We start from the raw sequence: 55,744 nt of genomic DNA on the forward strand, positions 1-55,744 counted from the left end.
GCCCACCGTCACCAACAGGCCTACCTGGAAGAACACGTCGTTGGACAGCCCGCGCATGCTGGTGGCGATCAATGCACCGATCACACCCAGCGGCACCACCAGAATCACCGCAATCGGGATCGACCAGCTTTCGTACAGTGCCGCCAGGCACAGGAACACCACCAGCAGCGACAGGGCGTACAGCGCAGGTGCCTGGGAGCCGGACAGGCGTTCTTCATACGACAGGCCGGTCCACGCATAACCGACACCCGCCGGCAGGTCCTTGGCAATGCGCTCGACTTCTGTCATCGCATCGCCGGTACTGTAGCCAGGCGCCGGAGTACCGAGGATTTCCATCGCGGCTACACCGTTGTAGCGCGAGAGCTTCGGCGAGCCGTAGATCCACTTGCCCGACGAGATGGCCGACATTGGCACCATCTTCCCGGAGGTGCTGCGCACGAACCATTTATCCAGGTCTTCCGGGGACATCCGGCTGAAAGCATCGCCCTGCACATACACTTTCTTCACGCGACCACGGTCGATGAAGTCGTTGACGTAGCTGCCACCCAGGGCGATGGCCAAGGTCTGCTGAATGTCTGACAGGCTGATGCCCAGGGCGCTGGCCTTCTCGTCGTCGACGCTGAGCTCGTACTGCGGTTCATCGTTCACGCCGTTGGGACGCACACCTGCCAGGATCTTGCTTTGTGCCGCTGCACCCAGGAACTGGTTGCGCGCAGCCATCAGCTTGTCGTGACCGACGCCGCCCTGGTCTTGCAGGAATACGTCGAAACCGGTGGCGTTACCCAACTCCAGAACCGAAGGCGGCACGATGGCATACACCATGGCGTCCTTGAACGTCTGAGAGAAGTAAGTCTGGGCGCGCTTGGCAATTTCGAATACCGAGTTGGATGCGTCGCGCTCCTCCCATGACTTGAGCATCACGAAGGCCAGGCCAGAGCTTTGGCCACGGCCCGCAAAGTTGAAGCCGTTTACGGTAAACACCGATTTTACGCCTTTGCCTTCGCCTGGCTCGCCTTCCTTGTCGTTCAGCAGGTAGGCACGCATGTCGTCAATGACGGTTTGCGTGCGCTCCGCCGAAGAACCGACCGGCGTCTGTACCTGAGCGAAGATCACGCCCTGGTCTTCATCGGGCAGGAACGCGGCGGGGATGCGCATGAACAGCCAGATCATGCCGGCCAGGATCAGCGCATAGACCAGGAACGCCGGAATCTTATGCTTGATCATATTGCCGACGCCGCGCTCGTAGCTCAGTACGCCACGGTCGAACGTGCGGTTGAACCAGCCGAAGAAACCGCGCTTGGGTTGGCCGTGCTTTTCCGGGTCGATCGGCTTGAGCATGGTTGCGCACAAGGCCGGGGTGAAGATCAGGGCAACCAGTACCGACAACGCCATCGCCGAAACAATAGTGATGGAGAACTGTTTGTAGATCACACCGGTGGAACCGCCGAAGAACGCCATCGGCAGCAGTACTGCGGACAACACCAGGGCAATACCCACCAGGGCGCCCTGGATCTGGCCCATGGACTTGACCGTCGCCTCTTTAGGCGACAAGTGCTCCTCGGCCATCACTCGTTCGACGTTTTCCACCACCACGATGGCATCGTCCACCAGCAAGCCGATGGCCAGGATCATGCCGAACATGGTCAGGGTGTTGATGGTGAAACCGAACGCAGCGAGGATCCCGAAGGTACCCAGCAATACCACCGGTACGGTCATGGTGGTGATGATGGTGGCGCGGAAGTTCTGCAGGAACAGGAACATCACCAGGAACACCAGCACGATCGCTTCGACCAGGGTGTCAACCACACCGGAGATCGATTCGGTCACCACCGGGGTAGTGTCATACGGCACCACCGCCTTCATGCCTGGCGGAAAGAACGGTTCCAGGGACGCCACGGTGGCGCGGATGGCCTTGCCAGTGTCCAGAGCGTTAGCACCGGCCGCCAGCTTGATCGCCATGCCGGATGCCGGTTTGCCGTTGAACTGTGCCGCAATGCTGTAGTTCTGACCGCCCAGCTCGATACGGGCGACATCCTTCAGGCGTACCTGTGAGCCGTCGGTATTGACCTTCATCAGGATATTGCCGAACTGCTCTGCAGACTGCAGGCGGGTCTTGCCGATGATGGTTGCGTTCAACTGGGTGCCGGGCACGGCAGGCAAGCCGCCGAGTTGGCCGGTAGCCACCTGCACGTTCTGTGCGGAGATCGCGGTGCTGACATCCACTGGCGTGAGCTGATAGTTGTTCAGCTTGGCCGGGTCGAGCCAGATGCGCATGGCGTACTGCGAGCCGAACACCTGGAAGTCACCTACACCGGCGGTCCGCGAAATCGGGTCCTGGATGTTGGACACGATGTAGTTGGACAGGTCGTCCTTGGTCATGCTGCCGTCTTCCGACACCAGACCGATTACCATCAGGAAGTTCTTCACCGACTTGGTCACGCGGATACCCTGCTGCTGCACTTCTTGCGGCAGCAGTGGGGTCGCCAGGTTCAACTTGTTCTGCACCTGAACCTGGGCGATATCCGGGTTGGTACCCTGGTTGAACGTCACGGTGATGGTCATGCTGCCGTCGGAGTTACTGTCCGAGGAAACATAACGCAGGTTGTCGATACCGTTGAGCTGTTGCTCGATCACCTGCACCACGGTGTCCTGCACGGTTTGTGCGGACGCGCCTGGGTAGGTCACCTGGATGTCGATGGCGGTCGGCGCAATGGCCGGGTATTGGTTGATGGGCAACTTCAGGATCGACAGTGCCCCGACCAGCATGATCACCAGGGCAATTACCCAGGCGAAAATGGGACGGTCGATAAAAAATTTCGACATGGATTACTCCCCTTTACCAGCATCGGCAGCAGGCGCTGCGGCAGTGCCGGCGGGTTTGGCGTTGTCTGCGTCCTTGACCTTGACTTCGATGCCCGGCTTGATGAATTGCAGGCCTTCGGTGATCACGCGGTCACCGGCGTCCAGGCCTTTTTCCACCAGCCAGTAGGCGCCGGCAGTACGGTTGGCGACCAGCTGACGTTGCTCGACCTTGTTGTCCTTGTTCACGATCAGCGCAGTCGGGATGCCCTTGAGGTCACGGGTCACGCCTTGCTGCGGGGCCAGAATGGCCTTGCTGTTCACACCCGCTTGCAGTTGGGCGTGGACGAACATGCCCGGCAGCAGGGTGTGATCAGGGTTCGGGAACACGGCGCGCAGAGTCACGGAACCGGTGGTCTGGTCGACCGACACTTCAGAGAATTCCAGCTTGCCGTCCTGGCCATAGGCGCTGCCATCTTCCAGGGTCAGCTTGACCTTGGCGGCATTTTCGCCGGCCTTTTCCAGCTGGCCGCTTTCCAGGTCACGGCGCAGTTTCAGCATTTCAGCCGAAGACTGCGTGACGTCGACATAGATCGGGTCCAGTTGCTGGATGACGGCCATGGCATCGGCCTGGCCATTGCTGACCAGTGCGCCTTCGGTGACCGAAGAACGGCCAATACGCCCGGAGATCGGCGCGAACACTTTGGTGTAGCGCACGTTGATCTGGGCGGTTTGAACGTTTGCTTCGGCAGTCATGCGGTTAGCGACGGCAGTGTCGTATTCCTGGCGGCTGACGGCTTGCTCATCGACCAACTGCTTGTAGCGGTCGGTGATGGACTTGGTCTGGGTCAGGCTGGCTTGTGCGCTTTTCAGGGTCGCGTCATACACCGACGGGTCGATCTGGTAGAGCTGTTGCCCTTCCTTCACGTCGGCGCCTTCCTTGAACAGGCGCTTGAGAATGATGCCGTTGACCTGTGGCCGAACTTCCGCAATGCGGAAGGCGGTGGTACGCCCCGGCAATTCGGAGGTCAGGGTAAAGGCTTGCGGTTGAATGGTGACCACGCCGACCTGAGGGGTTTGAGCGGGCGGAGCCGCTTCTTCCTTTTTACATCCGCTGAGCAGCGATGCCAGGGCGACGGCAGTGACCAGAGCGGTAACAGCTGGCTTAAGTTGCATGAAGATCCTCGGGTCAGGCGCGCAGAATGCGCACAAGAAGTGTGGAAGGGTAAAAAACAAGCTGTGAGTAGATAAGTAGCTTGCTACGCAATATACTTACGTTCATGGTTGTTTGTAAACTCTTGACAGGCTTCGCGGAATGCTGACAAAGCAGGTCCAAAAGCCTCGATTTTAGTACGTTCGGCGCCCATGACGGTGTCGTCCCACAATTATTTAGATGATCGTTACCGTCTATTAAAGCTGCGTTATCGATAGTCCCAAGTGTTCTGATTGAGGTTTTACTGCCATGGTTCGTCGCACCAAAGAGGAAGCTCAGGAAACGCGCAGCCAGATTCTCGAAGCCGCCGAACAGGCCTTTTATGAGCGCGGCGTTGCGCGCACTACGCTGGCGGATATCGCGGCGCTGGCCGGTGTGACGCGCGGTGCCATCTACTGGCATTTCAGCAACAAGTCCGATTTGCTCCAGGCACTGCTGGACACGCTGCACGAACCCCTGGACGAACTGGCCCGGGCGAGTGAAAGCGAGGATGAAGTCGATCCGCTTGGCTGTATGCGCAAGCTGTTGATTCATTTGTTTCATCAGGTGGCCCTGGACCCGAAAACCCGGCGCATTAATGAGATTTTGTTTCATAAGTGCGAGTTCACCGATGAAATGTGTGACATGCGCCGCCAGCGCCAGACCCATAGCCTGGAATGCAACCTGCGTATCGGCCTGACATTGCGTAACGCGGTCCATCGCGGGCAGCTTCCGGAAAATCTCGACACCACCCGTGGTGCGGTGTGCATTCATGCCTACATCAATGGGCTGATTGGCCAATGGCTTCTGGTGCCCGACAGCTTTCAGTTGCATCAAGAGGCCGAGCGCTGGGTTGATGCAGGGCTGGACATGCTGCGCCTGAGCCCCAGCCTGCGCAATTAAGACAAAATGCGTAATTGCGTCCAGTTGTGTCAACAGCAAAGACAAGCGACAGTCGATCGTCCTTGCGCCTGAAAGGTGGGGTGACTTTATATACGGGCTGGCGGCCGGTTGATAGGTAGCCGCCTAAGTATTTTGTAGCAATATTGTTGCAAGCCTGTGAAGGAATGTTTCTAAAGCTGGCGCAAATCAACATGTTGGGGCGGCTTGGGTGGGAGCCGGGCTTGCCCGCGATGCAGCCACCTTAGTGCGCCAGAGGCACCGCAGCGATGCTATCGCAGGCAAGCCAGCTCCACACAAGCCTGCTGCCACATTCAATCTCCGGTATTCCAGCGCGCAGTAAAAAGCCCCGGTTCCTGCGAACCGGGGCTTTTGCGTTTCAGACGATCAAAGCGCCAGGGTTGGGTAGTCGATGTAGCCGACCGGGCCCTTGGCGTAGAAGGTTTCCGGGTGCGCTTCGTTCAGCGGCGCGTCGGCCTTCAGGCGGGCTGGCAAGTCGGGGTTGGCAATAAACGGTACGCCAAAGGCCACCGCGTCTGCCTTGCCCGAGGCCAGCCAGGCATTGGCGCTGTCCTTGGTGAAGCGTTCGTTGGCGATGTAGGGGCCACCGAAGGCTTTTTTCAGCTGTGGACCGAGGCTGTCGCCGGCTTCTTTTTCACGCGAGCAGATGAACGCGATGCCACGCTTGCCCAGTTCGCTGGCGACGTAGGTGAAGGTTTCGGCCAGGTTGTCGTCGCCCATGTCATGGGAGTCGGCACGCGGCGCCAGGTGCACACCCACGCGGCCGGCGCCCCAGACGTCGATGGCGGCGTCGGTCACTTCCAGCAGCAGGCGCGCACGGTTTTCCAGGGAGCCACCGTAGTTGTCGGTGCGCTTGTTGGTGCTGCTTTGCAGGAACTGGTCGAGCAGGTAACCGTTGGCGCCGTGGATTTCCACGCCGTCAAAGCCTGCGGCCTTGGCGTTTTCGGCGCCGACGCGGTAAGCGTCAACGATATCGGCGATTTCAGCGGTTTCCAGCGCACGAGGCGTCGGGTAGTCGGCCAGCGGACGCACCAGGCTCACGTGGCCCTTAGGCTGGATCGCGCTGGGTGCCACTGGGGTTTCGCCGTTCAGGTACGACTCGTGGGAAATACGTCCGACGTGCCACAGTTGCAGGAAGATCTTGCCGCCCGCGCCGTGCACGGCCTTGGTCACATTGGCCCAGCCGCGTACCTGGTCGTTGGACCAGATGCCCGGGGTGTCCGGGTAGCCCACGCCCAGCGGCGTCACGGAAGTGGCTTCGCTGAGGATCAGCCCGGCAGACGCGCGTTGCACGTAGTACTCGGCCATCAGCGCGTTGGGTACGCGGCCTTCATCGGCACGGCAGCGGGTCAGCGGCGCCATGATGATGCGGTTGGACAATTGCAGGTCGCCCAGTTTGATCGGATCGAAAATAGTCGTCATGGGATAACACCCTTCTGTTTAAGTGGATTGATCAGTTGGTCGCAGGAGCCAGGTCGGCATCGCCGCTCTGACGGAAAGTAATCAGGGTCACCAGCAGGGCCAGGATCGCCAGGGCCGCAGCCGCCAAAGGCACGCTGGTCAGGCCGAAACCATGGGCAATCACACTGCCGCCGACCCAGGCGCCGAGGGCGTTGCCGATGTTGAAGGCGCCGATATTCAGAGTGGACACCAAATTCGGTGCGGCCTTGCCGAAGGTCACCACGTTGATCTGCAGCGCCGGTACGGCGGCGAACGAGGCGGTGGCCCACAGGAACAGGGTGATTTCAGTCGGGATCACCGCGACGCTGGTCCAGGTCAGCACCGTGGACACCACCGCCATGCTGATGAACACACCGATCAAGGTGGCCGCCAGGCGTTTGTCCGCCAGCTTGCCGCCGATGATGTTGCCCACGGTGAGGCCCAGGCCGATCAGCAGCAGGGTCCAGGTCACGCCTTTGGGCGACACGCCGGTGACGTCGCCCAGCAGCGGCGCGACGTAGGTGAAAAGGGTGAACATGGAGGCGGCGAACAGCGCGGTCATGGTCAGCGACAACCAGATGCCGGCACCTTTGAGGGCGGCCAGTTCGGCGCGCATGTCGAGTTTTTCTTCGTCACGCTTGGCCGGCAGAAAGCGGATCAGGCCGATCAGCGCCACAACGCCGATTACTGTCACGGCCCAGAAGGTCGAGCGCCAGCCGGCTTCCTGGCCCAGCGCGGTACCCAGCGGCACGCCGAGTACGTTGGCCAGGGTCAAGCCGGTGAACATCAAGGCGACCGCGGATGCTCGTTTGTTGGCCGGCACCAGGTTAGCGGCGACCACCGAGCCGATACCAAAGAACGCACCGTGGCACAGCGCGGTGACCACACGGGCAAACATCAGCACGTTGTAGTCACTGGCCAGGGCGCAGAGCAAGTTGCCGACAATAAAGATGCCCATCAACGCTACGAGGGCGGCCTTGCGTGGCAGCTTGGCGGTGGCCAGTGCCATGAAGGGGGCGCCGATGGCCACGCCCAAGGCGTAGCCGGTGACCAGCCAGCCGGCGCCGGGAATCGACACGCCCAGGTCCGCCGCCACATCGGGCAACAAGCCCATGATGACGAACTCGGTGGTGCCGATGGCGAAGGCGCTCAGGGCCAGTATGAGTAGCGAGAGGGGCATTTGCGTTTCCTTGGTTACAGCGGTTCGATGATTTCAGCGCTAAGTTCAGTCGTAAGCGCCGTGAGAAAGGCTTGGATCACTTCCTCATTGCGTCTGAAAAAGTGCCACTGCCCGGCCTTCTGGCTGCTGATCAAACCTGCCCGTTGCAAGGTCGCCAGGTGGGCCGACACGGTCGACTGGGACAAGCCGCAGCGCTGGTCGATCTGCCCGGCGCAGATGCCGTATTCGTGGTTGTGCACTTGCTCGGGGAACTGCACTTTCGGGTCTTTCAGCCAGGTGAGGATGTCTCGTCGTACTGGGTGCGCCAGGGCTTTTATTATTTCGTCGAGGTCGATGGACATGGCAGATGCTCGTTTTCGTAAAACGTTATATCGCGATGAGGCGAACTTTAAATCGTTACATCCCGATACACCAATATGCTTTTGGTCTTAAGACCGGCTATTTCGGTATATCGGGTTATAACGATACATGGATGGCAGTGGTAGACTGCGCGCCATGAATTATCTCGCACATCTGCACCTGGGCGGCCAACTTCCTGCGCAATTGCTGGGCAGCCTCTATGGCGACTTCGTCAAAGGCCGCCTGCAGGGCCAGTTCAGCCCGCAAATCGAAGCGGCGATCCAGTTGCATCGCTCCATTGATCGCTTCACCGACAGCCACCCATTGGTGGGCGAGGCGTTGTCACGCTTCAGCCTGACCCGCAAGCGCTACGCCGGGATTGTCCTCGATGTGTTTTTCGATCACTGCCTGGCGCGGGACTGGGCGCTGTATGCCGACCAGCCGCTGGAGCGCTTCACGGCGCAGGTGTACCGCGTGCTGGCGGCCGAGCCGCAGTTGCCGGGACGGCTGGCGCAGATCGCACCCTATATGGCGGCGGATGATTGGTTGGGTTCGTACCGCGAGTTCGCGGTGATGGAACAGGTGTTGCGCGGGATCTCGCGGCGTTTGACCCAGCCCGAGGAATTGAGGCATGCCATGCAGGAGTTGCGGGTGTTGTATGAGCCGTTGAGTGAAGACTTTCGGCTGTTCTATCCAGAGTTGCAGGCGTTTGCACAAGCTTCTCTGACTACTGATATCTAAATGTGGGAGCGGGCTTGCCCGCGAATGCGGTGTATCAGTCAGTACATTTGTTGCTGACAGACCGCATTCGCGAGCAAGCCCGCTCCCACATTTTTTTGAGCGTGCCCGCTTTAGGCAGCAAACGCCGGCCGAGCATCCACTTGCTTAGCCTCCGGCAACGGCCCAAACAACGCCTTCTGCACCGCCTGCTGCGCCTGGAACGCCAGCGCCGCGCGTTCCTGCCCGGCACACGCAATCGGCTGCAGCACATGAATCTCCACATCGCCCTGGTCATTGGCAAACAGGCGCGTCAGGTGCGAGAGCAAATCGTCGTCACCAATAAACGGTGCCAGCGGGTCCACTTGCCCATCACGCAAATAACGAATCGCCACCGGTTGCAGCGACACATCGGCATCAATCGCACTGGCCAGCAAACGCCCGTGGAAGGTGCGCAGGCTGCGCCCGTCCGTGGTGGTGCCTTCGGGGAACATCAGCAGCGGGTGCTGTTGCTCCAAGTGACGGGTCATCTGCTTGCGGATCAACTGGCTGTCGCCCGAACCCCGGCGGATAAACAAGCTGCCGGCTTTGGCCGCCAACCAGCCGGCCACCGGCCAGGTGCGCACTTCGGCCTTGGACAGAAAGGACATCGGCGCCACAGCGCCCAGCAGTGGGATATCGGTCCAGGACACGTGATTGCTCACCCACAGCATCGGCGTTTTCGGCAACTCACCGTGCACCGTCACGCGAAAGGGCAGGGCGTGGGTCAGCCGCGCCATAAAGAATCGCGACCAGCGCTGGCGGCGCACCATCGAGTTGGCCACGCCCAAACGCTCGAACACGCCAAACACGCTGGCCATGCTCAGCCCCAGCGCGACCACCAACAGCACCCGGGCGATGCGCCCGTACACACGCAGGCGGGCCATCACATGGCCGCCTTGAAGTGGCGGGCATAACGTGGGCACAGCTCGTCACGCTTGAGCAGAATGAACACGTCGGCCACCTGGAAGTCTTCATCCCAGCACGGCTCGCCGCAGATCTTCGCACCCAGGCGCATGTAAGCCTTGAGCAATGGCGGCATTTCGGCGATCACGTTGGACGGCAGGTCCAGTGCCGGCAGTGGCTTTTTCGGCTCGGCGCGCAGGTGTTCGTTGCACAGGTAGCGTTCGCGCAGGCGCTGCATGATCGCGTGGGCCTGGATGCCACCGTCGTGCATCGGGATGCTCGCGCAGCCCATCAAGTAGCTGTAGCCGCCCTGGTTCAAGACCTCCGCCAACTCGCCCCACAACACGGCAATGGTGCCGCCGTTGCGGTAGGCCGGGTCGACGCAGGTGCGACCGATTTCCAGGATCGGGCCTTGCAGGTGCAGCAAGCCGTGCAGGCTGAATTCTTCTTCGCTGTAGAACCGGCCCAGGGTGCTGGCGGCCTGGTGGTCGAGCAAACGGGTGGTGGCGACCAATCGACCGCTGTTCAAATCCCGCACGCCGATGTGGCTGCAGTGAACATCATAGTCATCCATGTCCAGACCCAGTTCCGCGCCTTTCAGCTTGGCGTTGAACTCGCCGCTGAACACGTTGAACCGCAGGGCCTGGGCTTCCTGCAAAGCCTTGGCGCCAATCAGGCGTTCGGCTTGCAGGCGGCGTTCATTGCCGGTGTCGCTGATGCGGGCGATCTGAGTCATGGCGAATCTCCGAGTGCCAGCCACATTTCGGCCGGTCGACTTGTTTGTCCAAACTCAGGCTATGTAGGCTCGGTGTCAGCGCCATGAAGTTACGGTGACGCTTAGATGACAGCCGTTGATGTCGCCAATCTGTCATGCGCCTCGGCTAGGCTCGCGGGCTTGAATGCCCCCCTTGAGTTCGCGTCCATGGTCCGAGGCTTGTTGTGCGTTGCCCTGCTGTTTGTCACCGTTGCCGCCCACGCCGACACCTGGCCTGACAAGGACTGGGCACATGGCACAGCACTCGCCGGCCCCGCTGTCGATGCTCTGACTGCCTATGCGTTCCCAACCCGTGACGACGCCACCCGCCAAGGCATTCGCACCGACGCGCTGCTGGTGATCCGCGACGGCGAGATTATCTATGAGCGCTACGCCGCACCCACTACCGCGAGCACGCCGCACCTGACCTGGTCGATCAGCAAAAGCCTGATGGCCACCGTGCTCGGCGTGGCCTATGGCGAAAATCGCTTCAAACTCACCGACCCCGCCGCACGCTTCTACCCGCCGATGAAGCAGCACCCCAAAGTGACGATGGCCGACCTGCTGCACTGGGCCTCGGGCCTGGACTGGCAGGAAGATTACGAATACGCCCCGCTGAAATCCTCGGTGGTGGCGATGCTCTATACCCGTGGCCGCGCCGACATGGCCGAGTTCGCCGCCGACACCGAGGCCGTAGCGGCACCTGGCCAAGCCTTCCGTTACTCCAGCGGCGACAGCAACATCCTCTCCGCCACCCTCAAAGGCATGCTCGGCCACAAGGCCTATATGAGTTACCCGTGGGACGCGCTGTTCAAGCCGCTGGGCATTCACGACGCCACCTGGGAAACCGACGCCGACGAAACCTTCGTCGCGTCCTCCTACGCCTACCTCACCGCCCGCGATTTGGCGCGCGTCGGCCTGTTGATGGCGCGCGACGGTCGCTGGGGTGAGCAGCAGTTGCTGCCCAAGGAATGGGTCGCCTTCAACCGCCAACCCTTCGACAAGTACAAAACCGGCCAGGACGAAGCCGTGCCCGGCGGGCAATGGTGGCTCAACCGGGGCGCTCCAAAACCATGGCCCGACGCGCCCGCCGACACCTTCGCCGCCCTCGGCCACTGGGGCCAGGCGCTGTACGTGCTGCCCGATGAACACCTGGTGATCGTGCGTTACGGCGATGACCGCGACGGCACGTACCGCCACAACGAACTGCTCAAACGTGTGCTCGCGGCGGTGCAACCATGATCCGTCGTCACCCGTTCATCAGCCTGTTTCTAGTGCTGTTGCTCGCGTTGCTGGGCTGGGTCTGGCATGAGCGCGTCAACCTGCAAGCCTTCCCCGACATCATCGCGGCGTACACCGCCAAGGAATATTGCTCGTGCCGGTATGTGCAGAACAATCCGGCCGAGTATTGCCTGGGCTATGTGAAGCAATACGTGCCGACCAGCGCCTTCAGCGACAACCCGGAGCGCAGTGAAGTGACGGCGAGTGGGTTGGGGCGCACGCATACGGCGCGCTGGATGGGTGATCGGCAAGGCTGTCGCCTCAACCCCTGACACACCCAGGATTCCCTGTGGGAGCTGGCTTGCCTGCGATGCAGGCACCTCGGCACATCAGGCATAACCAGTTGATGCCTTCGCAGGCAAGCCAGCTCCCACATTTGACCGAGTACACGCGTCTACCTGATGTACTGAGCTCAAAATGTGGGAGCGGGCTTGCTCGCGAATACGGTGGGCCAGTTATATATAAGCCGACTGACGCACCGCCATCGGGAGCTAGCCCCCTCCCACATTGGATTTGCATTAATCATTGGAAATGAGAGAGGTCCAGGCAGGCGCCCGATGCACTGCACCGGGCGCGAACGACTTACTGCGGGGTTGGGCTGCCAGGCTGCATAGCCAGCAGCAGGTCATCAATGATGGCCTTGCCCATTTCTCCCAGGTAATGCGAGGCGAATGCAAACTTCTCCGCCTTGGGATCCATGGCCGCTTCAAGGGAGAGCATTTTTGCGTAATAGAGCACGTGGGATGCGTGTTCGAGGGCTTCTACGAGTGGAACCCCGGCGTTGACGCGGAACACTTTCAAATGGCTTTTGTTTTCTCCGCAATCTGCGAAGGTGGCGGCGCCGATGGTTTCGGCTGAGGGTATTTCGTACGGCATAAGCTTGCTCCTTTGGGGCAACCAAAAAGAGCTTCTTTTCTCGGGATTCCACGCCCGGTCGCTGATGAGCAGCTACAGGAAGGAGACTAACGCGATGGCTTATGGGCCGCAATCCTCGAAGCCGGTAGGATCTATCTGATTGAAACGAAGGCCATTGAATCCATGGCCTCATTACGCAGCCCTCCAGTGTTTAAAAGCAACTTTATGTTGCATGATTTCGCCCCTTTGTTCGGTTGAGCATGCAGGCTATAGAGCGCGCAGTACATGACTCTACGGTGTTTGGGTAGGGTTGCTTTCAGTACAAAAAACGCGCATGTCCAAGTGTTGCAGAGGGAGTAGATGCCTGCGTTATATAGTAATCTGACGACGGTCAGAGGGCTTTTAAGGTCAGCTACAGGTATGAAGGACGGATTTGACGCTCGCACATGCTGGGGAAAGGTTGATAGATATGGATAGGAATTATTTTTTAAAAAATTTGGCCATTGGTTTGGTTATGTTTTTCATCTGTGCGTTTATTTCCAGGGGCGACGATAACGCTGAGGTTGTTTTTATAGTTGCAGGCGCAAATGCACTGTTGTTTCCCTTTGCAAAGCGTGCAGTAGAAAATGTAGTGTTTCGTTATACTCGCAAGGATTTTTGGAGTTCGGGGCCAGTATTGACTGGAGCTGCAAATGGTGGTTATACACTCGTGTATGGGTTTTATTTTGCACTTGCTATTCCCATTGGCTTGCTCTTTTTAATAAGTTTATACGTTAAAAGAAAGGCCGCCACGTAGGCGGCCCAATATTACAGTTCCATAATGAAATTATTCAGACTTTCGACGCGTGCGTCATTAATCAATACACCGGTTGCAGCGATCAGCAAAGCAAATGCCAGTATGCCTAGCGGAGTGACTGCGATGAATCCAAACATAGCGCTAACCAATGCTGTTGCTGAAATGCCAAGAGCAATAGCTTCGACCTTTACAAAAAATGGCTTCCAATTATCTGACTTGCTAGCTTTTTTAAATTCAATATAAGCATCTTTAAAGTCTATCGCGTGCCCAGCATATCCAAAACCTTTGCTGAATTTAGCTGACGCCTTACCGATAGCTTCAAAGTCCATTGAATCGATGTATTTTGCTGCCGCGGCTCTGTCCTTGGCGCTGAATTTTTTATCCAGAGCATCTTTGTACTTATCGAAAGCATTAAAAGCTTCATCCGCACTACGGATCTTTTTCCCTTTAGCGCTTTCTGCCAACTCAACTGCGAGCACTGATGATTTATCGCCGAATTTTCTCGCCAACTCGCCATTAAATGCGATGGTAAATTTTATGGCGTCGTCTATGTTAGCAAGTTTTGTAGCCGCTTCTGCGTTAATGCGTGCTTCTTCAATTTGCGCTCTCGACCACGCTTTTTGTTTATTTGCCAGTTCAGCTACATCATTAAGTCGTTTGATTTCATAAGCTGCTTTAAGCGATTTTTGCCAATCCTCAAAGCTTTTTTTGGAATCGGCGAGACGGTAGGCCAATCGCGCGGCGGCCACCGTAATAAACGCATTGATAGGCTGATCGAAAAAATTACGTTTATAAAAGCTGTTGGCCACTGATTGAAGTGAAATAGTCTCCAGAGCTGTTTGTGAAATAATCGTGTCCATAGACCCGATTTCACTCCACAGGTTAGCGATACGGTCGTCTACTTTCATATCACTGGTGCGCTTGTCTTCTTCGATTTTTTTCTGAAGTTCCTCCGGTATCAATTGACGTTTCGCTGCGTAATCAGCTTCTTGAGCGGCGACCGCGTTATTGATAGGTACTTTATAGTTTTCACTGACCTCTTTGCGAGCATTCGCCGCGACTTTTCTTCCTATCGTGCTGTTACTAAAATCATCACCGTAGCCACCGCCGCTCACTGGGCCGGTGCCGAAGACTGTTGGCTCATAAGCTCTGATTTCGGTCAGGCCGAGTTGGATCGTAATACGATCGCTCATAGCAACGTTCCCTTTTTGATATTAATTGGCATGACGTGTTGTTGCTTGAGGACCGTGTCTGTTGGCCGGCGGTTAGGAGTCGGCGAATTGTTTAGTGGGGCGCCTGACCTATCAGGGCTACTCATCGCCATCACTGTGTTAGGGTGTTTTGAAGTGGTCATAATTTATATCCTTATATTAGACTCGATGTTTGTTTGTCTTTCTGTTTGGGGCGTTCCTTGCTTTTTGGTGTGATGGGTTTTTGTGGTTTGTATTGCGCTTGGGGAACTGCTGGGAAAGCATGTGGTAAAAAACTGTATGTATGTTCGGGCTTTCAAACAATAAACATTATGCGCAAATCTATGTCTTGTTACATAAGTGGCTTTTGTCGTTATGGCCGCTGTTTTTTGATTGGACGCAGACGTCGGAGGGCGCAAGGAGATGGGATAACTACGCAGTTTTGAGCAGACTTCAGATAAGGAGTATCGCGCGCTGGCCAAGGCAATTTACTACCGTAACGGGTTGAGCTTTACGGCTTCCTGGCTGTCGTCGGCTTTTGGGGTCGCTTCGCACCCCAGCGCAAGCAAGCTTGCTCGCCACAGGGTTATTAGGTGTCCGCCTCAGGTTCCACCCAGTGGAACCACCTTTGATTGTCCTCCCGCCCACATCGCGGTTAGCTGGCGATGTGTCGCCAACAAGAACGGGAACACCCGCCTGTGAGGAGAATCACCATGCGCCCACACCAGCACATTCTGGATTGGCTCAGCGACGTCGCCAGCGACTTGCACGCCGTGCGTCAAGACATCCACGCCCATCCCGAACTCGGTTTTGAAGAAAACCGCACCTCAGCGCTCGTCGCGCAATCCTTGAAAAATTGGGGGTATGACGTGCACACCGGCATCGGCAAAACCGGTGTGGTCGGCGTGCTGCGCAATGGCAGCAGCTCACGTACGTTGGGCATTCGCGCCGACATGGACGCCTTGCCCATCATCGAAAATACCGGCGCGGCCTACACCAGCCAGCACGCCGGTTGCATGCACGCCTGCGGGCATGACGGCCACACCACCATGCTGCTCGGCGCCGCACGTTATCTGGCGGCGACGCGGCAATTCGACGGTACGTTGAACCTGATTTTCCAACCCGCTGAAGAAGGCCAGGGCGGCGCCGAGGCGATGCTGGCCGATGGTTTGCTCGAGCGTTTCCCCTGTGACGGCTTGTTCGGGATGCACAATATGCCGGGCTTGCCGGCTGGGCATTTGGGCTTGCGGGTCGGCCCGATGATGGCTTCGCAAGACTTGCTCACCGTGACCCTTGAAGGCGTCGGCGGCCACGGGTCCATGCCGCATTTGACGGTGGACCCGTTGGTGGCGGCGGCGAGTATGGTCATGGCGTTACAGACGGTCGTGTCGCGCAACATCGACACCCAGGAAGCCGCCGTGGTCACGGTCGGCGCGCTGCAAGCAGGGCAGGCCGCCAATGTGATTCCTCAACAAGCCCTGTTGCGCCTGAGCCTGCGCGCACTGAACCCCAAGGTGCGCGAGCAGATGCTGGAACGCGTCAACGCCATCATCCAGACCCAGGCCGCCAGCTTCGGCTGCACTGCACACATCGAACACCGCCCGGCCTACCCGGTGCTGGTCAACCACGCCGAAGAAACCGAGTTCGCCCGCCAGGTCGGCGTGGCCTTGCTCGGCACCGAGGCGGTGGACGGCAACACCCGCACGCTGATGGGCAGCGAAAACTTCGCCTGGATGCTGCAACGCTGCCCCGGCAGTTACCTGTTTATCGGCAACGGCGTGTCGCGGCCGATGGTGCATAACCCCGCCTATGACTTCAACGACGACATCCTGCTGACCGGCGCCGCCTACTGGGGCGCGCTGGCCGAGAGCTGGCTCAAGCCTGCCTGACGACCGCCTTTTTTCTGCCGCTGGCCCCTTTCCCTTATCGGTTGAATGGAGTGTTCCTCATGCAGATTTCAAAACCCGGTGTTTCGCGCACCCGCCAGGTGGTGGCGGCGGTGATCGGCAATGCGCTGGAATGGTATGACTTCATCGTTTACGGCTTTCTGGCCAGCATCATCGCCCGGCAGTTTTTCCCCTCGGAGGACGAGTACGCCTCGCTGTTGATGGCCTTGGCCACCTTCGGCGTGGGCTTTTTCATGCGCCCGGTGGGCGGCATCCTGCTGGGCATCTACTCCGACCGCAAAGGCCGCAAGGCGGCGATGCAGCTGATTATCCGGCTGATGACGGTGTCCATCGCACTGATCGCCTTTGCGCCCAATTACGCCGCCATCGGCATGGGCGCGCCGTTGCTGATCGTGGTGGCGCGCATGCTTCAAGGCTTTGCCACCGGCGGTGAATACGCGAGTGCCACGGCGTTTCTGGTGGAAAGCGCTCCGGCCCATCGCAAGGGTTTGTATGGCTCCTGGCAGTTGGTGGGGCAGTGCCTGGCGGTGTTTGGTGGCGCGGCGATGGTGGCGATGGTCACGCATTTCTTTGCGCCGCAAACCCTCGACCTGTGGGGCTGGCGTGTGCCGTTCGTATTGGGTTTGCTGATCGGTCCGGTAGGGCTGTGGATTCGCCGGCACATGGAAGACCCGGAAGAGTTTATCCAGGCACGCAAGCTGGCCACCGGCCCGGCGCCGAGCCTGATGGACGTGATTCGCGAGCATCGGCGCAGCATCCTGGTGTCGATGGGCCTGGCTTGCGGCGCGACGGTGTCGTTTTACGTGGTGCTGGTGAATATGCCGACCTTCGCCCACAAAAGCCTCGGCCTGCCACTGGACCAAGTACTGATGGTGCAGATGTTTGCGGTGGCGCTGATGACCGTGGTGATTCCGCTGTCCGGCCTGCTCTCGGATCGCCTCGGGCGGCGGCCGGTGTTGATGGCTTTTACCCTGGCCTTCTTCGTGATGGTCTACCCGTTGTATGTGTGGGTGGCCGCCGCGCCATCGATTGAGCGTTTGCTGGTGATGCAAGTGCTGCTCTGCACGGCCATCGGCGGTTTCTTTGGCCCGGCGCCGACGGCCTTGGCCGAGCAGTTCCCTATCGAGGTGCGCTCGACCGGCGTGTCGGTGGCCTATAACGTGGCGGTGATGGTGTTCGGTGGCTTTGCGCCGTTGATCGTCACCTGGCTGACCAAAGTGTTGGGCACGCCAGTGGCGCCATCGTTTTACGTGCTGTTCGCTTGCGTGCTGACGCTGCTGGGCACTTACTGCATGCAGGAGGCACCGCGGGCAAACAAAGCGCTGCCGTTTTCAAGTGAGGTGAAGCCTTGAGCATTGTTGAGTGGGACGCGACTGAGCTGTCGCGGGCGATTCATGCGCGGCACGTGTCGTGTGAAGACGTGATGCACGCGTACCTGGCGCAGATCCAGCGCTTTAATCCGCGCGTGAATGCGCTGGTGTCGTTGCGCGACGCCGACGCCGTACTGGCCGAGGCCCGGGCCTGTGATCGCGAACTGGCACAGGGCCAATCGCGCGGCTGGATGCACGGCATGCCCCAGGCGATCAAGGACCTGGCCGCCACCAAGGGCCTGCGCACCACCTTGGGCTCGCCGTTGTTTGCCGAGCATGTACCCAGCGAAGATGCCATTAGCGTGGCGCGGGTGCGGGCCAGCGGCGCGATCATTATCGGCAAGACCAACGTGCCGGAATTCGGCCTCGGCTCGCAGACCTACAACACCCTGTTCGGCACCACCGGCAATGCGTATGACCCACGCCTGGTGGCGGGCGGCAGCAGTGGCGGGGCGGCGGTGGCCCTGGCGCTGCGCATGCTGCCGGTGGCCGATGGCAGCGACATGATGGGCTCGCTGCGCAACCCGGCCGCGTTCAACAATGTGTTCGGCCTGCGCCCGTCGCAAGGGCGCGTGCCGCACGGGCCCTTGCCGGAAGTGTTCGTGCAGCAACTGGGTACCGAAGGCCCGATGGGCCGCAGTGTGACCGATGTGGCGCGGTTGCTGAGCATCCAGGCCGGTTACGACCCGCGGGTGCCGTTGTCATCCCAAGACGACCCGACAGTGTTCGGCGAACCCTTGCAGCGCGACTTCAAAGGCGCGCGTCTGGGTTGGCTGGGGGATTACAACGGCTACCTGCCAATGGACGACGGCGTGTTGAGCCTGTGCGAATCGGCCCTTGGTGATTTCGTCACGCTGGGGTGTGAAGTAGAACGCTGCCAGCCGGAGTTTTCCCTGGCGCGGCTATGGCGCAGTTGGTTGGTGCACCGCCATTGGCTGGTGCACGGCAATCTCGGCGCGGCCTACGCCAACCCGCAAAAACGTGCGTTGCTCAAACCTGAGGCGCAATGGGAAGTGGAGGGCGGCCTGGGCTTGAGTGCCCAGCAGGTGTACCAGGCGTCGGTGGATCGCAGCGAGTGGTATCGCGCCTTGGCCAAGTTGTTCGAACGTTACGATTTCCTGTTGCTGCCCACCGCTCAGGTGTTCCCTTTCGATGCACAACAGGCGTGGCCGCGCCTCGTTGGCGGGCGCGAAATGGACACGTACCACCGCTGGATGGAGGTGGTGATCGGACCGACACTCGCCGGTCTGCCGAGCATGAGCATCCCGGTGGGTTTCAACCCTGGCGGCTTGCCCATGGGCCTGCAGATCATCGGCCCGGCCCAGGCCGACCGCGCGGTGCTGCAATTGGCATACGCCCATGAACAGTTGACGCAATGGGTGCAGCGCCGGCCACCGGCGTGCCTCGAATCAGGTGATTGACGCGCAACCGGGCCTGTATCTTGCTGTGAAAAATGATCATCCACCGGCAACAAGGAGATCGAACATGGGCAGCCACGCCGAGACAGGCACCGTACGGTCGGTTGAGCGCGCACTGGCAATTGTCGAATTGCTCGGTGAACACCAGGCGTTGGGGTTGGAGGAGCTGCATTATCTGACGCGTTTGCCCAAGGCCACTGTGTCGCGCATGTTGCTGACCCTGCAGGAGCAGGGTTGGGTCTATCGCGGCCTGAGCGATCGCCGTTATCGCCTGCGCGCCCAGCGCTTGTTCGGCGACACCCAGCAACGCTTCAAGCGCCAGGTGGTGGAAAGCGCCGCTCCGTGGCTGCTTGAATTGAGCGAACGCACCGGGCTGGTGGTGGATTTATCCTGTTTTGATGGCGAGCGCCTGGAGGTCATGGAAAGCGCGATCCCCAGCGTGCTGCGCAAGTTGTATCCGAACAATTGCCAGATCGTCGGCCAGCACGCCAGCCTGTTTCACTCGGCGATGGGCAAGGCCTGCCTGACGCAGCTGCCCGCCGAAGAGGTGCAACGCCTGGCGGGCCGCGATCACGTGGCGGCCGATGAGCAGTTGCACACCTGCGAGCAAACCCAGCACCGGGGGTTTGGCCAGCGCACCGAAGGTTATTGGGAATACCCGGTGCGCCTGCCATTTCTGATTCGTGCAGTAGCCTTGCCGGTGCAGGCCAATGGGCGGCTGGTCGGTAGCATGGCGTTGCACTGGCCAATGCATCAGGCGCCGGTGGAGCGCGTACTGAACCTGCACATGGCCAGCCTGGAAGCGACAGTGCGCGATGTGCAGCGGGCGCTGGCCTGACAGTCACCGCTGAACAAAAATGTGGGAGCTGGCTTGCCTGCGAAAGCGGTGTGTCAGTGAATGAATCTGCTGACTGATACACCGCAATCGCAGGCAAGCCAGCTCCCACCTTGATCGGCTTTGTCAGTTACATTGCGCCCGGCACCCGGCACAGTTAAGGTTCGCCCAGGTTTTTTGCCTCATGAGTCTTTATGTTCAACGTCAAACCCCTGGCCTTCGCGCTGCTGACCTGTGCCGCCATGCCTGCCCACGCCGACTGGTACCTGGATAACGAATCCTCACGCCTGTCGTTCGTCACCACCAAGAACACCGAAATTGCAGAAGTGCATCGCTTTCTGGTGCTGCACGGCAAGGTCGACAGCCAGGGCGCGGCCCAGTTGGAAGTGGAGGTGGAGTCGATCAACAGCGGCATCCCGCTGCGCGATGAGCGCATGCGCAATGACCTGTTCGACATCAAGACCTTCCCCGAAGCGCTGATCAGTGCGCAGATCAACCTGCAACCCATCAACGATCTGGCCCCCGGCGCGCAGCTGGAATTGCGCCTGCCGTTGAGTGTGACGTTGCACGGCAAGACCCAAACCTACAGCGCCGAACTGCTGGCCACGCGCCTGGATGACCGACGCTTTCAGGTGGTGACCCTGGAGCCGGTGGTGTTGCATGCCGAAGACTTTGACCTGGCGCCGGGCGTGGCGACCTTGCGCAAAGCGGCGGGGCTCAAGTCGATCAGTTTGTCGGTGCCGGTGGGTGCGGTGCTGATTTTTACGGCGCGCTGACGTGAGCGGCGCAGTCTTCCCATGGCGCAGCGCCAACCGTTTCGAGTTGCTGATCGACGGCCCGCGTTTCTTTCCGCAGATGCTGGCGGGCATTGCCCGCGCTGAGCGGCAAGTCGAGTTGGAGTTGTACCTGGTGGAAGCCGGCGCCTGCGCCGACGCCATGGTGCAGGCGCTGGTACTCGCCGCCGAGCGCGGCGTGCGGGTGCGCTGCCTGTTTGATGATTACGGCAGCCTGGCGTTTACCCTGGGTTTGCGTAAGCGCCTGACCGACGCGGGCGTGGAGCTGCGGTTCTACAATCGCCTGAGCTGGCGGCGCTGGATGCGCAATCTGTACCGCGACCACCGCAAGCTGTTGCTGATTGACCAGAGCGTTGCCGTGATCGGCGGCACCGGCGTGACCGATGAATTCTGGACGCCAGGGCAAGACACGGCCGAATGGCATGAAGTGATGGTGCAAATCAGCGGCCCGCTGGTGCTGGACTGGCAAGCGCTGTTCGAGCGGCAATGGCATGCCAATGCCGCTCGCCGTGAATGGAAGCCCGCTACCCATTTTGGTTTGCCGCGCCTGCCCAAGGTGCCGGCCACCGGGCCAGGCCTGGGGCGCGTTGCCTATGCCGACGCGCGTCAGCACCGCGATATCCTGCAGTCGCTGATCCGCGCCTTGAACAGCGGCCAGCAAAGAATCTGGCTGGCCACGCCGTATTTTCTGCCGACCTGGAGCGTGCGCCGTGCCTTGCGCCGCGCGGCGGGGCGTGGGGTGGATGTGCGTTTGCTGCTCACCGGCCCGCGCACTGATCACCCGTCGGTGCGCTATGCCGGGCACCGTTATTACCCGCGTTTGTTGCGTGCCGGCGTGCAGATTTTCGAATACCAGCCGTGCTTTCTGCACCTGAAAATGGTGCTGGTGGACGATTGGGTGAGCATCGGCTCGTGCAATTTCGACCACTGGAATTTGCGCTTCAACCTGGAAGCCAACCTGGAAGCGCTGGACCCGCAATTGACGCTGGCCGTGGCCGGCAGTTTCGAACGCGATTTTGCCAAGAGCCAGGCCGTGAGCCTCGAAGCGTGGAAGTCGCGGCCGTTGTGGCGGCGGGTCAAGCAGCGGGTGTGGGGCTGGATTGATCGGTTGGTGGTGAATCTGTTGGATCGGCGGGGGTAGGGCGCCCCCGCCCTTTGCTGACTAAAACTGCAACCTGTACTGCGCCGTAAGGCTTTGGTCGCGCGTGCGCTCACCGCGCTGTTGGCTGAAGCCGAAGTCCAACGTGCTGTCGCGGCTCAGGCGCGCGGTGGCGCCCAGTTCGAGGCGGGTGCTGAGGCGATCCAACGGCGCGCCGCTGACGCTCATCACGCGGCCGCCGTCCCAGGCGGCCTGAGTGGTCGGTTGCAGGTCGCCGCTTGCATGGGTATAAGCCAGGCCGCCACGCAGGCTCAGCCATGACGGGCCGATCTGCGCCTTGCCCAGGTCGAGGTTGACCCGCACGCCACCGGTGGTCAGGTTGACGTTTTCCTTCGAGCGTTTGCCCTTCAGTGCAGCCATGCCGCCGCGCTCTTTGAAGCCTTCGCTGCGCTGTTGCACATTGGCCAGTTGCAGATACGGCTGCCAGTCCCAGAAGGCATGGCTGAACCTATAGTTGGCCTCGGCAAACGCCTGCACGGTGCGGCTGGCGTATGTGGCGGTCAGGCGGTTGTCGACGCCGGGAAGCTGACGCGGCGTGTTGTCTCGATCTCATGTTGCGCATAGGCGATGCCGCCATACACGCCGAACGCGTCCCATGTGTGGCCGGCATGCAGGGCCAATTGGTAGGTGTCGACGCTGGCTTTGCCACGCGAACCGGCCCTCACCTCCGTGCGGCCGCTGCCGGCAACCACGCCCACGCGAGTGCCTTGCTCCAGCGTGTGGTCGAACCCCAACAGCAGGCCCGTGCCGTTGTGGTGAGTGCGCGTGGTGTTGTTGTCGCCTGCGAGTTGGCCGGATTGACGCGGCAGTTGCACCCAGACGCCTTGGTTCTTGGCGTCGAGTGCGGCGTCGCGGCTGTCTTGCGCCAGGCGCTGACGGTCGAGTGCGGCCTGGCGCACGACACGGCTGTTTTCAATCAGCACCGCTTGGGTGCTGGCATGCAGTTCGCCGCTCAACGAGTCCAGGGCTGCAGGTGCCTGCTCGGGAAACAGCGCGGTCAGGCGTTGCAGCAGCGGCGAGGGTTGGGTTTCAGCATCCGCAGCATTGGCGACGGCGCGTTGGTTGGCAGTCTGCGCCGCTGATGCCAGTGACTGACCGCGGCCAAACTCCACCAGCAAGTGATTGCCTTGCTTGACCTGGGAAACGCTGAGGAAAGGCGAGAACTCGCGGCGGTCTACCGAGGTAAATTCGCCATTCAACTCACTTTGGGCTTGAAGGATGCTGTAACGCTGGCCCAGGTAATAGTGGTTGGGTTGCGCACTCAGGTACAACGAGCCGCCGTTGATGGACGCCTGATTTTGGACCTGCAATCTGGCCTGGGCCGTTTGGCTGGTCAGCCCGGTCATCAGGATTGAACCGGCGGCCTGTTGGTAGTTGCCCTCGACGGCCAGCAAACCATTCAGGCGCAGCAGACCGCCTTCGAGGTTAACGTCACCCTTGAGGTTATTGGTGGCGTCCAGCTCCAGAACACCCGCTTTGAGCGTGACGCCGGCAAAGCTGTTGTTGCCGCTCAGGCGCAGCCAGCCGATGCCGGTTTTTTCCAGGCGCCCCGGGCCGCTGATGTCGTTACGCCAGTCGTCCCAGGCGCCGCCTTGCCAGACCCTGGCGCCGCCGGCGGGGCGGTCCATATTGACCACGGTGTCGACCCGCAGTTGGCCGGGGCCATCGATGGCTTTTTTCAGGTTCATCAGGCCCCAGCCATAGACGTCGTCTACGCCAGGCTCGCCCAGGTCGGTGGCGGTGGTCAGCAACACGTCGCGGATTTGCGGGTTGTCGAGGTAGGGGAAGCGTTCCATCAGCAGAGCCAGCCCGCCGGTCACGTGCGGTGCGGCGATGGAGGTGCCGGAGGCGGTGAGGTAGTTGAACGCGGGATTGTCGCCGGTCACCTTGAAACCATCGACTTCGCCGTCGGCGTCATGGTGGTTTTCGGTGGTGATCGAGCCCGACACCCAGGCTGAGGTGATATTCGTTCCGGGTGCTGCCAGGCACCAGTCTTTGCTGAAGCCGCAACGGTAGGAGCGATCGCTCAATGTCAGGCTTTGATCGAGGTTGACCACGGTCAGCCAATAGGGCTCCAGCGCCTTGATTGCGCGGGGCAGGCTCGAATGGACGCCGGTAAACGGTGCTGTTTGGGGCGAGGCGTTGGCCGTGTCGGTATTGCCCGCTGCCCATACCTGCAGCATGCCGTATTTGATCGCACCCTCGGCTGTGGCCTTGAGCTCTTGATATTGATTTATCTCGGCCAGGAAGGCGTCGAGTTCTGCCTCGCCCGCCAGGGGCGTAGGTGTGCCCCAACTGTGATTGACCACGCGTACCTGCTGTTCGTGCAGTTGCGCGTAGGCCATGCTCACGGCCGCAGGCGTCACGTTGGTGACGCTGAAAGGGCTTAAACCCGGCCCGCCAAGGTAACTGTTACTGAATTTGCGCACCGCACTCATGTGGGCGCCGTAGGCCACGCCCTGGATGCCAGAGCCATCACGGTTGGCGACTATCCTGCCGGCAACGTGAGTGCCGTGAGCGTTGTACTGAGTGCTCACATTTTTCAGATAGTTATCAAGCTCTTCGCGGGTGATGTCGCCATTGGCAATGGCCTCCTCCAGGCCAAGCAAGGCTTCGGGAGGCAGTGAGTCGATGACGTTCACCGCGGAACGCTCACCCTCGCTGAAAAAGCAGCCATCGGCCAGCACCGTCTCACTCATGCAGCCAGGGTCGGCCAGGCGCACGCCGGAATGGGGCTTGCCGGCAAATTCAGGGTGGCGCACATCGGTTCCAGAATCGTAAACCCCCACCCGCACGCCTGTGCCGCTCAACCCCCTGGCGTAGGCGTGGTCGGCACCGATTGCACCCAGCCCCCAGTCTTTGTTGAACTCTGGACTGTGCCAGCTGGCTGCATCGTGCAAGCGGCCTTGTTCGACGTAGCTGGTTGCTTGAACCGACAGGCTCGACAGGCATCCGAGCACACAGAGGGCGACAGCCGCTGGCTTGAATGGTGATTGAGCGGGCGCCTGTGTTGCGGGCGCTCGAACGGTTTTCGGGGGCGACATGGTCCACACACCTGCACAGTTATTTCGGGTCAATAGCGTGCGTGAGTAGGCCGGGAGCGTGATGTAGGACTTGGCTTGAAGCGGGGAGGGAACGCTGACTTTTTACTGACTGAGACGGGGAAGGGCGCAAGCCCCCTCTCCCACGAAGAGGGGGCTGCACGTATTACAGCAACTCGAACGTCTGCTGCTGCACATCCTGGGAGTCCAGCCCGATCTGCACATTGAACTGGCCCGGTTCCGCGGCGAATTTGAGTTGGGTGTTGTAGAACTTCAGGTCCTCTTCGGTGATGGTGAAGTGCAGCGTGCGCTCTTCACCGGCCTTGAGCATGACCTTCTGGAAGTTCTTCAGCTCCTTCACCGGGCGGATCATCGAGCCGGCCACGTCCTGGATATACAGCTGCACCACGGTTTCGCCATCGACCTTGCCGGTGTTCTTCAGCGTGACGCTGGCGTCGAGCTTGCCGGTCTTGTTCAGGGTCGTGGACGACAGCGCCATGTCCGACAGGCTGAACGTGGTGTAGCTCAGGCCATAACCAAACGGGAACAGCGGCCCGGTGACGTCATCGAAGTATTGCGAGGTGTAGTTGCCCGGCTTGCCCGGCGTGAAGGGCCGGCCAATGCTCAGGTGGTTGTAGTAGGTCGGAATCTGCCCCACCGAACGTGGGAAGGTGATCGGCAGCTTGCCCGACGGGTTGTAGTCACCGAACAGTACGTCGGCAATCGCGTTGCCGCCTTCGGTGCCGGCGAACCAGGTTTCGAGGATCGCGTCGGCTTGTTGGTTCTCGTCGAGAATCGACAGTGGGCGGCCGTTCATCAGCACCAGCACCAACGGTTTGCCGGTGGCTTTGAGGGCCTTGATCAGGTCGCGCTGGCTTTGCGGGATGTTCAAATCGGTGCGGCTCGAGGATTCGTGGGACATGCCACGCGACTCACCTACGGCCGCCACCACCACGTCAGCATCCTTCGCCGCTTTCACCGCTTCGTCGATCAGCACTTGGGCTGGGCGGGTGTCATCCACCACTTCCGGCGCATCGAAGTTGAGGAAGTTGAGGTAGTCGACCACGGCCTTGTCGTTGGTGATGTTGGCGCCACGCGCGTAGATCACTTTGCCTTTTTCGCCGATCACGGCATTGATGCCGTCGAGCAGGGTCACCGATTGTTCAGGCTTACCGGCGGCAGCCCAGCTGCCCATCATGTCGATAGGGGCCTTGGCCAGCGGGCCGACCAGCGCGATGGTCGCGGATTTTTTCAGCGGCAGGGTGTCGTTCTGGTTTTTCAGCAGCACCAGGCTGCGCCGCGCGATATCACGGGCGTCGGCGCGGTGCAGGCGGCTCTCGGCATAGGTGTCGGCCGGGTCATCCTCGGCCTTGCCGATGCGCAGGTAAGGGTCGTTGAACAGGCCCATGTCGTACTTGGCACCGAGCACTTCGCGCACGGCGTTGTCGATGTCGCTCTGTTCGATTTCGCCGGACTTGAGCAGCCCGGGCAATTCCTTGCCATACAGCGAGTCGTTCATGCTCATGTCGATGCCGGCCTTGATCGCCAGCTTGGCCGCTTCACGCCCGTCCTTGGCCACGCCGTGCTTGATCAGCTCGAAGATCGCGCCGTGGTCACTGACGGCCAGGCCTTTGAAGCCCCAGTCCTTGCGCAGCAAGTCGTTCATCAGCCAGGTGTTGGCGGTGGCGGGCACGCCGTTGATCGAGTTCAACGCCACCATCACGCTGCCGGAGCCGGCCTTGATTGCCGCGTGGTACGGCGGCAGGTAGTCCTGGTACATCTTGACCGGGCTCATGTCGACCACGTTGTAGTCGCGACCGCCTTCTACCGCGCCGTACAGGGCGAAATGCTTGACGCTGGCCATGATGCTGTCGGCATTGGCGGGGCTGGCGCCCTGGAAGGCCTTGACCATGACCTCGGCTATGCGCGAGACCAGGTAGGTGTCTTCGCCAAAGCCTTCGGACGTACGGCCCCAGCGTGGGTCGCGGGAGATGTCGACCATCGGCGCAAAGGTGATGTCGAGGCTGTCGGCAGCGGCTTCCTGGGCGGCGATGCGCCCGGAGCGGCCGATGGCGTCCATGTCCCAGCTGGAGGCCAGGGCCAGGCTGATCGGGAAGATCGTGCGGTGGCCGTGGATCACGTCATAGGCGAAGAACATCGGGATCTTCAACCGGCTGCGCATGGCCGCGTCCTGCATCGGACGGTTTTCCGGGCGGGTGATCGAGTTGAAGGTGCCGCCGATGCGGCCGGCGGCGATTTCCTTGCGGATCAGCTCGCGGGGCATTTCGGGGCCGATGCTGATCAGGCGCAATTGGCCGATCTTTTCATCCAGGGTCATCTGCTTGAGCAGGTCGCTGACAAAGGCGTCCTTGTCTTTAAGCGCAGCAGGCTTTGTTTCTGCCCAGACGGGGTGAGTGGCCAGCGTGGCAACAAGGCCGAGCAAACACAGCTTCTTCATGAATATCCTTTTTCGGCTACTGCACAGCGAAAATGCGCCGCTCTGCCAAAATGTGGGGAACATATGTTGTTGTTCGAGTGTTATTGCACTAAATGCACGACACTTATGAACTCTTATTCGCGCTGGGCATCTTTTTAGCTGATTGGCTCAATGCAATCCAGTGGTGGCGGCGGATTATGCCCCAAGCGCGTGGTTTAAAGGGTTAGTCGTCAACTTCCATCAAGTTTGGGCAGGAGAAACACCATGCAAGCAGCACAAGGTTACCGCTGGGGCTTGAAAGCCGCCGCTTTGCTATTGATCAGCACTGTGCTGAGCGGTTGCGGCATCAACACCATTCCGACTCTGGATGAACAGGCCAAGGCGGCCTGGGGCCAGGTGCAGAACCAGTACCAGCGCCGCGCCGACCTGATCCCCAACCTGGTGGAAGTGGTCAAGGGCTACGCAGCCCATGAGCAAGATACCCTCACCGCCGTGATCGAAGCGCGGGCCAAGGCCACCTCGATTCAGGTGGATGCCAGCACCCTCGACAATCCGGAAAAACTCAAGCAGTTCCAGCAAGCCCAGGATGGTTTGAGCGGCGCCCTCAGCCGTTTGATGGTGGTGTCCGAGCGCTACCCGGACCTGAAAGCCAACCAGAACTTCCTGGCCCTGCAATCGCAACTTGAAGGCACAGAAAACCGCATTGCCGTGGCTCGCCGTGACTTTATCCAGGCCGTGCAGGCTTACAACACCGAAATCCGTACCTTCCCTGGCCGCCTGTGGCACAGCGTGATGTACAGCGACTTGCCGATCCGCGCCACGTTTGAAGCCACCAGCGCCGATGCCGATAAAGCGCCGCAAGTGAAGTTCAAATAAGGCTTCTCTGAGGTGTCGATGCGTTTATTACGGATAGGCTTGGCGCTGTGGTTGCTGGCCTGCGTGGGTGCCGCCCAGGCGGCATTGACGTTCCCGGCCTTGACCGGACGGGTGGTGGACAGCGCCCAGATGATCGACCCGGCAACCCGCGCGCAGATCACCCAGCAGTTGCAGACGCTGGAGCAAACCTCGGGCGACCAGATCGTGGTGGTCACCGTGCCCGACCTGCAAGGCGTGCCCATTGAAGACTACGGTTACCAATTGGGTCGCCAGTGGGGCATCGGGCAGAAGGGCAAGGACAATGGCGCGCTGTTGATCGTCGCCCGTGATGAGCACAAGTTGCGCATCGAAGTCGGCTATGGCCTCGAAGGTGTGCTGACCGATGCGCAGTCGTGGGTGATCATCAACCAGGTGATCGCGCCCAAGTTCAAGGCCGGCAATTACAGCCAGGGCATCAGCGACGGTGTTGCGGCGATGGTGCAGGTGGTGGGTGGCGAGCCGCTGGCCGTGCCGGCGCATGTGGCGGATGCAAATTTCGCCAAGGATAATCCGGGGTTTTCCATCGGCTTGTTCATCCTGTTGATCGGTGTGTTGTGGCTGTGTAATCGGCTGGGCCTGCCCGTTGGCGCTATCCTGCTGGCGATTCTCAGCAGCAGTGGGCGCGGCGGCGGTGGCGGGGGCGGCGGTGGCTTCAGAGGCGGCGGCGGTGGTTTTGGCGGTGGCGGGGCCTCGGGTGGCTGGTAATGACAATAACTAGAAAGGGGCATCTACAACCATGGCACTACTGAGTGAACACGAGCAACGCCAGGTCGCTGAGGCGATCGCTCGGGTCGAAAAAACCACCGATGCCGAACTGGTCACCGTGCTGGCGGCCCGTGCCGATGATTACGCTTACATCCCGTTGCTCTGGGCCAGTCTGATCGCCTTGGTGGTGCCTGGCGTGGTGCATTACTTGTCGGGCTACCTGACCATGTACACCTTGCTGCTGGCACAGTGGGCGACGTTTATCGTGTTGTGCCTGGTGTTTCGCCTGCCGAAAGTCACCACGCGTCTGATCCCGCGTTCAGTGCGGCATTGGCGCGCGTCGAACCTGGCGCGCCGCCAGTTTCTGGAGCAGAACCTGCACCACACGCTGGGCGGCACTGGGGTGCTGATTTTTGTCAGCGAGGCGGAGCGCTATGTGGAAATCCTGGTGGACGAGGGCATTTCCAAGCGGATGGATGACAGCAGTTGGGACGCCATCGTCAAGGCGTTCACCCAGCAGGTGAAACAGGGGCAGACGTTGACCGGGTTTATTGCGTGCATCGAGGCCTGCGGCGAGTTGCTCAAGGTGCATGTGCCGGTGACGCAAACCCGTAATGAACTGCCCAACCGCCTGGTCGTGCTCGAATAACCCAAACTCCACTGGAGCAAAAATGTGGGAGGGGGCTTGCCCCGATGGCGGTGTATCAGCTCCAAATGAGTTGCTTGACACACTGCCATCGGGGCAAGCCCCCTCCCACATTTGGAGCTGTGCAGGCTGGACGAGTCGACCGTTGATCAAATAACCCCGTGCCCTAAACCTTCATCCCCCTAAAATGCCCGGCATTCCCAGCCCGAGGCGTTTTTGTTCATGTCCGTCACCGCTCAACCTGCCCGCCCTGCGCCGGATCATCACGCCCAGTTCATCGAACTGCTGAGCGCAAGCCTGGCGCAGAATGCGTTTATCAAGCTGGTGCTGGCCAAATACGTGGGTGAAGAAGCCGAGTTGCAACGGCTGATCATCAAGCCGGTCGAGGTCAAGGAGCAGGCCTGCCTGTCCTTCGTCTACCGCTACAAGACCCGCGATATCACCAAGAACTTGCCGCTGGCCGAGGGCGTGGCAGCGATTGCCGCGCTGCTGCCCACCTCGTTCAAGAATGCGCATTTGCTGGCGCTGACCGACGAAGCCCAGCTGGAATACAGCAAGAAGAACAAAAGCTCGCTGTTCAAAAGCAAGCCCCAGCAACTGCGTGAGGCGCCGTCCGCCGAGCACAACCGCGAGAAAAATCGCTTTCTTGACCTGAGCCGGCCATTCCTCGCCGACCTGGGCGTGACCGACGCCAAGCAGGCGCTGATCCCGTCGATGTCGCGCAAGTGGAAACAGATCAACAAGTTCATCGAAGTGTTCAGCCATGCGCTGACCTCGTCGCCGCTGAAACTGGACCAGCCGGTGCGCGTCGCCGATTTCGGTTCGGGCAAGGGTTACCTGACCTTCGCCATCCACGATTACCTGCGCAACACCCTCAAGGCCGAGGGCGAAGTGACTGGCGTGGAACTGCGCGAAGACATGGTGACATTGTGCAACAGCGCGGCCGCACGCCTGGAACACCCGGGGCTGGTGTTCAAGTGCGGTGACGTGCGCAGCGTGGCGCCGAGCGACCTGGACGTAATGATTGCGCTGCATGCCTGTGACATTGCCACCGATTACGCGATCCACACCGGTATTCGTTCGGGCGCGTCGATCATCATGTGCTCGCCGTGCTGCCACAAACAGATTCGCCTGCAGATCCAGAGCCCGGTGCTGCTCAAGCCGATGCTGCAATACGGCCTGCACCTGGGCCAACAAGCGGAAATGGTCACCGACAGCCTGCGTGCGCTGTACCTTGAGGCCTGCGGTTATGAGACCAAGGTGTTCGAGTTCATCTCGTTGGAACACACCAACAAGAACAAGATGATCCTGGCGATCAAGCGCAGCGAGCCGGTGGACAACGCGCAGTTGCTGGAGAAAATCCAGGCGCTGAAGGCGTTCTACCAGATCAGCGAACACTGCCTGGAAACCCTGCTGCGCGCGGATGGGTTCTTGAACTAAACACAGAGCTCCTGTGGGAGTGAGCTTGTGTGGGAGCCGGGCTTGCCCGCGATGGCGTCACCTCGGTTTTCTGATAGACCGAGTTGTCTGCATCGCAGGCAAGCCAGCTCCCACACAAGCCTGCTTTCTCATTAGATTGCGTTCACCTTGGCGGCAGGCGCTGGCTGCACCGCCGTCTTGCGCCCCAGCATCACCGTCACGATCACCCCGCAGGCAAACAGCCAGGTGATCGGCTCGATATGCTCGCCAAAAAACAACGCCGAAAACGCGATGGTGAAGAAGATCTGCAGCAACTGGATCTGGCTGACCCGCGCAATGCCGCCCATGGCCAACCCGGCGTACCAGGCGAAGAACCCCAGGAACTGCGAGAACAGCGACACGTAACCAAACGCCCACCAGGCACGCGTGGAAATCGCCCCTTGATGCTGCGCCGCCAGGTACCACACCGGGCCGATCAAGACCGGCGTCGACAGCACCAGCGCCCAGCAGATCACCTGCCAGCCACCCATTTCCTTGGCCAGGCGGCCACCTTCGGCATACCCCAGGCCGCCCACGGCAATCGCGCCGAGCATCAGCAAATCACCGGCCTGGACACTGCCGGCACCGGTGATCAACGCGTAACTCAACACCAATGCACTGCCCAGCGCCGCACAGGCCCAGAAGGCTTTTGACGGCCGCTCATGGGACAGCCACGCCGCATACAGCGCCACGCACAGCGGCTGCAGGCCGTTGACCAGCGCGCCATGGGAGGCTGGCAAGGTTTGCATGGCCCAGGCTGATAGCACCGGGAAACCGAGGATCACGCCAGCTATCACCAGGCACAGCCCGCGCACCTGGCGCCAGGTGGGCCAGCGCTCGCGGCGCCACAGCAACAGCGCCGCCGCCGGAATCGCCGCGAACAAGGCGCGGCCCAGGCCGTTGAGCAACGGATGGACTTCCTGCACGACGATGCGGGTGAACGGCAAGGTGAGGCTGAAGATGATGACGCCCAGCAGGCCGAGGGCCATGCCGGTGTTTTCGCGCGAGCTCATGATGGGGACCCGAATCGAGAGGGCTTCAAGGGAAGCCCATCTAGCCACAACCCTCGCCGATTGCTGGCCTACAGCTGGGTGCGGATTTATCCGTACAGTTGCAAACGCTCTGGTTGGCAGTGCCGCCGCCTTCGCCGCCTCGACAGCGCCCACAGAAGATCGCGAGCAACTGGAGATCCATGTGGGAGCTGTCGAGCTTTAGCGAGGCTGCGAAGGGCTCGCCTCGGTCGTGCAGACTAACCCAGACACCCGCAGCGCCTACCTTAGAAGAACCGCGTAATGCTGATCTTCGCATCGCGCCCTTTGGTGTAGGCACGGTCGCCACTCAGGGCCGGGCGGAAGTTGTTGTTGAGCAGGTTGTCCACGGTGAAATTCACCTCGGTGCCTTTCAGGTAAGCCTGTTGCGGTTTCCATTTGGCGAACAGTCCCTGGGTGTTGTAGGCCTTGTTACCGTACTGGTCGTAGAACAAGTCGCCCACGCTGCTGCCCGGCCCGCCGGAATATGTGTCGCTGGGCAAGCGGTCGGTGGCGCCGACGAACTGGCCTATCCAGCCCACCTGGGCATCCCAGGCCGGGATATTGGTGCCCAGCACCAGCACCCATTTGGTCGGTGGAATGTCACGTGCCGCCACATCCGGCCCCCATGGGTTGGTGTAGGCGCCTTGGTGATCACCTTTGGCGTAGGCGAACGACACCGAGCCGAACAGGTAGGTGGAGTTATAGAACGATTCGAGTTCAAAGCCCTTGATGGTCAGGCCGCCGATGTTGCGGTAATTGGGCATCGCCCCGGCCGGGCAGGCGCTGGAAATCGTGCCGCCGTTGATGGCCTGGTTCTGGCAGCCGACGCCGGTGGCCTTGAAGATTTCGTCTTCGACTTTGTTGTGGAACAGCGTGGTGCGCACTTGCAGGTTGTCGTCGTGGGCGATCAGGTTATCGAAGCTGACGACGCTGCCCACGGTGATCGATGTGATGCGCTCCGGGTCGAGGTCGACGCTGGTGGCAGTGCGGCTGCCCAGGCCTTGCACTTCATACTGTTCGTCGATGACCGGCGCGCGCCAGGTTTTGCTCCAGTTGGCGAACAACCCCAGGTTCGGCGTGACGTTCCAGAACAACGCCAGGCGTGGCGACCAGCCGGTGTAGGTGCGGCCGCTGTAATCGTGGCCGAACGACGGGTCCGGGTTGTTGTAGTACGGCGCATCGTTGCCTTCGCCGCGGTTGCGCACGTGGTCGTAGCGCAGGGACGGGGTGATGGTCACGTCGCCCACGGTCACCGCATCCTGGACAAAGAAGCTCTGGGTATCGACCTTGCCGTGGGGCATGAAACCCGGCTGGAAATGCCCGTAGTTGTAGCGCGCCGTGTTGTAGGTGGTGCCCGGCATCCACATCTCGGTTTCGCGGATGTGCTTGCGGATCTGCCCACCCACGGTGACCGCATGCTGCAAGGGCCCGGTGTCAAACAGGCTGACGTTGCGGATGTCGAGGTTTTTGTCGGTGTAGGACGTGTCCATCTTGCGCCCGCCGGTGGCCAGCTGGAAAAACGCCGTGGCGTCGCGCTCGTCGGTCTGGTCGGTGTTGGACTGGGAATATTTGACGGTCAGGTCCACCAGCGGGTTGTTCACGGGCTGGTATTCGTACTTGCCCGACCAGGTGGTGTCGACGGTGTCACGTTGGGCTAAAAAACGCTTCAACGCCCCTTCGTAGCCGTAGCGATCGATGTTGGCCTGGGTCGGCGGCGTCGGATAGCTGGCAGCAGAAAAAGGTGTCCAGCGGTTGCTGTGGGAACGCGAGTAGGAAAGCCCGACACTGTGCTCTTCGGTCAAGTGGGCGTTGACCTTGAACAACTTGCCGTCCACATCCTGGGCGCTGTTGGGCAGGCGTTGCGGGTTGACCGGGTATTCGTTGTTGTCGTTGGGCAGCTTGGCGGCCACTTTCATGTCGCCGCCGTCGCGCTGTGTCAGGTAGGCCAGCGCGTCGAAACGGCCGTCGTCGGTGCGGCCATACACAGCACCGCTGTAAACCTGTTCGTGGTCGTTGCTGGAGTAGCCGTACTTGAGCATCGCGCCGCTGTTGCGACCGTCCTGGAGCAGGTCCGGGGCATCTTTGGTGGTCATGTTGACCGTGCCGCCAAAGCCGCCGTTGCCGGTGAACGGTGAGTTGGGGCCTTTCTCCACCTCAATGCTCTTGATCAGCTCGGGCTCGATAAACACCGTGCCTTGCTGGTAGCGCTCAAAGCCGCTTTTGGTGGCACCGTCGACGGTCATGGGCACATCTTCGGCATCGCCGAAACCACGGATGTTGATGGTCTGGCCACCGGGTTTGAGCGAACCGCCCTGGCTCACCCCGGGCAAGGTCTGCAACAGGCTGGGGATGTTATTGGACTGGTAGCGGTCGATGTCGGCCTGGCTGAGGGTGGAGCGGTTGACGGTGCTTGAGTCGACTTCGTTACCGGTGCCGATCACGCTGAGTGCGTCCAGCTGAATGGCGCTGCTCTGGGTGGTCTTGCCCTCGTCGGGGCGCACCACGTAGGTGGTGCCGACCTTGATCAGGGTGAACTCGCCGTTTTTGAGCAGGCTGCGAATCGCCACTTCAGGGGTGAAGTCGCCATTGAGCGCCGGCGCTTGCACGTTCTTGAGCAGTGTTTCATCGAACAGCAGCTGGATTTTCGCCTGCTGCGCCACTTGGCTCAGGGACGTGGCCAGCGACTGGGCGGGCAGTTGCAGCTTGAAGGATTCGGCCTGGGCATTGAGGCTGAACGCCAGGCAGGTGGCAATCAGCGTCGGTCGAACAAACAGGTGCGAAGCGTGGCAAGGCGCGCGAAACATGAAATCCCCCGGGGTGGCTAAATAGCCAAAAAGGTGTGCGTATCAAACACAGTCGGGAGGAAGACGGGGCAGGCCAAAAAAACCACACATGCGAATGCAAAATATTCTCAAGTGTGGCTATACCAGTCTTACTTGATGGGTTCGATTCTCACCACGCCATCGGCCGAGGCCACGGTTTTCACCGGCAGCAGGGCAGGCAGTGCGTTGAGCAGGGCGTCCGGGTCATTCACATCCAGATTGCCCGAGACCTTCAGGTGTGCCACTGATTTGCTGACCTGCAGCGGTGCCTGCGGCCGATAAAGGCTCAGTTCGTCGATCAGGCTGGCGAGGTCGCGGTTGCGAAACGACAGGTGCCCGCTGCGCCAGTCCGCCACTTCTTCAGCACTCAGGGTTTGTTGTTGCACTGTGCCCTTGGCGTAGCTGTAGATAGCGCGTTGTTGAGCGCCGAGCACGCTCACCGGGCTTTTGCGGTCGGGCTCGAACGCCACCTGGCCATGGGCGACGCTGACCACCAGCTGCTGCTGGCTGCGCCGCACATCAAAACCGGTGCCGACCACCCGCACATTCGCCTCGCCGGCTTGCACGTACAGCGGCCGTTCCTTGTCGGCGGCGACGTCGATGTAGAGCTGGCCCTTGTCCAGGTGAAGGATGCGTTGGTGGGCGCTGAAATCCACGCGCAGGCGTGTGTTGGCATTCACGTAGAGAGTGCTGCCATCGGGCAGGTTCAGGGTGCGCATGCCTTTGGCATGCGCGGCAACCTGGCTGTGATAAAGCTCGCGCGGTGCGCCGATAGGTGTGGCCAGCACGGCGCACACCAGCGCGGCCGCCACCGCCAGGGCAGGGCGCCAGAGCGACGGCTTGCGCTTGGGCAACGGCACCGGTTTGTTCAATTGCTGCAACTGGGCGAGGTCGGCCCACAGTTGCTCGAACTCAGCATAGGCACGCGCATGGGCGGGTTCGGCCTGCCAGGCAGCAAAGGCCCTGCGGTCGGCGCGCCCCATGTGACTGCGGTTGCGGGCAAACCAGCTGGCGGCTTGGGCATCGATGGAGTCGCTCGCTTCGATGTCCAGCGCGTCAAGGTCGCTCAGGCGGTTCATTCTGGCTGCTCCGTGCCGGGTTCGTGTTGAAGGCGTCGCTTGCAATGCAGCAGGGCCAAGGCGATGTGCTTTTCCACCATGCTGGTCGAAATGCCCATGCGCTCGGCGATCTGCGCCTGGCTCAGGCCTTCGAAGCGGTGCAGCATAAGGGCTTCTCGCCTGCGGGGCGAGAGCTCGGCGAGGACTTCTTTCAACTGTTCCAGGCGTTGCAAGCGTTGCGCGGCGGCCATGGGGTCGTTTTGCTCGTCGGTGACCGGCTCGGCGTCCCTTGCGGCCGGGTCTGAGTGGACGCTCTGCCGTACCTTCTGTTTACGCCAGTGATCGCGCAGCAAATTGCGCGCCATTTGGAACAGAAACGCCCGTGGCTGCTCGACCTTGGCGCGGTCGCGGTAGTCCAGCCATTGGGTGAAGACATCCTGGGTCATGTCCGCCGCGTCGCTGGCGTTGTCCGTGCGTTTGCGCAGGAAATACAGAATGTCTGCATAAAACCCGCGAAAGGCATCGGCCGACAACGGGTCGGGCTTGGGACGAGACATGGATATCCTTCTTGACGAAGCACGACGTAGAAAAGCCGCGAATGATATCGAGAACTATTGTCATTTGTCTCTAGGTAACCGATGCACTCAGTCAAAATGTGGGCGCTGGCTTGCCAGCTCCCACGGGGACCACTGCTCTAGCGCAGCAGTGTCTTCAACTGCTCGATCCCCGCTTCACTCAGCGGGAACACCGGCAACCTAGGATCACCCGCCTCCAGACCGGTCAACCGCAACCCGGCCTTGATCGTCGCCGGCAAACCGCCTTTGAGGATGAATTCCAGCAGCGGCAACTGGCGATAGAACAATTCCCGCGCCAGTGTCAGGTCATTGGCCAACACCGCGTTATACAAATCCAGGTTGAGCTTCGGGATCAGGTTCGGCGCCGCCGTTCATCATCTACCCGCCGGCGCAGTTCACTGACAAGACCTTCAAGGAGCATGTTGGGGAGGAGTTTTTGTTCGTGCATGAAGGCCAGGTCGAAGTGGATTTCATGAGCGAACGGGTGATTCTGGCGCGCGGCGATGCGCTGCATTTCAATGCGCAAAAGCCCCACCGGATTCGCTCGGTGGGCGAGGTGCAGGCGCAGTTGTTGGTGGTGGTGCACAGCTCAGAAGACTAAGTGCAATCGCTATTTGAAATGCGATCAATGTGGGAGCTGGCTTGCCTGCGATAGCGGTGTATCAGTGACAAATATGCAAGCTGACCCACCGTTATCGCAGGCAAGCCAGCTCCCACATTTTGATCTTCTTTGTTCGGGGGATCAGCGCTCGACCGGCACCGAGAGCGCCGAATTACCCAACGGATGGGTGCGTGCCGCAAAAAACTTCAACTCCACACCGCTGCCCTCAAACAACTCTGAATACCGGCGCTTCTGCTGGCGAATAAACCCATCGCTGCGCCCCGACACCGAGATCGCCAGCGTCGTCAGACTGGCCTGGCGCAACGCATCCACCAAGTGCTTATCCTGCGGCCCAAGGTCATGGCCGAAGATGCACAGCGCCCCTTCATGGGCGAGCAACTGCTCATAACAGAACGACAAATAGTCCGAACTGCGGATGGTCTTGAGCTTCTCTTCCACCTTGCCTTCGCTGACAAACAGCGGCACGTCGTCCAGGGTCTTGATCGTGTTGTTGATCGCAAAACTGCTCAGCAACGTGCTGTCGGTGGACGGCAATTTGCGCGCCGTACCGTCGAGGTTGCGCACCAGGTGCAGGCCGCCGTGCAGGTACAGAATGCGCGTGGCATCGGTGCGGGTGTTACGCAGGTCGAAGCTTGAGTCGGCGCTGCGAAACAGGTCATCGATGCCCGGCGTGTGCAGGATGGCCCAGTAGTTGAGCAGGTCGTAATTGCTGGTGAAAACGGTGGGGTAGCGGGCCAGTTCCGCGTTGATCGTCGCCAGTGTGGATGGCTGCATCAGGCGCCACGGAATATGCACGGCGTGGATGGTATTGATCAGCGCTTCCTTGATCGCGTAATAGCGATTACGCGGCGCCGCCGAGCTGACCGCCAGCGCCTTGTTGACCCGGCTGGTGGTTTTCAGTGCGCCCAGCGCTTGCTCGAAGCTGCGGGTTTGCAGGGCGTCAAACACACTCAGCTCGGATTGGCTGAGGGGTTTTTCTTCGACGGTGCGGGCGTTTTCAAACAGCGAGTCGTAGGCAAAGTCTTCCCAAATCACCCGGCTCGCGCCGTTGCCGATCAGAATCCCACTGAAGTCGACAGCGCTGCGCAGCGCGCTCCAGTCTTCAAGGTGGGCGTCAATATCCTGGAAATCCTTCATTGCGGCGGGTCTACTCGAAATCGGCTGGGTGGTGACTTTATCACGAGCTGGCGTTGATCCTGATCAAGATGCCGCGGCCAACTCAGGTTGATCCTGTAGACATAACGCCTCTGAGGATTTGCCATGAGCAGCACCTTCTTCATTCCCGCCGTCAACATCATGGGCACCGACTGCCTCGACGAAGCCATGAATGCCATCCGCAATTACGGCTTTCGCAAAGCGCTGATCGTCACCGACACGGGCCTGGCCAAAGCGGGCGTGGCCAGCATGATCGCCGAGAAGCTGGCGATGCAGGACATCGAATCGGTGATCTACGATGGCGCCAAGCCCAACCCCAATGTGGAAAACGTCGAGAAAGGCCTGGCGCTGTTGCAGCACGGCCACTGCGATTTCGTGGTCTCCCTGGGCGGCGGTTCGCCCCATGACTGCGCCAAAGGCATCGCCTTGTGCGCCACCAATGGTGGGCATATCGGCGACTACGAAGGCGTTGATCAATCCAGCAAGCCGCAACTGCCGCTGGTGGCCATCAACACCACCGCCGGTACTGCCAGTGAGATGACGCGTTTTTGCATCATCACCGACGAAACCCGCCACGTGAAAATGGCCATCGTCGATCGCAACGTCACGCCGCTGCTGTCGGTCAACGACCCGACGCTGATGGTCGGCATGCCCAAGGGCCTGACCGCCGCCACCGGCATGGACGCGTTGACCCACGCCATCGAGGCCTACGTGTCGACCGCCGCCACACCGATCACCGACGCCTGCGCGATCAAGGCAATCGAACTGATCAGCGCCAACCTGCGCCTGGCGGTACGCGACGGCAGCGACAAGGTCGCGCGGGAAAACATGGCCTATGCGCAATTCCTCGCCGGGATGGCGTTCAACAATGCGTCCCTGGGGTTTGTGCACGCCATGGCCCACCAACTTGGCGGCCTTTACGACCTGCCCCATGGCGTGTGCAACGCGGTGTTGCTGCCCCACGTACAAAGCTTCAACGCCAGCGTCTGCGCCAAGCGCTTGAGCGACGTGGCGCGCGCCTTGGGTGCCGACATCAAGGGCATCACGCCCGAAGAGGGCGCCCAGGCCGCCATCGCCGCCATCCGTGCGTTGGCTCAGGAGGTTGAAATCCCGGCCGGCTTGCGCGAGCTGGGGGCCAAGCTGCAAGACATTCCGCTGCTGGCCACCAATGCGTTGAAGGACGCCTGTGGGCTGACCAACCCGCGGCGCGCCGATCAGCGCCAGATCGAGGAGATTTTCCGCAGCGCGTTCTAAAGAGGGCGGTCGCACGCGGCAAGCGATAAGCTACAGGCTCAACTGCATTCAACTTGAGCACGAAGCTTGCGGCTTGCCGCTGAGGTCCCCCCATGAGAGTTCTGTTATTCGGCGCCACCGGCATGGTCGGCCAAGGCGTGCTGCGCGAGTGCCTGCTGGCCGCAGATGTGCAGGAAGTCGTCGCCGTTGGCCGCACCCCCTTGACCCAGGAACACGGCAAGCTGCATCAGGTGCTGCACAGCGACATGCTGGATTTCCAGCCGCTGGAAAACTTGCTGCAGGGGTTTGATGCGTGCTTCTTCTGCCTCGGCGTTTCGTCGGCGGGCATGAATGAAACCAAGTACACCCACCTCACCTATGACCTGACCCTGGTCGCCGCCAGTACCCTGGCGCGGCTCAATCCGCAGATGACCTTTATCTACGTGTCCGGCGCCGGCACCGACAGCTCCGAAGTGGGCAAGTCGATGTGGGCGCGGGTCAAGGGCAAAACCGAAAACGCCTTGCTGCGCTTGCCGTTCAAGGCGGTTTACCTGTTTCGGCCGGGGGTGATCCAGCCGCTGCATGGCGTGCGCTCGAAAACGCCGTTGTACCAATCCTTTTATTCCGTGCTCGGGCCGCTGCTCACGTTTGTGCGTCGGCTCAAACCCGCCTGGGTAGTGAGCACCGAGACCGTCGGCCAGGCCATGTTGGCGGCCGTGCGCCATGGCGCGCCAAACGCGGTGGTGGAGCAGGCCGAGATCAATCGACTGGCCGCCGAGCGCAGCTGATGTTGCACAAGAGCCTGGTGCGTCGCCTGGATCTGATCACCTTGCAGCTGTTCGTTGCGGTGTTTGAAGAGGGCACGTTGACTCGCGCGGCAGCCCGTGAAGCCATCGCGGTGTCGGCCGCGAGCAAGCGGCTGATGGAGCTGGAACAGGTGCTGGGCGTCAGCCTGTTTGTGCGCCGGGCCAAGGGCATGGACCTGACGGCGGCGGGCGAAACCCTGCTGCACCATGCGCGGCAGATGCTGTTCAACGTCGAAAAAATGGGCCTGGAACTGGGCGAGCACAGCCATGGCGTGCGCGGATATGTGCGCATGCTGGCCAATCTGTCGGCGATCATTCAGTTTCTGCCGGAAGACTTGCGGGACTTTTGCGCGCTGCACCCCGAGGTGAAAACCGACCTGGAAGAACGCCCCAGCAATGGCGTGGTACAGGGCGTGCTGGACGGCGTGGCCGACCTTGGGATCTGTTCCAGTGACGCTGACACCAAAGGCCTGCCCAGCGTGACCTATCGCCACGACAAACTGGTGGTGCTGATGCCGGCGGCGCATCCGTTGGCCGCACGCGAAACCCTGGCGTTCGCCGAAACACTCGACAGTGATTACGTTGGCCTGCATGCCGCCAGCTCGATCAATATGCGCACCCACGCGGCCGCGCGCGAGGCCGGCAAGATGCTGCGCCTGCGCATCCACGTGCCAGGGTTTGATGCGATGTGCCGGATGGTTCAGGCGAACATGGGCATCGGGATCCTGCCGCAAAAAGCTTACGAGCTGTTCGGCCGCGCGTTGGGGTTGCACGCGGTGCCGCTCACGGATGCCTGGTCGGATCGCAGTTTGATTGTGGTGATACGTGACCAGGCGCAGCTGTCGCCAGTGAGTCGCCTGTTGTTTGAATACCTGCGCGGGACGCAAGCGTAATTCAGACACGCACGGCCTCACCGCGAGCAAGCCCGGCTCCCACAGGGAAACCCGCTCATCTGTGGGAGCCGGGCTTGCCCGCGAGAGCGGATCTGATGGGCGCCGACAGGGCGTAGCCGTTCGCAATCCACGAACGCTGCTTGCCAACTGACGGTTGGATTTCTCCCACGGCTGTCCTCTAGCCTTGGCCACACATTCCAAGAATAAGAGGCACACCCCATGACGGCTCCATTGAGCGGTATCAAGGTGATTGAGATCGGCACCCTGATTGCCGCGCCGTTCGCCGCCCGGCTGATGGCCGAGTTTGGCGCCGAGGTGATCAAGATCGAAGCCCTGGGTCAGGGCGACCCGCTTCGTAAATGGCGAAAGCTGCACGAAGGCACTTCGCTGTGGTGGTACCTGCAATCGCGCAACAAGAAGTCCCTGGCGTTGGACCTCAAGTCACCGGAAGGCCTGGGTTTGATCAAGCAATTGCTCGGCGACGCCGACGTGCTGATCGAAAACCTGCGCCCCGGTGGCCTGGAAAAACTCGGCCTGGGCTGGGACGTGTTGCACGCCCTCAACCCCAAGCTGACCCTGGTGCGCATCTCCGGCTATGGCCAGACCGGCCCCTACCGCGACCGCCCAGGCTTCGGGGCCATCGGCGAGGCCATGGGCGGCATCCGCTACACCACCGGCAACCCGGACTCGCCACCGGCGCGGGTGGGCGTGAGCCTGGGCGATTCCCTCGCGTCACTGCACGGCGTGATCGGCGCGCTGATGTCGCTGCTGCGGGTCAAGACCGGGCAGGGCGATGGGCAGATTGTCGATGTGTCGCTGGCCGAAAGCGTGTTCAACCTGATGGAAAGCCTGGTGCCTGAATACGACATGCTCGGCCACGTGCGCGAGCGCAGCGGCGGCGCCTTGCCCGGCATCGCGCCGTCCAATACCTACCTGACCGCCGACGGTGCCTATGTGGTGATCGCCGGTAACAGTGACCCGATCTACAAGCGTTTGATGACAACCATCGGCCGCGCCGACCTGGCCGACGCGCCGGAGTTTGCCCACAACGATGGCCGCGCGGCGAAAAGTGCTTTGCTAGACGCGGCGATCACCCACTGGACCAGCAGCTTGCCCATCGACCAGGTGCTCAGCGCCCTGGAGGCTGCCGAGGTGCCGGCCGGGCGCATCTATTCGGTGGCCGATATCGTCAGCGACCCGCATTACCAGGCGCGCGACATGCTGCTCAATGCCGAACTGCCTGGCGGCGTGTCGGTAAAAATGCCCGGCATCGTGCCCAAGCTGTCCGAAACTCCCGGCGCGGTGAACTGGCAAGGCCCGACCCTGGGCCAGCACACCGACGACATCCTCGGCAGCCTCGGCCTGACCGATACCGATATCCAACGCCTGAAAACCTCGGGAGTGGTGCAATGATCACCGATTATTCTGACCCGCTGATCGTGCAGGAAGTGTCCCCGCGCGATGGCCTGCAGATCGAGCCGACCTGGGTCGAGACAGCCGACAAAATCGCGTTGATCGACCAGCTGTCGCTGGCCGGGTTTTCGCGGATCGAAGCCGGTTCATTTGTCTCGCCCAAAGCCATTCCCGCATTGCGTGATGGCGAGCAGGTGTTCCAGGGCATCGCGCGCAAGCCCGGGGTGATTTATGTGGCGTTGATCCCCAACCTCAAGGGCGCCCAGCGCGCCATCGAGTCCCGCGCCGATGAGTTGAACCTGGTGATGTCCGCCAGCCATACCCACAACCTGGCAAATATGCGCATGCGTTGCGAGGCCTCGTTGGCGGCCTTTAAAGACATCGTCAGCTTCGCCGCCGACTACCCGGTGCGCCTCAACGGCAGCATCGCCACCACCTTCGGTTGCCCGTTCGAAGGAAAGATTGATGAAGACCGCGTGCTGCAAATCGTCGATGCCTATCGCGCGTTGGGCATCCAGGGCATCACCCTGGCCGACACCACCGGCATGGCCAACCCGCGCCAAGTTGAGCGCCTGGTCAAACGTGTATTGCAGCATGTGCCAGCCAGCGATCTGACCCTGCATTTTCACAACACCCGTGGCCTGGGCTTGTGCAATGTGCTGGCGGCTTACGAGGCCGGCGCCCGGCGTTTTGATGCGGCCCTGGGCGGCCTCGGCGGTTGCCCGTTTGCGCCGGGGGCGTCGGGCAATATCTGCACCGAAGACCTGGTCAACCTGTGCGAGGAGGTTGGGATTGCTACCGGGATCGACCTGCCGCACCTGTTGCACATGTCCCGCCGACTGCCGGCGCTGCTTGGCCATGAGCTGCCAGGCCAGGTGGCCAAGGCCGGGCGCAACGGCGACCTGCAACCGCCGCCCGCTTACATCGCCACGCTGTAACACCGCACCAGACAACAAAAACAATCGGGCGCCGTTGAGCAGCCCGCTGGAGAGAAAGCATGAGCACTAATACGTTAGAGGCCGGCGCGCGCCCGGCCGCTGAGATCGATGCCGAAAAAGCCCTGGTCAGCAAGGTCGCCTGGCGCCTGATGCCGCTGATCATGGTGTGCTACCTGTTCGCGTTTTTTGACCGCATCAACATCAGCTTCGCCAAGTTCCAACTGCAAACCGACCTGAGCCTGAGCGACACCGCTTATGGCCTGGGTGCCGGGCTGTTTGTGGTCGGCTATGTGATCTTCGAAGTGCCGAGCAACATGATGCTGTACAAGGTCGGCGCGCGGCGCTGGATCGCGCGGATCATGATGTCGTGGGGCCTGGCCACGGCGGCCATGGTGTTTGTCACCGCCGAGTGGCAGTTCTACGGCCTGCGTTTCATCATCGGCGCCATGGAGGCTGGCTTCGCGCCGGGCGTGCTGTATTACCTGACCTTGTGGTTCCCGCAACACTTTCGTGGGCGCATCACCTCGCTGCTGTTCCTGGCTTCGGCCTTCGCGGGGTTGGTCGGCGCGCCGTTCTCGGGGCTGGTGTTGGAACATCTGGACGGCGTGTTGCAGATGCGCGGCTGGCACTGGTTGTTTCTGCTCGGCGGCTTGCCCTGCATCGGCCTGGGGTTTCTGGTGCTGACGTTGCTCAAAGACCGTATTGAAGACGCGCAGTGGCTGACGCCTGCAGAGAAGACCTTGCTGTCGAGCAAAATCGCCAGGCATGAGCCGAATCAGCACGGGGGTTCGCTGCTGTCGGCGATCCGCATTCCAGGCTTCTTGATGCTCGGCTTTATCTACTTCCTGATCCAGATCGCGTCCTACGGGCTCAACTTCTGGGCACCGCAGTTGATCCGCAGCGCCGGCACCCAGAGCCCGGTGATGATCGGCCTGCTCACCGCGATTCCCTATGTGTGCGGCGCGATCAGCATGATGGTGATCGGGCGGCTGTCGGACGCCACCGGCGAGCGGCGCAAGTTTGTCTGTGGCCTGGTGGTGTTGGGGGCGATTGGTTTTTTCAGCGCCGGGATTTTTGCCGACCACACCACGTTCCTGATCATCGCCCTGGGCATGCTGGGCGCGGGCATCATCGCCTCGATCCCGACCTTCTGGACCTTGCCGCCCAAACTGCTGGCGGGCGCGGGAGCCGGTGCGGCCGGCGGCATAGCGGTGATCAACACCCTCGGTCAGTTCGGCGGCATCGTCAGCCCGGTGATGGTGGGGCGGATCAAGGACCTCACCGGCAGCACCACCCCGGCGCTGTATGTGATCGGCATGTGCGCCCTGTTGGCCGCGGCATTGTTGTTGTGGGGCTTGCCACACAAGCTGCGTACGCTCGACAAGGCCTGATCATCCTGTCGCTGCCAACGTTCGGGCAGGCGTGCTGCTGAACTGAATCAACACCACGCCGCCAATCAACAACAGCGCCCCCAACACGCGGGGCGTTGTCAGTTGGCGCTCCACCAGGCCGAACAGCCCGAAGTGATCGAGCAACAGTGAGGCAAGAATCTGCCCGGCCATGGCCAAGGCAATGAACCCCGACGCGCCGAGCTTGGGCAACAGCATCAGCGCCAGGGAAATAAAGCACACGCCAAATGCCCCACCGGCCCACATCCACAACGGCGCTTGAGTGATGAACGCGAGGCTCGGCAGCGGTAAACGCAGCGCCAGAATGACCGGCAGCAGCACGATAATACTCACCAACAGTGACGCCAGCGTGGCCCACAACGGGTGACCGAGCCCGCGCCCGAGGTTGGCGTTGATTGCGCTTTGAAACGGCACCACGGCCCCGGCGATCACCGCCAGCGCCAGCAAACCCAGCCAATGCAACGTCGTCATTTCGAATCTCCCAGAGGTTTTGCTGGACTCTAGGCTATTCGTCGCGCAAATTTAAATTCCAAATTCGTATGCTGAGCATGCAGCCGATGAATGATCTGCGTCGCATCGACCTCAACCTGCTGGTGATTCTGGAAGCCTTGCTCAGCGAGCAACATGTCACCCGCGCCGCCGAGCGTCTGCACCTGAGCCAGCCGGCAGTCAGCCATGCATTGGCGCGTTTGCGGGATCTGCTGGGTGACCCCTTGCTCGTGCGCCAGGGCGGAACATTGGTGCCGACGGCGCGAGCCCTGGAGTTGGCGACGCCTTTGGCTGAAGCCCTGGCCCAGGTGCAAGCACTGTTGGCGCCGAACCGGTTTGACCCGGCGTCGGCCAAGCGCAGGTTTCGCGTGGCGATGTCGGACTACAGCGCGGCGATTTTCCTGCCGGGGCTGGTCCGCGTTCTGCGCCGTGAAGCCCCTGGCATCGACCTGCAAATCGTCCAGGCCAGCCGTGAGGGCATGGTAGACGCCGTGCTCAACGGCGATATCGACCTGGCCGCCGGGGTATTCCCCGATATGCCCGCCGAACTGCGCACCACGCCTTTGTTTGAGGAGCATTACAGCTGCCTGGTCGACCGCAACAGCCTGCCGCCCAGTGGCGTGCTTGACCTGCCCACCTATTTGTCGCGCCCGCACGTGCTGTTGGAAATGCGCGGCAGCGGCACGCCGGAAATCGAGCGGGCGTTGACGGCGATTCGTGAACGGCGCCATGTGGCAATCAGCCTGCCGCATTGGGGCGTGGCGCCGCAGCTGATCCAGGGCACCGACCTGATTTTGACGGTGTCATCCAGGGGCTTGCTCAACATCGATCAACAGCATCTGCTGGCCGTGCCGCCACCGTTTCATATCCACTCGTTTGCCGTTGAACTGGTGTGGCATGCACGGCGGGGCGGCGATTCGGGGTTGCAGTGGCTGATTGGGCAGGTGCAAGGTGTGCTGTCCTAAGGCTATCGATCACAGGAAAAAACACTCATGCTCTCAGGCTTCAACCACCTGACCCTTGCCGTTACCGACCTGAACCGCAGCGTCAGCTTCTACCATGAGCTGCTGCAGCTTAAGCTCGACGCCACCTGGGACCAGGGCGCCTACCTCTCATTGCCCGGTTTGTGGCTGTGCCTGTCGCTCGATCCTTCACGTTCAACCACACCTGCGGCGGATTACACCCATTACGCGTTCACCGCCGCCGCCCACGAGTTCGCCGCGCTGGTGGCGCGCTTGCGAGACGCCAAGGTGCAGGAGTGGCGCGACAACCGCAGTGAAGGTGCCTCGTTCTACTTTCTCGACCCCGATGGGCACAAGCTCGAGGCGCATGTCGGCGACTTGGCTTCGCGCCTTCACGCCTGCCGCGCCAAGCCTTATGCAGGCATGCAGTTTTACCCGTAGCGCCAGAACGTGCAGAATCGCTGCACCTTCAATCGCCTGTCAGAGTCGCGTCCATGACCCCCTCCTTGCTGCTCGCCGTTCTTGCTTCGGGTTTTATCTATGGGATTACGCCTGGGCCGGGCGTCCTCGCGGTATTTGGTATCGGCGCGTCTCGTGGCCGTCGCGCCGGGGCGGGTTTTCTGTGCGGGCACTTGCTGGGTGATGTGGTGTGGTGCAGTACGGCGCTGGTCGCCATTGTGGGCGCGCGGGAAGTCGGCAGCAGTGCCTTTGATGTGCTGGGCGTGCTCAGCGGTGGGTACTTGTTCTGGCTTGGCTGGCGGGCGATTCGCACCCAGCGCCGCAGCAGCGATGCGCCTCAGGGCGCGGCGCGCCATCCGTTCTGGCACGGCATTCTGTTCGGCTTGACCAACCCCAAGGCCTACCCGGTGGCGGTTGCAACCTTTACGGCGCTGCTGTCCAGCCGTGCCGAGTTGCTGACATGGGCAATGCTGCCGTCGTTGATCTTGCTGAGTTTCATCGGCGGCCTGCTGGCTTACGCGATTCTGATCGGCGTGGTGGGCGCCCAGCGCGTGCGCACGGTGTACCAGCGGCATGAAATCCTGATCACCAGGCTGTGTGGCGTGATGTTTATCGGCTTCGCCATTAACGCCCTGGCGCACGCGTTGCCGGGCCTGTTCGCCAGCAAACCGGCCTGAGGCGACGAAGACCGTTCGTCGCACTGGCGAGTTTTTTCTAAACCTTTGCCGCCCTGAAAATTCGAATTCAGGGCGGGGCGTATTTTCCCGCGCCTATTTTTGCCCTGGAGGAACCTATCATGAGCCGCATGGCTATCCGGTTACGCACCGCCAGTTTCGCGATGCTGCTGGGCCTCGGCGCCAGCAATGCTTTCGCCCAGTCGCCTGCTGAATTCATCGAGCAGGCTTCGGCCAAAGGGATGGCCGATATCGAAACCAGTCGCATGGCCCACGCCAGGACGTCGTCCCAGGAAATCAAGGACTACACCATCGAGGTCATCAACGAACGCACCCTGGCCAACCAGCATTTGGCGGCCATCGCCAAGAAGCTCGACTTGCCCGTGGCCCCGCGCGAGAAGATCGTCGACAAGGCCGAAACCCTGATGCCTGAACTCAAGGACGGCGACTCCTTCGACGCCGCCTACACCGCGCAGCAGGTCAAGGAAAACGAAGACGCCATCGCCCTGTTCAAGAAAGAAGGCGCGGCGTCGGATGTGCCAGAGATAAAAGCGCTGGTGGACGAGACGCTGCCCAAGCTCGAAGAGCGTCTGCAAAAAGCCCGTGCCCTGGCCTCGACTTACGGTAAAGGTCATCAAGGCGACGGTTGATTGCGTCACCTGAAATGAAAAACGGCGGTTGGATGATTTCCAACCGCCGTTTTTTTTCAGGCTTGATTCAAGTCGGTTTTGTTGGGGTGCGCATCGTCGACCCTTTCACCACAACTGGAGCTCAAGCTGACCGTGCCGGTGTCACCGATGCTGCGGTATTGCTTGCGCAGTTGTTCCAGTTCTTTGCGGTCCAGGCCATCCAGGCTCAACACGGCGTTCTGGGCGTCCTTGGAGACGCGCAGCAGTTCGTCGATCTTGATATGCAGGATGTCGTTGTCGCGGTTTTGTGTGTTCTGGATCAGGAAGACCATCAGGAAGGTGATGATGGTGGTCGAGGTGTTGATGATCAGCTGCCAGGTGTCGTTGTAGTGGAAATAGGGTCCGCTCAGGCTCCACAGGAAAATCAACGCGACGGCCGCATAGAACGTCCGGGCGCTGCCTGCCCAGCGGGACAAGGATTGAGAGACTGCGGAGAATTTCATGACCGTTTTTCCTTAAGGGGTGGGTGATGAAATTATGGACCGCAGCAGTTCTTTGAAATTTCTTTTTACAAAAGCGCCGGTGAACAAAGTTGTACGTTTTTGTCGCGGTTCGCCTCACAAGCCCAGTTCTGCCTGGCGTCCACCTTCCAGCGCGAGCAAATATTGTTTGGCGCCAAGCCCTCCGGCGAACCCGGTCAGCCCACCGGAGGCGCCTATTACCCGATGGCAGGGCGCAACGATCGAGATGGGGTTACGTCCGTTGGCGGCGCCCACCGCGCGCACGGCCTTGGGGTTGCCGATTTGCTCGGCGATCTGGCTGTAGCTGCGGGTTTCACCAAACGGGATGGTCAGCAGCGCCTGCCAGACCTGCTGTTGAAAAGGCGTGCCGTTGAAGTCCAGTTCCAGCTCGAACTGGCTGCGTGCGCCGGCGAAATACTCGCGTAGCTGGCGCGCGGTTTCCATTAGCACCGGGCTGTCGTTGGCCTCGCGCAACTCGCCCAGGCGTACGCGGTTGGCGCGTTCTTGTTCCCAGAGGATCGCGTTGAGCTTGCCGTCGCGGGCCACCAGGGTGAGCTGGCCGACGGGGGAGGGCATGAGCGTGTATTCGTAGGGCATGAGCGGGCTCCTCGAAGGGCGGGTGTTAAAAGCCAGGACGCTACTGTAATGCCATCCGCCTGGTTGGAAACTGCGTTTCTTGCGATCAAATTCCTCAAGGGCTGGCCGTTCAATTGGCGCCAGTCGGGCCAATTGAAATCCCCGTAATCGCGAGACGAACACGCCGTCTGACGACGGTCGATGGTCGGTGTTGAATGAGCGTCTCGGCGTGTTGTTGCATCGAGGTCTTACGGTGTTTTCCAAGGCATTACCGGCTGTGTAACACCTGCGCAAGGATGGCGAGAAATGCATCAGCCAATACATTTTTCCTTTGCGCGGGCGTCAATACCAACAATTGCGCGCACGCATCCGCCTCCACCAGCGGCCGATACGTCACGCCCTTGTTCATCAGGCTTTGGGTGCAGGCGGGCACCAACGCCACGCCTTGCGCGGCGGCCACCAAGGCAATGATCGAGGTGATCTGCCGCCCGGTTGGCCCCGCGCGCAAAGGCTGGGCGTGGCGGCGGTAAAGGTGCTCGATGGATTGGTTCAGGCCCGACCCGTAGTCGGCCGGGAACAGAATCAGCGGATACGCACTGAGTTGCGTCAAGCTGACCTGTGCCAGCTTGGCCAGCGCACTGTCGCTGGACACCGCGGCCACCAGCCGCTCCTCGCCCAACGACAACGCGTGAACGTCTGCTGTCTGCGGCAACAGCCGACTCAATCCGATATCCAGCCGGCCGTCTGCCACCTGCGCGCCGAGGCTGCCAGAGGCGCACTCCACCAAGGTCAACTGCACATCGGGCAAGCGCTGGGCGAAGGCCTGGATCGCTTGGCTGAACAGGTCCGACAAAGCGATCGAGCTGACATACCCGAGCGCCAATTGGCCTGCAGTGCCCGCTGCCAGTTTGCCGGCGATGACCTGTGCCAATTCAACCTGCTCCAACACGCCGCGCGCGTAGGGCAAGAACGAACGACCCTGGGCGGTAAGAGAAACCGTGCGGCTGGTGCGATCAAACAGCTTGAACCCCAGCTCTGTCTCCAGCGCTGAAATCTGTCGGGTCAGCGGCGGTTGGGCCAGGTGCAGGCGCAGTGCCGCGCGGCCGAAGTGCAATTCTTCGGCGACCGTCAGAAAGTAACGCAGCTTGCGTAGGTCGAGCATCCTGATCCTTGGGTATTGATCGGTTCGAAATCGGTATTGGTTTAAGACCCGACGGCCATTCTATAAAGGCGTTACAAAATAAAACGAGAGGTTTCATGAAACCGCGCCTGCATTGTGCCCGTCTAGCCCTGTTCCTGTGTGGCTGCGCGGCGTTTCTGAACCTCTACGCCACCCAGAGCATCCTCGCGACCTTTGCGGCGCAGTTTCATATTAGCGCCAAGGACGCGGGCTGGAGCATCACGGTCACCACCCTGGCGGTGGCGATCACCGCGCCCTTTGTCAGCCGGCTGACCGGGCGCTTCGAACAGCGCACGGTCATCGCTGTGGCCGCGCTGCTGCTGGCCGTTCCTGCGCTGATGACCGCCTACGCCAGCAGTTTTGCCGAAGTGCTGGTGTGGCGGTTTGTGCAGGGCATGTTGATCCCGGTGGTGTTTGCCACCAGCGTGGCTTACATCGGCGACCGTTGGCGTGGCGCGAGGGTGACCGAGGTCACCAGCCTGTACGTGGCGGGCACGGTACTGGGCGGGTTCGCCGGGCGTTTCGTCACCGGTGTGATGACGCAATACGTGGGCTGGCGCGAAGCGTTCGAACTGCTGGCGGTGTTGAGCCTGATGGTCGGTGGGTTTATTCAGTTTCTGTTGCCCGCCAGTCGACCGCGCGGCGAACGGCCTGGAGCGGTTTCTTCAGGTGTTTTTCGCCGACCTTTGCTGGCGGCATACGGCGTAGGTTTTTGCGTGTTGTTCTCCCAGGTTGCGGCATTTACTTACGCAGGTTTGCACCTTGGCCTGCCACCGTTCAACCTGGGGCCTGCGGCGCTGGGCACGCTTTACATGGTGTTTTTGCTGGCGTTGATCGTGATTCCCATCGCCGGGCGCCTCAGCAAAGCCAGACCTCACGCCGAACTGCTGGCGGTCGCCGCCGCGCTCGGTATGGGTGGTTCGGCGCTGACCCTGGCGCCGTCGCTGTGGTGCATTGTGGTGGGCCTGGCGCTCAGTTCCACCGGCGTGTTCCTTGCCCAGGCCGCCGCCAATGCTTTCATCAGTGCCACCGCCGGTGAGAGCAAGTCTGGCGCCGTGGGGGTTTACTTGACGTGCTATTACCTGGGCGGCAGTTGCGGTGCCATCGTCCCGGCATTGATCTGGGAACGCTGGGACTGGGCCGGCTGTGTGGCGCTGATAATCGGTTTTCAACTGCTGACCCTGCTGATCGCCCTGACGGGCTGGAAGCCCCTCAAACCTGAGCCGGTCCCGACACCATGAATGACACTGTTGCTGTGCCTGTGCGCGAAACCTCCAGCCGGCGCCGCGCGCTGATCGCCGGTTGCAGCGCTCACGCCGTACACGATGGCCTCACCGACGTTATCTATGTGTTGCTGCCGATCTGGCAGGCGCAGTTCGCCTTGGCCTACGCCCAGATCGGCCTGTTGCGTGGCGCCTACTCCGCAATGATGGCCGTGTTCCAACTGATGGCCAGCCGCGCCGCCCGACGCTGGGGCCGTTTGCCGTTGCTGGTGGGTGGCACTGCGCTTGCGGGTGTCGCTTATTTATTGGTGGGGCAAGCCACATCGCTGAGCCTGTTGCTGTTGGCGTTGCTGCTGGGCGGTTTGGGCGCCAGCACCCAACACCCCTTGGCCTCCTCGATGATCACCGACGCTTATGAGGATGGTGGTGGCGTCAAGCAGGCGCTGTCCCAGTACAACTTCAGCGGCGATATCGGCAAAACCCTGATTCCTGGGGTGGTGGGCCTGCTGCTTACCGTCGTCAGTTGGCGCGCCAGCGCCACACTGCTGGGGCTGCTCGGTCTGGCGGCAGCGGGATTGCTGTGGTGGCTAGTGCCGGCTCAAGTTCGCGAGTCCGGTGCCACCGAAAAAGCCCGGCCGCCCGGTGGCACGGGCTCGGTCGCAGGCCTGCGTGCGCTGATCCTCACCGGTACGCTCGACAGCGCCGTGCGCATGGGCTTTCTCACGTTTCTGCCGTTTCTGCTGCAAGCCAAAGGCGCTGGCACGGCGGGCATTGGGCTGGCGCTGACGATGCTGTTCATTGGCGGTGCGTTCGGCAAATTGCTTTGCGGCTACCTGGGGGCGCGCATTGGCATGATGAAAACCGTCTGGCTGACCGAAACCAGCACCGCGCTGTTGATCGTCACGGCCGTGTACCTGCCGCTGAGTGGCTTGATGGTGATGTTGCCGCTGCTAGGCTTGGCGCTGAACGGCACGTCTTCTGTGCTCTACGGCGCCGTCCCGGACCTGGCGAGCGCAGGCAAACGTGAGCAGGCCTTTGCGGTGTTCTACACCGGCACCATTGGCGGCGGAGCGCTGGCGCCGGTGGTGTTCGGCGGGGTCGGCGATGCGCTCGGTGTGCCGATGGCGGTGATGGTGCTGGCGGTGATGTTGCTGGTGACCTTGCCGTTGGCGTGGGTGGTGCAGCGTGGGATACGTGATGGGGTTTAAAGGGGCGAGGCCAGCGTAAACGGTATACGCAACGCGCCGATCGGCCCTTCGCGGACACCGCACATTTCATCGTGCACGCTGTGCTGCACCAGCACACACGGAAACGGCGGAACCCGCTGCAGCAGGTCGCGCAAGTGCGTGGTGGAGCCGATGCGCATGGGCTTGGCGTCATCGTCCACCAGCGTCATTTCGACATGATCCAATCTGACCCGCGCGATGTAGAAGCCACCCTCCAGCGACAGCAACTCCAACTCGCGTATCTCGCCTTTCTCGGCCAATTCAGTGAGCATTTTTAGGTTCATGGTTCACCCTCGCGGTGGGTTGTTTCATTGGCGACGAAAGAACAGCGTGACCTGGCCCCATTCGACGCCGAGCTTGGTCATGCTGGAGCGGTTGATCAGCGTGTCTTCGTCCATCAAGTACATCCAGTCATCAAAACTGACCTCGTAGACCGAACCGTCCACCGGCAGGTTGAGCCGGTAGCGCCAACGCAGTGCGTTACCCGCGACTTCGCCGATCGCTTCGCCGACCACGTCACCCGCTCGACCGCGCCAGCGCCCCGGGCCATCCGGGGTCAGCGTCCATACGCGCTGCTGACGCGTGCCATCGCTGTACAGAAAGCGCTCGTCGAGAATCAGCGCGTTGCCCTCGCGCCGGCTGGCGATATTGACCTCAAAGCGCTTGGCCACTTCGCCCGAACGCTTCTGGAAAATCCCCCAGGCCTTGACGGGCTTGCTGAAGAAACGCTCCAGGTCCAATGGCGGTTTCTGGTCGGCGTAGTGGGCGACCTCGACGTTGCCGCAACTGCTCAAACTTAACGCCAGCAACAATGAAATCAGCAGACGTGTCATCGCCGGGCTCCGTGATCGTAATCGTGCGCGGCGAAGCGCCAGCGCTTGGTATTTATACTTGTACAAAAATATTGATTTGTACAGGTTTGCGCGCGGCAGGTGACGAATGCACAGATCGCGCCCATAAAAAAACCGGCCGCAAGGACCGGTTTTTTGTGCACCTGCGTCGTAACTGACGTAGGCGCGAAATGTGAGTGGAGCGGGTAGAGGGAATCGAACCCAAATCCACATGTCACGTAAGCCATTGAATTATAGGAATATTCAGCATGAATTGTAGGAGGGATTTGTAGGAGTGAGAAGGTGCAATCAGTCTTGCTCATGCGGGATCTGGGAAGGTCAAACCCTTAGAAACAGTGGGGTGGTGTGATGGCATTGCATTCCTTCTCTGCTTCGTCTTTTGATCAATCCTTATAGCTGAGTTTGGCGGATATAAATGTTCGGAAAGTTGGAGCGGGACAATTTCTCGCTTGATTGGAAATGTGATTTTTGGTATACATTTCGGGTCTTCACTTCGTGCTCTATCGGCGTCCTTACGTTCGGGCACGATTCTAATGCAGTGACACGCAGCAGGCCTCAGAAGGAACGCGGCATAGAGGTCGTCGGTAGAGATGCCCGGAAGGGTGGCTGAAGCCGAGTCGCGAGCAGCCCCATGTGAAACCTAACCTGCCTTAGCATGGGCGTTGTGATAATTCAGCCACAGGCCGGAAGCAATCTATACGGAAGGTGAGTCCTTTCGGTAGGCTGAGGTTCCTCTAACTCCGCGTCAGCGGGGTTGGGGAAATGCAACCTCTCTCTACCGGAAGGTATTTGAAACACAGCGATACATGGGTGGTTTAATTGGCTAGCACCCAAGCCAGAGCTGATTTTCCTATGAGCTTTACTGATTCCAGTGTCAGCTCAATGCCCTTTGATTTTGCCGTCGACTTGATGCGCTCCCACACGGCTTGGCTTCGAATGGTTTCTAACAGTTCGTGCCCTTCCCACGTCAGCTTTGGGCCGATAATTGCTGGTCCATCCATAGAGCCAGCATCAATTCCAGAAATGAACCCGCCTTCCCACAGCAGCAACGCGTGTTCCGCTTCGCTAGTATCTTCGTCCTGCTGTGCATAGCTGAGTTCGTAGCCGAAATGGTCACGGTCACTGAAGCTGAGGGCTTCGACCTCGATCAATACATCCCTGATCACATCCCAATCACGTTTCATATTTCCTCCATGATTCTGCTTTGAGTGTTTGATCTTAAGCTGCGTTACCTGCTTGGTGGCGGCGTCTTATGAGATCGAAAACGCAACGTAAGTAGAGCGTAAAGCAACAGATTGACGTCCGTTGTTGAGCTAGCGTGAAAGCAGGCTCCACCTCGTTGATGTAACGAGTCCCCAGTTACCGCTCTTGTTGGGTCTTCTCCACTTCGCTACCGGCATCGTCCTCAAATATGCCAACGCCTCTTCAAACGAACCAAAGCGAAGCTCTGCGGATTTTTCCCCAACGCGGAATGAGCCGTCTCGCGGGCTTGCTAGCCCGGGATGAAAGCACGTCCCGTCTGCGGCGTAGGGCACCTCTACTGCGGCTTCGTATGGCGCTGGTGGCTCAACGATCTCAAACAGCTGGCTCGGATCTACACCTAAAGCATCTGCAAGGCTCTCTACGGCATCTAAAGAGGGGTTAGCCATACCGCGTTCGATGCGGCTCATGTAGCTGCGGGCTATAGACGCATGGTCCGCAAATGCTTCTTGGCTTAAACCGGAGGCGAGCCTCAATGCTTTGACTCGCAAGCCGAAGCGTTCTCGTAGTGGAGTTTTCATACCTCGAATGTCGCCGCGATGTAGACTAATCGGCCACGCTCTATTCGGAACATTTTAAGCATGGTCAGAATTTCGTAGCAGTGTTGCTATGCCGGAGCTAACAGGCGCAGGTCCCTACGTGCAT

Annotated in this window: 50 protein-coding genes and 4 pseudogenes (1 of these 54 running past the window's edge); 28 read left to right on the top strand and 26 right to left on the bottom strand. The window is 60.7% G+C overall.

The features are described 5' to 3' along the window. Together AB5I78_RS07365 and AB5I78_RS07370 are read right to left on the bottom strand one after the other, a co-directional pair. Positions 1–2,823, bottom strand: partial view of an efflux RND transporter permease subunit gene (locus AB5I78_RS07365; protein WP_242194184.1) — the 5' portion only. Its footprint begins 342 nt before the window's first position; the window shows 2,823 of its 3,165 coding nt (coding positions 1–2,823); the start codon lies at positions 2,821–2,823; the stop codon falls past the left edge of the window. A gap of 3 nt (positions 2,824–2,826) precedes the next feature. Continuing rightward, complete coding sequence (locus AB5I78_RS07370; protein WP_119738874.1) at positions 2,827–3,975, bottom strand: efflux RND transporter periplasmic adaptor subunit; 1,149 nt, start codon at positions 3,973–3,975, stop codon at positions 2,827–2,829. 286 nt (positions 3,976–4,261) lie between these two features. On the opposite strand from AB5I78_RS07370, the gene AB5I78_RS07375 reads away from it, so the two are divergent. Further along, a complete protein-coding gene (locus AB5I78_RS07375; protein WP_027604391.1) occupies positions 4,262–4,894 on the top strand; it encodes a TetR family transcriptional regulator in 633 nt (210 codons plus the stop codon). A 384-nt stretch (positions 4,895–5,278) separates the two neighbouring features. Here AB5I78_RS07375 and AB5I78_RS07380 read toward each other — a convergent pair whose 3' ends face one another. From AB5I78_RS07380 to AB5I78_RS07390, 3 genes are read right to left on the bottom strand one after another with little or no spacing between them, the layout of a single operon-like run. Then, the gene (locus tag AB5I78_RS07380) at positions 5,279–6,334 is read right to left on the bottom strand and encodes an alkene reductase (RefSeq protein WP_145162774.1); all 1,056 of its coding nucleotides are present in this window, start codon (positions 6,332–6,334) and stop codon (positions 5,279–5,281) included. A 31-nt stretch (positions 6,335–6,365) separates the two neighbouring features. Continuing rightward, a complete protein-coding gene (locus AB5I78_RS07385; protein WP_017137251.1) occupies positions 6,366–7,532 on the bottom strand; it encodes an MFS transporter in 1,167 nt (388 codons plus the stop codon). A gap of 14 nt (positions 7,533–7,546) precedes the next feature. Next, on the bottom strand, positions 7,547–7,873 hold the full coding sequence (locus AB5I78_RS07390; protein WP_145162776.1) for a helix-turn-helix transcriptional regulator: 327 nt from the start codon (positions 7,871–7,873) through the stop codon (positions 7,547–7,549). 154 nt (positions 7,874–8,027) lie between these two features. Between AB5I78_RS07390 and AB5I78_RS07395 the strand changes: the two genes are divergently transcribed. Then, entirely contained in the window at positions 8,028–8,612 is a 585-nt protein-coding gene (locus tag AB5I78_RS07395) for an ACP phosphodiesterase (protein WP_145162778.1), read from the top strand. A 110-nt stretch (positions 8,613–8,722) separates the two neighbouring features. On the opposite strand, the gene AB5I78_RS07400 is transcribed toward AB5I78_RS07395, so the two are convergent. Continuing rightward, positions 8,723–9,514, bottom strand: coding sequence for a lysophospholipid acyltransferase family protein (locus AB5I78_RS07400; RefSeq protein ID WP_369300749.1), 792 nt, complete (start codon positions 9,512–9,514; stop codon positions 8,723–8,725). Then, positions 9,514–10,269, bottom strand: coding sequence for an L-ornithine N(alpha)-acyltransferase (olsB, locus tag AB5I78_RS07405; protein ID WP_119738887.1), 756 nt, complete (start codon positions 10,267–10,269; stop codon positions 9,514–9,516). Before olsB ends, AB5I78_RS07400 begins: the two co-directional genes overlap by 1 nt. 186 nt (positions 10,270–10,455) lie before the next feature. Here olsB and AB5I78_RS07410 point away from each other — a divergent pair, with 186 nt between their 5' ends. Then, positions 10,456–11,529, top strand: a complete 1,074-nt coding sequence (locus tag AB5I78_RS07410) for a serine hydrolase domain-containing protein (RefSeq protein ID WP_369300791.1) — start codon at positions 10,456–10,458, stop codon at positions 11,527–11,529. Continuing rightward, positions 11,526–11,840 (top strand): amidase, encoded by a 315-nt coding sequence (locus AB5I78_RS07415; RefSeq protein WP_369300748.1) that lies wholly within the window; start codon positions 11,526–11,528, stop codon positions 11,838–11,840. Before AB5I78_RS07410 ends, AB5I78_RS07415 begins: the two co-directional genes overlap by 4 nt. A gap of 310 nt (positions 11,841–12,150) precedes the next feature. Here the strand turns inward: AB5I78_RS07415 and AB5I78_RS07420 are convergent, their stop codons facing one another. After that, positions 12,151–12,444 (bottom strand): DUF3077 domain-containing protein, encoded by a 294-nt coding sequence (locus AB5I78_RS07420; protein ID WP_369300747.1) that lies wholly within the window; start codon positions 12,442–12,444, stop codon positions 12,151–12,153. Between the two features lie 448 nt (positions 12,445–12,892). Between AB5I78_RS07420 and AB5I78_RS07425 the strand changes: the two genes are divergently transcribed. Further along, positions 12,893–13,219 (top strand): Cki family colicin immunity protein, encoded by a 327-nt coding sequence (locus AB5I78_RS07425; protein ID WP_145162789.1) that lies wholly within the window; start codon positions 12,893–12,895, stop codon positions 13,217–13,219. 11 nt (positions 13,220–13,230) lie between these two features. Here the strand turns inward: AB5I78_RS07425 and AB5I78_RS07430 are convergent, their stop codons facing one another. After that, positions 13,231–14,412 (bottom strand): colicin-like pore-forming protein, encoded by a 1,182-nt coding sequence (locus tag AB5I78_RS07430; protein WP_369300745.1) that lies wholly within the window; start codon positions 14,410–14,412, stop codon positions 13,231–13,233. A 710-nt stretch (positions 14,413–15,122) separates the two neighbouring features. Between AB5I78_RS07430 and AB5I78_RS07435 the strand changes: the two genes are divergently transcribed. The 6 genes from AB5I78_RS07435 (at position 15,123) to AB5I78_RS07460 (ending at position 21,874) form a co-directional block, all read left to right on the top strand. Beyond that, the gene (locus AB5I78_RS07435) at positions 15,123–16,298 is read left to right on the top strand and encodes a M20 aminoacylase family protein (protein WP_369300744.1); all 1,176 of its coding nucleotides are present in this window, start codon (positions 15,123–15,125) and stop codon (positions 16,296–16,298) included. 59 nt (positions 16,299–16,357) lie between these two features. Continuing rightward, entirely contained in the window at positions 16,358–17,668 is a 1,311-nt protein-coding gene (locus AB5I78_RS07440; RefSeq protein WP_369300743.1) for a citrate-proton symporter, read from the top strand. Further along, positions 17,665–19,107 carry an amidase gene (locus AB5I78_RS07445; RefSeq protein ID WP_369300742.1) on the top strand — a complete coding sequence of 481 codons (1,443 nt, stop codon included), beginning with the start codon at positions 17,665–17,667 and terminating at the stop codon, positions 19,105–19,107. The genes AB5I78_RS07440 and AB5I78_RS07445 overlap by 4 nt, the downstream gene beginning before the upstream one ends. Positions 19,108–19,171: 64 nt before the next feature. Further along, positions 19,172–19,942 (top strand): IclR family transcriptional regulator, encoded by a 771-nt coding sequence (locus AB5I78_RS07450; RefSeq protein WP_242194163.1) that lies wholly within the window; start codon positions 19,172–19,174, stop codon positions 19,940–19,942. A gap of 191 nt (positions 19,943–20,133) precedes the next feature. Then, entirely contained in the window at positions 20,134–20,715 is a 582-nt protein-coding gene (locus AB5I78_RS07455; protein ID WP_242194161.1) for a YceI family protein, read from the top strand. Position 20,716: 1 nt separating this feature from the next. Beyond that, on the top strand, positions 20,717–21,874 hold the full coding sequence (locus AB5I78_RS07460; RefSeq protein ID WP_369300741.1) for a phosphatidylserine/phosphatidylglycerophosphate/cardiolipin synthase family protein: 1,158 nt from the start codon (positions 20,717–20,719) through the stop codon (positions 21,872–21,874). Between the two features lie 21 nt (positions 21,875–21,895). Here the strand turns inward: AB5I78_RS07460 and AB5I78_RS07465 are convergent. The 3 genes and pseudogenes from AB5I78_RS07465 to bglX form a co-directional block, all read right to left on the bottom strand. Beyond that, positions 21,896–23,580: pseudogene (locus AB5I78_RS07465) on the bottom strand (autotransporter domain-containing protein); the annotation flags it as partial. Positions 23,581–23,595: 15 nt separating this feature from the next. Further along, positions 23,596–24,936, bottom strand: a pseudogene (locus tag AB5I78_RS07470) (S8 family peptidase); the annotation flags it as partial. 163 nt (positions 24,937–25,099) lie between these two features. Continuing rightward, positions 25,100–27,391, bottom strand: coding sequence for a beta-glucosidase BglX (gene bglX / locus AB5I78_RS07475; RefSeq protein ID WP_106577061.1), 2,292 nt, complete (start codon positions 27,389–27,391; stop codon positions 25,100–25,102). 243 nt (positions 27,392–27,634) lie between these two features. On the opposite strand from bglX, the gene AB5I78_RS07480 reads away from it, so the two are divergent. The 4 genes from AB5I78_RS07480 to AB5I78_RS07495 all read left to right on the top strand — a co-directional run bounded on the left by AB5I78_RS07480 (position 27,635) and on the right by AB5I78_RS07495 (position 31,076). Further along, the gene (locus tag AB5I78_RS07480; RefSeq protein ID WP_106577060.1) at positions 27,635–28,246 is read left to right on the top strand and encodes a LemA family protein; all 612 of its coding nucleotides are present in this window, start codon (positions 27,635–27,637) and stop codon (positions 28,244–28,246) included. 18 nt (positions 28,247–28,264) lie between these two features. Next, positions 28,265–28,990, top strand: a complete 726-nt coding sequence (locus AB5I78_RS07485; protein ID WP_369300738.1) for a YgcG family protein — start codon at positions 28,265–28,267, stop codon at positions 28,988–28,990. A gap of 31 nt (positions 28,991–29,021) precedes the next feature. After that, positions 29,022–29,639 carry a TPM domain-containing protein gene (locus AB5I78_RS07490; RefSeq protein ID WP_369300737.1) on the top strand — a complete coding sequence of 206 codons (618 nt, stop codon included), beginning with the start codon at positions 29,022–29,024 and terminating at the stop codon, positions 29,637–29,639. Positions 29,640–29,858: 219 nt separating this feature from the next. Then, complete coding sequence (locus AB5I78_RS07495; RefSeq protein WP_145162813.1) at positions 29,859–31,076, top strand: SAM-dependent methyltransferase; 1,218 nt, start codon at positions 29,859–29,861, stop codon at positions 31,074–31,076. Positions 31,077–31,207: 131 nt separating this feature from the next. On the opposite strand, the gene AB5I78_RS07500 is transcribed toward AB5I78_RS07495, so the two are convergent. The 5 genes and pseudogenes from AB5I78_RS07500 to AB5I78_RS07520 all read right to left on the bottom strand — a co-directional run. Continuing rightward, positions 31,208–32,107, bottom strand: a complete 900-nt coding sequence (locus AB5I78_RS07500; RefSeq protein ID WP_145162815.1) for a DMT family transporter — start codon at positions 32,105–32,107, stop codon at positions 31,208–31,210. Positions 32,108–32,370: 263 nt separating this feature from the next. Beyond that, entirely contained in the window at positions 32,371–34,929 is a 2,559-nt protein-coding gene (locus AB5I78_RS07505; RefSeq protein WP_369300735.1) for a TonB-dependent hemoglobin/transferrin/lactoferrin family receptor, read from the bottom strand. Between the two features lie 128 nt (positions 34,930–35,057). Continuing rightward, positions 35,058–36,026: a FecR domain-containing protein gene (locus AB5I78_RS07510; RefSeq protein WP_369300733.1), complete on the bottom strand. Its 969-nt coding sequence runs from the start codon at positions 36,024–36,026 to the stop codon at positions 35,058–35,060. Beyond that, positions 36,023–36,562: an RNA polymerase sigma factor gene (locus tag AB5I78_RS07515; protein WP_242194145.1), complete on the bottom strand. Its 540-nt coding sequence runs from the start codon at positions 36,560–36,562 to the stop codon at positions 36,023–36,025. Before AB5I78_RS07515 ends, AB5I78_RS07510 begins: the two co-directional genes overlap by 4 nt. Before the next feature lie 137 nt (positions 36,563–36,699). Further along, positions 36,700–36,951: pseudogene (locus tag AB5I78_RS07520) on the bottom strand (dihydrodipicolinate synthase family protein); the annotation flags it as partial. On the opposite strand from AB5I78_RS07520, the pseudogene AB5I78_RS07525 reads away from it, so the two are divergent. Further along, positions 36,945–37,181 (top strand): annotated as a pseudogene (locus AB5I78_RS07525) (cupin domain-containing protein); the annotation flags it as partial. The pseudogenes AB5I78_RS07520 and AB5I78_RS07525 overlap by 7 nt on opposite strands. A gap of 141 nt (positions 37,182–37,322) precedes the next feature. On the opposite strand, the gene AB5I78_RS07530 reads toward AB5I78_RS07525, so the two are convergent. After that, positions 37,323–38,339: a DUF4917 family protein gene (locus AB5I78_RS07530; protein ID WP_369300732.1), complete on the bottom strand. Its 1,017-nt coding sequence runs from the start codon at positions 38,337–38,339 to the stop codon at positions 37,323–37,325. 123 nt (positions 38,340–38,462) lie between these two features. On the opposite strand from AB5I78_RS07530, the gene yiaY reads away from it, so the two are divergent. The 6 genes from yiaY (at position 38,463) to AB5I78_RS07560 (ending at position 45,031) form a co-directional block, all read left to right on the top strand. Beyond that, on the top strand, positions 38,463–39,611 hold the full coding sequence (gene yiaY, locus AB5I78_RS07535) for an L-threonine dehydrogenase (RefSeq protein WP_369300730.1): 1,149 nt from the start codon (positions 38,463–38,465) through the stop codon (positions 39,609–39,611). A 92-nt stretch (positions 39,612–39,703) separates the two neighbouring features. Beyond that, on the top strand, positions 39,704–40,378 hold the full coding sequence (locus tag AB5I78_RS07540; protein WP_369300729.1) for an NAD(P)H-binding protein: 675 nt from the start codon (positions 39,704–39,706) through the stop codon (positions 40,376–40,378). After that, positions 40,378–41,289, top strand: a complete 912-nt coding sequence (locus AB5I78_RS07545) for a LysR family transcriptional regulator (RefSeq protein ID WP_145162833.1) — start codon at positions 40,378–40,380, stop codon at positions 41,287–41,289. Before AB5I78_RS07540 ends, AB5I78_RS07545 begins: the two co-directional genes overlap by 1 nt. 219 nt (positions 41,290–41,508) lie before the next feature. Then, on the top strand, positions 41,509–42,702 hold the full coding sequence (locus tag AB5I78_RS07550) for a CaiB/BaiF CoA transferase family protein (protein WP_369300728.1): 1,194 nt from the start codon (positions 41,509–41,511) through the stop codon (positions 42,700–42,702). Next, positions 42,699–43,640, top strand: a complete 942-nt coding sequence (locus AB5I78_RS07555) for a hydroxymethylglutaryl-CoA lyase (RefSeq protein ID WP_369300727.1) — start codon at positions 42,699–42,701, stop codon at positions 43,638–43,640. The genes AB5I78_RS07550 and AB5I78_RS07555 overlap by 4 nt, the downstream gene beginning before the upstream one ends. 59 nt (positions 43,641–43,699) lie before the next feature. Then, entirely contained in the window at positions 43,700–45,031 is a 1,332-nt protein-coding gene (locus AB5I78_RS07560; RefSeq protein WP_369300726.1) for an MFS transporter, read from the top strand. Here the strand turns inward: AB5I78_RS07560 and AB5I78_RS07565 are convergent, their stop codons facing one another. Further along, entirely contained in the window at positions 45,032–45,520 is a 489-nt protein-coding gene (locus AB5I78_RS07565) for a DMT family transporter (RefSeq protein WP_145162841.1), read from the bottom strand. A gap of 68 nt (positions 45,521–45,588) precedes the next feature. On the opposite strand from AB5I78_RS07565, the gene AB5I78_RS07570 reads away from it, so the two are divergent. The 4 genes from AB5I78_RS07570 (at position 45,589) to AB5I78_RS07585 (ending at position 48,283) form a co-directional block, all read left to right on the top strand. Then, on the top strand, positions 45,589–46,503 hold the full coding sequence (locus tag AB5I78_RS07570; protein ID WP_369300725.1) for a LysR family transcriptional regulator: 915 nt from the start codon (positions 45,589–45,591) through the stop codon (positions 46,501–46,503). Positions 46,504–46,530: 27 nt separating this feature from the next. Then, positions 46,531–46,941 carry a fosfomycin resistance glutathione transferase gene (gene fos, locus AB5I78_RS07575; RefSeq protein ID WP_369300724.1) on the top strand — a complete coding sequence of 137 codons (411 nt, stop codon included), beginning with the start codon at positions 46,531–46,533 and terminating at the stop codon, positions 46,939–46,941. Between the two features lie 53 nt (positions 46,942–46,994). Then, positions 46,995–47,636 (top strand): LysE family translocator, encoded by a 642-nt coding sequence (locus AB5I78_RS07580; protein ID WP_145162847.1) that lies wholly within the window; start codon positions 46,995–46,997, stop codon positions 47,634–47,636. Positions 47,637–47,755: 119 nt separating this feature from the next. Then, positions 47,756–48,283 (top strand): DUF4142 domain-containing protein, encoded by a 528-nt coding sequence (locus AB5I78_RS07585; protein WP_106577041.1) that lies wholly within the window; start codon positions 47,756–47,758, stop codon positions 48,281–48,283. 56 nt (positions 48,284–48,339) lie between these two features. Here AB5I78_RS07585 and AB5I78_RS07590 read toward each other — a convergent pair whose 3' ends face one another. From AB5I78_RS07590 to AB5I78_RS07600, 3 genes are all read right to left on the bottom strand, one after another. Then, the gene (locus AB5I78_RS07590) at positions 48,340–48,765 is read right to left on the bottom strand and encodes a low affinity iron permease family protein (protein ID WP_145162849.1); all 426 of its coding nucleotides are present in this window, start codon (positions 48,763–48,765) and stop codon (positions 48,340–48,342) included. 114 nt (positions 48,766–48,879) lie between these two features. After that, positions 48,880–49,380, bottom strand: a complete 501-nt coding sequence (locus tag AB5I78_RS07595) for a methylated-DNA--[protein]-cysteine S-methyltransferase (RefSeq protein ID WP_145162851.1) — start codon at positions 49,378–49,380, stop codon at positions 48,880–48,882. A gap of 247 nt (positions 49,381–49,627) precedes the next feature. Next, positions 49,628–50,521: a LysR family transcriptional regulator gene (locus AB5I78_RS07600; RefSeq protein WP_369300722.1), complete on the bottom strand. Its 894-nt coding sequence runs from the start codon at positions 50,519–50,521 to the stop codon at positions 49,628–49,630. Positions 50,522–50,616: 95 nt separating this feature from the next. Between AB5I78_RS07600 and AB5I78_RS07605 the strand changes: the two genes are divergently transcribed. Both AB5I78_RS07605 and AB5I78_RS07610 read left to right on the top strand, forming a co-directional pair. Further along, positions 50,617–51,780: an MFS transporter gene (locus tag AB5I78_RS07605; RefSeq protein WP_369300720.1), complete on the top strand. Its 1,164-nt coding sequence runs from the start codon at positions 50,617–50,619 to the stop codon at positions 51,778–51,780. Next, positions 51,777–52,970, top strand: a complete 1,194-nt coding sequence (locus AB5I78_RS07610; RefSeq protein ID WP_369300718.1) for an MFS transporter — start codon at positions 51,777–51,779, stop codon at positions 52,968–52,970. The genes AB5I78_RS07605 and AB5I78_RS07610 overlap by 4 nt, the downstream gene beginning before the upstream one ends. On the opposite strand, the gene AB5I78_RS07615 is transcribed toward AB5I78_RS07610, so the two are convergent. From AB5I78_RS07615 to AB5I78_RS07630, 4 genes are all read right to left on the bottom strand, one after another. Continuing rightward, positions 52,967–53,272, bottom strand: coding sequence for a DUF6482 family protein (locus AB5I78_RS07615; RefSeq protein WP_200623599.1), 306 nt, complete (start codon positions 53,270–53,272; stop codon positions 52,967–52,969). The two genes, AB5I78_RS07610 and AB5I78_RS07615, sit on opposite strands and share 4 nt — an antisense overlap. 24 nt (positions 53,273–53,296) lie before the next feature. Next, a complete protein-coding gene (locus AB5I78_RS07620) occupies positions 53,297–53,821 on the bottom strand; it encodes a DUF3833 domain-containing protein (protein ID WP_242194118.1) in 525 nt (174 codons plus the stop codon). Positions 53,822–54,654: 833 nt separating this feature from the next. Further along, on the bottom strand, positions 54,655–55,023 hold the full coding sequence (locus tag AB5I78_RS07625; RefSeq protein ID WP_065869382.1) for a DUF2513 domain-containing protein: 369 nt from the start codon (positions 55,021–55,023) through the stop codon (positions 54,655–54,657). 129 nt (positions 55,024–55,152) lie between these two features. Further along, positions 55,153–55,620 carry a helix-turn-helix domain-containing protein gene (locus tag AB5I78_RS07630; protein ID WP_083225742.1) on the bottom strand — a complete coding sequence of 156 codons (468 nt, stop codon included), beginning with the start codon at positions 55,618–55,620 and terminating at the stop codon, positions 55,153–55,155. Between the last annotated feature and the right edge of the window lie 124 nt (positions 55,621–55,744).

It is taken from the genome of Pseudomonas sp. N2-3-1-14, assembly GCF_041228395.1.
Lineage (GTDB): Bacteria > Pseudomonadota > Gammaproteobacteria > Pseudomonadales > Pseudomonadaceae > Aquipseudomonas.

What these genes read in the sequence shown, in the direction of transcription:
- AB5I78_RS07370 (WP_119738874.1), bottom strand. Translation starts at nt 3,975, where the DNA reads ATGCAACTTAAGCCAGCTGTTACCGCTCTGGTCACTGCCGTCGCCCTG.
- AB5I78_RS07375 (WP_027604391.1), top strand. Translation starts at nt 4,262, where the DNA reads ATGGTTCGTCGCACCAAAGAGGAAGCTCAGGAAACGCGCAGCCAGATT.
- AB5I78_RS07380 (WP_145162774.1), bottom strand. Translation starts at nt 6,334, where the DNA reads ATGACGACTATTTTCGATCCGATCAAACTGGGCGACCTGCAATTGTCC.
- AB5I78_RS07385 (WP_017137251.1), bottom strand. Translation starts at nt 7,532, where the DNA reads ATGCCCCTCTCGCTACTCATACTGGCCCTGAGCGCCTTCGCCATCGGC.
- AB5I78_RS07390 (WP_145162776.1), bottom strand. Translation starts at nt 7,873, where the DNA reads ATGTCCATCGACCTCGACGAAATAATAAAAGCCCTGGCGCACCCAGTA.
- AB5I78_RS07395 (WP_145162778.1), top strand. Translation starts at nt 8,028, where the DNA reads ATGAATTATCTCGCACATCTGCACCTGGGCGGCCAACTTCCTGCGCAA.
- AB5I78_RS07400 (WP_369300749.1), bottom strand. Translation starts at nt 9,514, where the DNA reads ATGGCCCGCCTGCGTGTGTACGGGCGCATCGCCCGGGTGCTGTTGGTG.
- olsB (WP_119738887.1), bottom strand. Translation starts at nt 10,269, where the DNA reads ATGACTCAGATCGCCCGCATCAGCGACACCGGCAATGAACGCCGCCTG.
- AB5I78_RS07410 (WP_369300791.1), top strand. Translation starts at nt 10,456, where the DNA reads ATGGTCCGAGGCTTGTTGTGCGTTGCCCTGCTGTTTGTCACCGTTGCC.
- AB5I78_RS07415 (WP_369300748.1), top strand. Translation starts at nt 11,526, where the DNA reads ATGATCCGTCGTCACCCGTTCATCAGCCTGTTTCTAGTGCTGTTGCTC.
- AB5I78_RS07420 (WP_369300747.1), bottom strand. Translation starts at nt 12,444, where the DNA reads ATGCCGTACGAAATACCCTCAGCCGAAACCATCGGCGCCGCCACCTTC.
- AB5I78_RS07425 (WP_145162789.1), top strand. Translation starts at nt 12,893, where the DNA reads ATGGATAGGAATTATTTTTTAAAAAATTTGGCCATTGGTTTGGTTATG.
- AB5I78_RS07430 (WP_369300745.1), bottom strand. Translation starts at nt 14,412, where the DNA reads ATGAGCGATCGTATTACGATCCAACTCGGCCTGACCGAAATCAGAGCT.
- AB5I78_RS07435 (WP_369300744.1), top strand. Translation starts at nt 15,123, where the DNA reads ATGCGCCCACACCAGCACATTCTGGATTGGCTCAGCGACGTCGCCAGC.
- AB5I78_RS07440 (WP_369300743.1), top strand. Translation starts at nt 16,358, where the DNA reads ATGCAGATTTCAAAACCCGGTGTTTCGCGCACCCGCCAGGTGGTGGCG.
- AB5I78_RS07450 (WP_242194163.1), top strand. Translation starts at nt 19,172, where the DNA reads ATGGGCAGCCACGCCGAGACAGGCACCGTACGGTCGGTTGAGCGCGCA.
- AB5I78_RS07455 (WP_242194161.1), top strand. Translation starts at nt 20,134, where the DNA reads ATGTTCAACGTCAAACCCCTGGCCTTCGCGCTGCTGACCTGTGCCGCC.
- bglX (WP_106577061.1), bottom strand. Translation starts at nt 27,391, where the DNA reads ATGAAGAAGCTGTGTTTGCTCGGCCTTGTTGCCACGCTGGCCACTCAC.
- AB5I78_RS07480 (WP_106577060.1), top strand. Translation starts at nt 27,635, where the DNA reads ATGCAAGCAGCACAAGGTTACCGCTGGGGCTTGAAAGCCGCCGCTTTG.
- AB5I78_RS07485 (WP_369300738.1), top strand. Translation starts at nt 28,265, where the DNA reads ATGCGTTTATTACGGATAGGCTTGGCGCTGTGGTTGCTGGCCTGCGTG.
- AB5I78_RS07490 (WP_369300737.1), top strand. Translation starts at nt 29,022, where the DNA reads ATGGCACTACTGAGTGAACACGAGCAACGCCAGGTCGCTGAGGCGATC.
- AB5I78_RS07495 (WP_145162813.1), top strand. Translation starts at nt 29,859, where the DNA reads ATGTCCGTCACCGCTCAACCTGCCCGCCCTGCGCCGGATCATCACGCC.
- AB5I78_RS07500 (WP_145162815.1), bottom strand. Translation starts at nt 32,107, where the DNA reads ATGAGCTCGCGCGAAAACACCGGCATGGCCCTCGGCCTGCTGGGCGTC.
- AB5I78_RS07505 (WP_369300735.1), bottom strand. Translation starts at nt 34,929, where the DNA reads ATGTTTCGCGCGCCTTGCCACGCTTCGCACCTGTTTGTTCGACCGACG.
- AB5I78_RS07510 (WP_369300733.1), bottom strand. Translation starts at nt 36,026, where the DNA reads ATGAACCGCCTGAGCGACCTTGACGCGCTGGACATCGAAGCGAGCGAC.
- AB5I78_RS07515 (WP_242194145.1), bottom strand. Translation starts at nt 36,562, where the DNA reads ATGTCTCGTCCCAAGCCCGACCCGTTGTCGGCCGATGCCTTTCGCGGG.
- AB5I78_RS07530 (WP_369300732.1), bottom strand. Translation starts at nt 38,339, where the DNA reads ATGAAGGATTTCCAGGATATTGACGCCCACCTTGAAGACTGGAGCGCG.
- yiaY (WP_369300730.1), top strand. Translation starts at nt 38,463, where the DNA reads ATGAGCAGCACCTTCTTCATTCCCGCCGTCAACATCATGGGCACCGAC.
- AB5I78_RS07540 (WP_369300729.1), top strand. Translation starts at nt 39,704, where the DNA reads ATGAGAGTTCTGTTATTCGGCGCCACCGGCATGGTCGGCCAAGGCGTG.
- AB5I78_RS07545 (WP_145162833.1), top strand. Translation starts at nt 40,378, where the DNA reads ATGTTGCACAAGAGCCTGGTGCGTCGCCTGGATCTGATCACCTTGCAG.
- AB5I78_RS07550 (WP_369300728.1), top strand. Translation starts at nt 41,509, where the DNA reads ATGACGGCTCCATTGAGCGGTATCAAGGTGATTGAGATCGGCACCCTG.
- AB5I78_RS07555 (WP_369300727.1), top strand. Translation starts at nt 42,699, where the DNA reads ATGATCACCGATTATTCTGACCCGCTGATCGTGCAGGAAGTGTCCCCG.
- AB5I78_RS07560 (WP_369300726.1), top strand. Translation starts at nt 43,700, where the DNA reads ATGAGCACTAATACGTTAGAGGCCGGCGCGCGCCCGGCCGCTGAGATC.
- AB5I78_RS07565 (WP_145162841.1), bottom strand. Translation starts at nt 45,520, where the DNA reads ATGACGACGTTGCATTGGCTGGGTTTGCTGGCGCTGGCGGTGATCGCC.
- AB5I78_RS07570 (WP_369300725.1), top strand. Translation starts at nt 45,589, where the DNA reads ATGCTGAGCATGCAGCCGATGAATGATCTGCGTCGCATCGACCTCAAC.
- fos (WP_369300724.1), top strand. Translation starts at nt 46,531, where the DNA reads ATGCTCTCAGGCTTCAACCACCTGACCCTTGCCGTTACCGACCTGAAC.
- AB5I78_RS07580 (WP_145162847.1), top strand. Translation starts at nt 46,995, where the DNA reads ATGACCCCCTCCTTGCTGCTCGCCGTTCTTGCTTCGGGTTTTATCTAT.
- AB5I78_RS07585 (WP_106577041.1), top strand. Translation starts at nt 47,756, where the DNA reads ATGAGCCGCATGGCTATCCGGTTACGCACCGCCAGTTTCGCGATGCTG.
- AB5I78_RS07590 (WP_145162849.1), bottom strand. Translation starts at nt 48,765, where the DNA reads ATGAAATTCTCCGCAGTCTCTCAATCCTTGTCCCGCTGGGCAGGCAGC.
- AB5I78_RS07595 (WP_145162851.1), bottom strand. Translation starts at nt 49,380, where the DNA reads ATGCCCTACGAATACACGCTCATGCCCTCCCCCGTCGGCCAGCTCACC.
- AB5I78_RS07600 (WP_369300722.1), bottom strand. Translation starts at nt 50,521, where the DNA reads ATGCTCGACCTACGCAAGCTGCGTTACTTTCTGACGGTCGCCGAAGAA.
- AB5I78_RS07605 (WP_369300720.1), top strand. Translation starts at nt 50,617, where the DNA reads ATGAAACCGCGCCTGCATTGTGCCCGTCTAGCCCTGTTCCTGTGTGGC.
- AB5I78_RS07610 (WP_369300718.1), top strand. Translation starts at nt 51,777, where the DNA reads ATGAATGACACTGTTGCTGTGCCTGTGCGCGAAACCTCCAGCCGGCGC.
- AB5I78_RS07615 (WP_200623599.1), bottom strand. Translation starts at nt 53,272, where the DNA reads ATGAACCTAAAAATGCTCACTGAATTGGCCGAGAAAGGCGAGATACGC.
- AB5I78_RS07620 (WP_242194118.1), bottom strand. Translation starts at nt 53,821, where the DNA reads ATGACACGTCTGCTGATTTCATTGTTGCTGGCGTTAAGTTTGAGCAGT.
- AB5I78_RS07625 (WP_065869382.1), bottom strand. Translation starts at nt 55,023, where the DNA reads ATGAAACGTGATTGGGATGTGATCAGGGATGTATTGATCGAGGTCGAA.
- AB5I78_RS07630 (WP_083225742.1), bottom strand. Translation starts at nt 55,620, where the DNA reads ATGAAAACTCCACTACGAGAACGCTTCGGCTTGCGAGTCAAAGCATTG.